Here is a 57,671-nt window from a genome sequence, read left to right as displayed (position 1 = left end):
CCCGCTTCAATTATGCCGACAGCCAGAGCCACGCCTTCAGGTTGCGCCTCGACTTGCCGCCGCAAACCGCCGGGGTATTGCCCGGCATGTGGCTCAAGGTGCAGCTCAAGCAGGGTGAGCGTCAGGTGTTGCAGGTGCCGGATCGCGCCCTGCTGCGGCAAGGGGAGTTCAACGGCGTCTATCTGCAGCAACCCGCTGGCTGGACCCTGACGCCGGTGCGGGTCGGCCATTGCGTAGAGGGGCAGTGCGAGATCCTGGCCGGTCTGCAAGCCGGTGACAAGCTGGCCCCCGATGCCTGGGCGCAGCAGCAGGAGGTGGCCCATGAGTAGCGAGCTGAACGGCAACAAGGAGAGGCTGGGGCCTGCCGGTCGGCTGGCTGCGCTGTTTCAGGGCTCGGCCATCACCCCGCTGCTGGCGCTGGTAGGGCTGTTGCTCGGCCTGTTTGCAGTGCTGGTGACTCCCAAGGAGGAGGAGCCGCAGATCGATGTCACCTTCGCCGATGTCTACATTCCCTTCCCGGGAGCCACTCCGGCTGAAGTGGCCTCTCTCGTTACCACCCCTGCCGAGCAGGTGGTCTCCCAGATAAAGGGGATCGATACTCTCTACTCTTTTTCCCAACCCGATGGCGCCCTGCTGGTGGTGGTGTTCAAGGTGGGGGTAAGCCGCGAGCAGGCCATCGTCGATCTCAACAACCAGCTCGACTCCAACCGCGACTGGTTGCCACAGGGGATCGGGGTCGGTCAGCCGCTGGTAAAACCCCGGGGGATCGATGATGTCCCTATCGTCAGTTTGACCTTATGGAGCAAAGAGGGGAGCAAGCAACTGGGGGCTCCCGAGTTGACCCGGGTCGCCCATGAGCTGGAGACCGAACTCAAGCGCATTCCCGGTACCCGCGATATTTACACGCTGGGCAGCCAGAGCGCCGTGTTGCGGGTGATGCCGGATCCGGCGGCCCTCAGCGCCCACGGCATCAGCTGGGGCGAGCTGAGTCAGCGCCTTGCGGCCGCCAATCAGGTGGGCACCACACAGGCCATCGAGCAAGATAACCGGGAGATCAAGGTGCAGGTCGGGCTGTTCCTGCAAAACGAGCAGGAGGCTAGAGAGCTGGTGGTGGGGCTGCACGACGGCAAGCCGGTCTATCTGGGGGAGGTGGCCAGGGTCTCTCTGGGTCAGGAGACCCCGACCAAACGCAGCTGGATGGGGCAAGGGCAGGCCAGTTATCCGGCGGTGACCCTGGCCATCGGCAAGCAGTCAGGCCAGAACGCGGTCGAGGTGGCCAAGCGGGTGGAGGCGCGGGTCGAGAGTCTCAAAAATCGGCTTATCCCTGCCGGCGTCGAGGTAACGGTGACCCGGGACTACGGCGTCACCGCCGAGACCAAATCCAACACCCTGATCGGCAAGCTCATTTTTGCCACCACGGCGGTGGTGCTGCTGGTGCTGGTGAGCATGGGCTGGCGTGAGGCGCTGGTGGTGGGCGTTGCCATCGTCATCACCCTGGCGCTGACCCTGTTTGCCAGCTGGGCGTGGGGCTTTACCCTCAACCGGGTGTCGCTGTTTGCGCTGATCTTCTCCATCGGCATTCTGGTGGATGATGCCATAGTCGTGGTGGAGAACATCCACCGTCATCGCGGTTTGGGCAAGGGGGCGCTCAAGGATCTGATACCGGGGGCGGTGGACGAGGTGGGGGGGCCGACCATACTGGCGACCCTGACCGTCATCGCGGCCCTGCTGCCGATGGCCTTTGTCAGCGGGCTGATGGGCCCTTACATGAGCCCCATTCCCATCAATGCCAGCATGGGGATGCTTATCTCCCTGCTGGTGGCCTTTATCTTCTCCCCCTGGCTGGCGAGCCATTTGCTCAAGGATTCGGTGCACGGTGCCCACGGCGAGGCCAAGGCGGGTCTTTTTCACCGGCTGATGACCCCTTTCCTGATTGGTGATGGCGCCAAGCGTGCCAGACGCAAACTCTGGCTGGTGGTGTTGCTGCTGGTCGGGGCGGCTACCGCCATGCCGGTGGTGCAGTGGGTGGTGCTCAAGATGCTCCCCTTTGACAACAAGTCGGAATTTCAGCTGGTGCTCGATATGCCGGAGGGGGCAACCCTGGAGCAGACCGAACGTACCCTGCTGGCGGTCGGGCGGGAGCTTGCCAAGGTGGAGGAGGTGAAGGATTACCAGATCTACGCCGGCACCGCCGCCCCCATCAATTTCAACGGGCTGGTGCGCCACTACTTTATCCGCAGCGGCGCCAACGTGGGGGATATTCAGGTCAATCTGGTGGACAAGCATGAACGGGATCGCAGCAGTCACCAGATTGCCCAGTCGGTTCGGGAGCCGCTGCAGGCCATCGCCAGTGCGGCAGGGGGCAACCTGAAAGTCGTTGAGGTGCCGCCCGGCCCGCCGGTCTGGTCCCCCATCGTTGCCGAGATCTATGGCCCGACTCAGGCCGCCCGCGAAGCGGCGGCTCGCGCCGTACAGGCCCGCTTTGTAGCCACGGCGGATCTGGTGGATGTGGATATCTATCTGACCGACCCGCAGCCCAAGTGGCGGCTGGTGGTGGATCGCAGCAAGGCGGCCCTGCTCGGGGTCGATCTCGGGGATCTGGTGAACACCCTCAATGGCGGGGTGGGTTATCAGGATGCCAGCTGGCTGCAGGGTCACGGCGCCAAGTATCCGGTGCCGATCCGTATCGAATTGGCTCCCGGTGACAAACGGGAGCTGGCGGGTGTGCTGGCCCTCAAGGTGCGCAGCCAGAGCGGTCAGCTGGTGCGGGTCTCCGAGCTGGTGAGTCGCCGTGATGAGCTGGCCCCCAGCTATATCATGCACAAGAACATGCAGCCCATGGTGATGGTGGTGGCCGACATGGGTGGACATACCGACAGCCCGCTCTACGGCATGTTTGCCGCCGGTGCCGACATCGACCTGCCCCAATATTACGTGCAGCAGCCCGATAAACTGGGAGAGGTGGCGCTGTTGTGGGACGGGGAGTGGAAGATCACCTACGAGACCTTCCGCGACATGGGGCTAGCCTACGCCGTGGGGATGCTCCTCATCTACCTGCTGGTGGTGGCCCAGTTCCGCTCCTATCTGGTGCCGCTCATCATCATGGCCCCCATTCCGCTCACCATCATAGGGGTGATGCCGGGCCACGCCCTGTTGGGGGCCCAGTTTACCGCCACCTCGATGATCGGGATGATCGCCCTGGCCGGGATCATCGTACGCAACAGCATCCTGCTGGTGGACTTTATCGAGCAGCAACGCAGCGCCGGGGTGGCGTTCGAGCAGGCGGTGATCGAAGCGGCGCAGGTGCGGGCAAAACCCATCATGCTGACGGCGCTGGCGGCGATGATCGGGGCCCTGTTTATCCTCGATGATCCCATCTTCAACGGACTGGCCATCAGCCTGATTTTCGGGATCCTGGTCTCCACTTTGCTCACCCTGGTGGTGATACCCTTGCTCTATTATGCCCTGCTCTCCCGACGCACATGACGGGAGTCACTAGCGAAAGGATGCGCGATGAAGAGAGGTTGGTTGTGGTGGGGAAGTGGCGCTGTGGTAGCGGTGGCTGCTGTGGCATGGTGGTGGCGACCGCAGCCGACGCCGATCAGGCTGGCTGAGGTCGGGCGGGGGGATGTGCTGGTCACCGTGGTCAACACCCGGGCCGGCACCATCAAGTCGTGTCAGCGGGCCGGGCTCAGTCTGCCCGGTGGCGGCGTGGTGGAGCAGATCGCCGTCAAGGCCGGAGACAGGGTAGCCCGAGGGGATCTGCTGCTGACCCTCTGGAGTGATGATATCCGCGCCGATCTCGCCCGTGCCCGTGCCCAGCAGGCCCTTGGCAAGACCCAGCGGGAGGAGCGCTGCAGCGAGGCGGCCTACTACGAGCGGGAGGCCAGTCGGCTGGCCACCTTGCTGGCCAAAAACCTCACCTCCCGCACCCTCGCCGAGCAGGCCCAGAATCTGGCCGATACCCGCCGCTATGTCTGTCAGGCATCCCGTCAGCAGGAGCGGGTTGACGAGGCGCAGGTCGCCCAGGTGGAGGCCCGCTTGAGCGAGCGTCGCCTGCTGGCGCCGTTTGCCGGGGTGGTGGCGGAGGTCAACAGCAAGCTGGGCGAATACATGACCCCCTCACCACCCGGAGTGGCCATGCCTCCGGTGATCGATCTTATCGACGATCGCTGTCTCTATGTCTCTGCCCCCATCGATGAGGTGGATGCCGCCCGCCTCAAGGTGGGCCAGTCTGCCCGGGTACTGCTCGATGCCATGCCCGGGCGCGATTTTGCCGCCACCGTCACCCGTATCGCCCCCTATGTGAAGGAGCTGGAGAAGCAGGCCCGCACCGTCGAGGTGGAGGCAGCGCTCACTGCCCTGCCCACCGATGTGCCCCTGCTTATTGGCTACAGTGCCGACCTTGAGGTCGAGGTGACCCGCGCCACCGATGTGCTGCGGGTCGCGGCCAGCAGCCGGGCCGACGATGGCAGTGTGCTGCGGCTGGAAGGGGATAAGCTGGTGCGGGTGGTGCCCCGCTGGGGCGTGGAGAACTGGAACTGGATTGAGGTGGCCGAGGGGCTCGCTGCCGGTGATCGGCTGGCTGCCCAGCCCGGACAGATTGTCGGGGAGGGCCCTTTCAGCACCGCCACGGAGCAGACGGATGAGTGATCTCATTCGCCTTGATGCAGTCAGCCGTCGTTTCACTCTGGGGGGGAGCGAAGTGGCTGCCCTCGACCGCGTTTCCCTGCGGGTTGCCGAGGGGGAGTATCTGGCGGTGATGGGCCCCTCGGGCTCCGGCAAATCGACCCTGCTCAATGTGCTGGGGCTGCTGGATCGGCCCGATGAGGGGCGTTACTGGCTGGGAGGGGAGGATACCGCCACTCTGTCAGAGCCGGCGCTGGCCCAGCTGCGCGGCCATCGCATCGGTTTTGTGTTCCAGTCGTTTCACCTCATCTCCCGCCTCACCGCCCGTGAAAACGTCGAGCTGCCGCTGATGCTGTGCGGGATCGCCCCCGCCGAGCGCCATCGCCGCAGCCAGCAGTTGCTGGGGGAGCTGGGGCTGGATAATCGTGCCGGACACCGCCCTGCCGAACTATCCGGCGGTCAGCGTCAGCGGGTAGCCATCGCCCGGGCCATGGCAATGGCGCCGCGGCTGATCCTGGCCGACGAGCCTACCGGCAATCTCGACTCCCGCTCAGGGGAGGAGGTGATTACCCTGCTGGAGGGGCTCAACCGGGAGCAGGGGATCACGCTGGTGGTGGTGACCCACGATCCGCGCCTCGGTGAGCGGGCAGGCAGGCGGATCCTGATGAACGATGGCCGCATCAACATTGATAGCGGCGGTGGCTGAATGCTGCGCCCCGATGTGATCCGCTTTGCCGCCGTGGCGTTATTGCGTCAGCGTTCACGGGCGCTGGTCTTGATCCTGGCGGTGAGTCTGAGCGTCACCTCGGTGCTGCTGCTCACCGCGCTGGGGGAGGGGGCGAGGCGCTATGTGGCGGACCAGTTCAGCTCCCTTGGCAAGGATCTGCTGGTGATGTTCCCGGGCCGCAAGGAGACCACCGGCGGGCTGCCGCCGGTCACCGGAAACAGTCTGCGGCAGATCACTCTCGATGATATGCACTACCTTGGCCAGCATCAGCCAAACGTGCGGCTGGTGCCGCTGGTGATGGGCTTTGCCGAGGCCAAACAGGGGGCGCGGCTGCGCCAGACCATGCTGCTTGGCAGCAGCAACGGGCTGCGCGATACCCACGGGCTGGAGCTACTCTCCGGCCGCTGGCTGCCGGGGGATCCCGCAGAGGACAGGCCGACCGTCCTGCTCGGGGCCAAGGTGGCCCGTGAGCTGTTCGGTCAGGTCGATCCGGTCGGACAGTGGCTGCGTTTTGACAATCGCCGCTTTCGGGTGGTGGGGGTCTTCACCAGCCAGAGCAGCAATCTGGGGATGGATATGGCCGAGGCGGCGCTGATCCAGGTCGGTAGCGCCATGCGGCTGTTCAACACCGAGGGGCTGTTTCGGCTGCTGATCCAGCCGCTGGCGGGGCAATCCGTGCCCCCCCTGGTCAAGCGACTGGAGCAGCTGATGCAGGCGCGCCACGGGGTGCTCGATGTGACCGTGGTGCGCCGCGACGCCATGCTGGCCACCTTCTCCACCATTCTCTCGACCCTCACCCTGGCGGTTGCCGGCATCGGCGCCATCAGCCTGCTGGTCTCCGGCATCATGATGATGAATCTGGCGCTGATCAGCACCCGCCAGCGCACTGGCGAGATCGGCCTGCTCAAGGCGCTGGGGGCCGACAGCCGCCAGATCCGCCAGCTGTTTTTGTGGGAGGCGCTGCTGCTGAGCGGCAGTGGCGCGCTGTTTGGCACGGTCTTGGGCTATGCCCTGGTTGCCCTCGCCGGAGTGATTTGGCCCGGATTTCCGGCGGCGGTCCCTCTGCTCGCTACTTTCTGCACCATACCGGCGGCCCTGCTGACCGGGCTGTTTTTTAGCTGGCTGCCCGCCTCCCGGGCGGCACGGCAAGATCCGGTCAGCAGCCTGCGCAGCGGGCAATGGAGCGGTGGCTGATGCGCGCCGCCGATCTGCTGTTCTGGCTCTGGCGCGCCTTGCTGGCGGGGCGCAGTCGCAGCCTGCTGTCGGCGCTCGGCATTGCCATCGGGATCGCCTCGGTGACCCTGCTCACCGGCATCGGCGAGGGTCTCAGGCTCTATCTGCTCGACAGCTTCTCCCAATTTGGCACCCGGTTGATCGCCGTGACCCCGGGCAAGACCGAAACCGCAGGCGGCCCGCCCGGCATCCTCTCCAGCAGCCGTCCCCTGCTGCTGGAGGACGCCGATGCCCTCGCCAAATTGCCGGGTATCGATGCGGCGCTCCCTGTAGTGCAGGGGCAGGGGGAGGTGCGCAGCCGCGGGCTGACCCGCAGCACCGCCATTCTGGGCACCGGCCCGGCGGCGCTCTCCGGCTGGCGACTCACCCTGGTGCAGGGGCGTTTTCTGCCCGCGGACGACAGTGCCATGCCCCGCGCCTATGCGGTGCTGGGTGCCAAGGTGGCGGCTGAGCTGTTTCCCGGTGGCGATGCGCCGGGCAGTTTGCTGCGGGCCGGTGATCGCCGTTTTCGAGTGGCCGGGGTGCTGGCTCCCAAAGGGCAATTTCTCGGCTTTGATCTGGACGACATGATCTATCTGCCCGCTGCTCACGCTCAGGCGCTGTTCAACAAGGAGGGGCTGCAGGAGATCGACGTCATCTATCGCGCCGGGCAGACGGAGGCCGAGATCACCGCCCAGATCAGGCGGCTGCTGATCGCCCGCCACGGCGCCGAGGATTTCACCCTCACCTCCCAGCAGGACATGCTGACCAGCCTCGACAAGATACTCTCCATCATCAAGCTGGCGGTTGGCGGGCTCGGCATTATCTCGCTGCTGATCGGGGCGGTCGGCATCTTCAGTATCATGAGCATCGCCCAGCAGGAGCGGATCCCTGAAGTGGGCTTGCTGATGGCGCTGGGCTGTCCGCGGCGGCGTATTTTATTGCTGTTCCTGCTCGAAGCCGTGGTGCTGGCGCTGCTGGGCGGAGCCATGGGGCTGGCCCTGCTCGGGGGGCTCAAGCTGCTGCTCACCCTGCTGGCGGCCGGCTTGCCGCTCACCCTCCATCCTCTCTATCTGCTGCTGGCGCTCGGTTGCAGCGCCCTGGTTGGCCTATTGGCCGGGGTCGCTCCTGCGCTGCGGGCTGTGCGTCTCGACCCCGTGGTTGCCCTGCGCGGTGACTAGGTCGCTCCTTTCGCAAGAGGCGCGTTACGCTCGGGTCTGAACAGGGGGGAACTAGGCGACCACCTCCGCAACCGACAGGCTGCGCTCAGATCTGAACAGAGGGAAGTAGCGGCGATCCGCCTGACTCATGTGGCCGACCACCAGCTCCTGAATGATGAAGTTGAGCAACTCGTCGTTGCCCAGCGTCCCCGCTTTGGCGGCGTGCAGTAGCTGACCTGCCTTGTTGAGCAGGCGCTGGTGATCCTGACGGTGGCTGACGAGCTCCCGATAGTCGATCTCCGCCAACATCTGCTCTTCAAAGGCGAAGTGATGGCGGGCCATGTCGAACAGGCTCTCCAGACTTTCCAGAAACGGGGCCGGATCCTCGTGCTGATCTTTCATCCGCTCCAGCAGCCGGTTGGTCAATACGAAGAGCTGGCGATGCTCGGCATCGATGCGCGGGTGACCGCACTCGTGGCCGGGTTGCCACAGCAGGGCGCCCTGCTCGGGATCAAGGCCCTCGGTAAAGAGGCAGACCCGGCCGCGGCCGCGATTCTTCGCCTGATACATGGCCTGATCGGCGTGGTGCATCAGCGTCTTGGCATCCTCCCCGTGCTCGGGATAGAGCGCCAGCCCGATACTGCTGGAGATGAGCAGCTCCTGCCCCTCCAGCTGGAACGGATGGCGCAGCTGCTGGTGCAGCTTGTCGGCCACCGCCAGCACTTCGTCGCCACTCTCCGGCAGCAAGATAACGAACTCGTCGCCCCCCAGCCGTGCCACCAGATCCTGTTTGCGCACGCAGTGGCTCATCCGCTCGGCCACCATATTGAGCAGAATATCCCCGGTCTCATGGCCGAAGGTGTCGTTGATCGGCTTGAAGTGATCGAGATCGATAAACATCAATGCCAGCGGACGGGGCGTCTCCTGCTCCATCAGCTCCTTGAGCCGTTGCTGCAGCAAGCGGCGATTGGGCAGCCCGGTGAGGGGATCGTAGAAGGCGAGGCGGCGCATCATCTCCTCCCGCGCTGCCCGCTCGGTGATATCCCGGGTGACCCCGAGGATCGCCTCCGGCTGGGCATTGTGGTTGCCATGGAGGGTGGTGATGGTCTCGGTCGCCACCAGATGGCCATCCTTGTGGCGCAACTGGGTGCGAATGACCCGGCGAGTCTGGTCATGTTCCCCCCGCTGCCAGGCCTCCAGGGTGGCGGAGATCTCCTCGCGCAGCAGCTGCCTTGAGGCATCCGGCAGCAGCTGTTTGAGGGGCAGGGCAAACAGCTCGGGGGCCTCGTAGCCGCTCAGAGGAGTGATGGCCGGGCTGACGTAGCGAAAGCGCAAGCTGGCGGCATCCATGGTCCAGATTACATCGGCGCTGTTCTCCGCCACGAAGCGGTAGTGTTGCTCGCTCTGGGCCAGTTCACGGGTCAGCCGCTGGCGATCCCGCGCCTCCTGGCGCAGGCGCAGATAGAGGTGCAAGAAGATGCCGAGCAGGGTCATCAGGGTAAAGGTGATGAGCATGGCCACCGCCACGCTCTTGTCGAGCAGCTGCCGTTGCTGGCGCAGCCGCTCCTGCGCCGGGTCGTAGATAAAGCGGTCGAGGTTGGGCAATACCGTGAGCATGCCCGCCTCCAGATAGGTTTTGGCGATCTGCAGCCAGCGCTCCTGCTGCATGTAGCCAGGTTCGATCAGATCCGGCTGCATCAGCTCTCTGGTTTCACGAGCCTCGAACTCCAGCTGTTCACGGCCAGCCCCGGTCGGGTACTGCTCCATGATCAGGTTGATCATCTCTTCGGGGTGGTCCATCGCATAGCGCCACCCCTTGAGGCTGGCCTGCTGGAAGGCGTAGACCCGATCCTGTCGGGTGATCAGCTCCCGCTCGGAGGTAAACAGGTTGTCGCCGTAGAAGTCGAAGTCGATGGTGCGCGGACTGAAGACCCGATAGGGGATCCCTTTATTTGTTGCAGATAGAAGGGCTCGGTAGTGCTGTAGGCGCTGATGGCATCCACCTTGCCCGCCAGCAGTGCCTGAATCCCCTGTTTGTAGGGAAGGGTGACCCAGTCGCGGCTGCGGGTCTGGTGGGAAAGGTAGGTCAGCAGCTCGTTGGAGCCAGGCTCCAGCATCAGTCGCTTGTTGGCCAGATCGGCCGGATTGCGAATATCTGGCCTATCCAGGGTGAGCAGAACCAGCGGCGAGTGCTGCAGCAGGGCGGCGAGTACCACCACCGGACGACCGGCAGCCCGATCCAGCAGCAGATCACTGCCGCTGATGCCAAACTGGGCCTTTCCCGAGATCACCTCGCTGACCACATCGGTGCGGGAGTCCGCTTCGCGCAGGGTGACATGCAGACCGGCCTCCCGATAAAACCCTTTGGCGATGGCCGCGTAGTAACCGGCAAACTGGAACTGGTGTTGCCACGGCAACTGGACGATGACCTGCTCGCTGGCTCGCACGGGGGAAGAGGTCAGGGTCGCGATGACCATACCGACCAGCATTGGCATAAACCAGCTGAGGGGCTGGCGGGGGGCTGCGTTCTCCGTCATACAACGTTTCTCTCGGGAGCGGTGTCTAGGCTAGATTCAAGCAATTTTGTGTCACCTGCAAGGGGAGAAAAGGCGTTTGCAATGGGGTATAGGGGGGTTGGAAAGTCATTTTTGTGTCGTTCATCACACGGGATGGATACATGCCGCTTTTTTGCAAGTTATGTGACCAACAAGAGAGTCATATGGCCTATCGAAGTGGTCGCATTCTAGCCACTTTTTCCCGTCTTTATCGTTATCATTGTGGCTAAACTGCATTTTTTCCGTGGTTGCACGTCAAGCTGTGTCGTTATATCAATAGATACTTTTATAGGGCAGTCAGGTGTGACGCAAATGTATCGCGGCTGCTGCGCACCGGTTAATGTGCGACAGCTCAGTGACGGTACCCCGTCAGTGTTATCATGTTGCCCCCAGTTCCGGATAAGGTCTTTTTATGTCCCGCTTGCGTCTGCTTCTCTCCGACTCTCACGATCCCCTGTTCAATCTGGCCGTTGAGGAGTGCATCTTCCGCCAGATGGACCCCGGTCAGCGGGTGCTGTTCCTCTGGCGCAATGCCAATACCGTGGTGATTGGCCGTGCCCAGAACCCGTGGAAGGAGTGCAATACCCGCCGCATGGAAGAGGACGGGGTGACCCTGGCGCGTCGCAGCAGCGGTGGCGGCGCCGTGTTCCACGACCTTGGCAACAGCTGCTTCACCTTCATGGCGGGCAAGCCGGAGTATGACAAGAGCGTCTCCACCGCCATCGTGCTGGACGGGCTCAAGCGATTGGGGATCGAGGCGTTTGCCTCTGGTCGCAACGATCTGCTGGTGGCCACCCCGGACGGGGAGCGCAAGGTATCGGGGTCGGCCTATCGGGAGACTCTGGATCGCGGTTTTCACCACGGCACCCTGCTGCTGGATGCCGATCTCGGCCGCCTTGCCAACTATCTCAACCCCGACCCCAAGAAGCTGGCGGCCAAGGGGATCACCTCGGTGCGCAGCCGGGTGGCCAATCTGTGCGAACTGCTGCCGGGGATCGACCATCAACAGGTGAGCGAGGCGCTGCAGGAGGCCTTCTTCCACCATTACGGCGCGCGAGTTGAGCCCGAGCATATCTCCCCCGAGCAGATGCCGGATCTGCCGGGCTTTGCCGAGACCTTCGCCTGCCAGCGCAGTTGGGAGTGGAACTATGGCCACGCGCCCGCCTTCACCCATCTGCTGGAGGAGCGGTTCAGCTGGGGCGGGGTGGAGCTGCACTTTGATGTGGAGAAAGGGGTCATCACCCGAGCGCAGCTCTTTAGCGATACTCTGGAGCCGGCCCCGTTTGATCGGCTGGCGGCCGAACTGGCGGGTTGCGGCTATCGACCGGACGCTGTTGCCGCGCGTCTGCAGCCCTGGTTGGCGGCCTTCCCGCAGCAGCAGAGCGAGCTGGCGGAGTTTGCCCGGTGGCTGTTGGCCTCCCTGCGTTGAGGGGGCGCTGTGCTGATGGCGGTCCGTTAGTGAGGGCGCTGTCAGCCAGGATGGGAGCAAGATCACGAAATATAAAGAGGCGCCTCAAAGGCGCCTTTTTGCCAGCCCTTGTGATGACTGATACATGACAAAAAGTAGGGTAGGCCATTAGATATTGTCACTGTCGGCCCCGCTGGCTCAGGGGTATAACGGCCGCACATTTGCTGTACTAATGGTATAAAAATGAGTGACTTAGTTTATCTGCAAGACGAAAGTGTCAATGCCGTCCACCCCGATTTCTCCGCCCGTTTCGCCACCGTCAAAGCCAACTTTTTCTCGCGCAATCCCGATCTCTGGCCGGTTTTTCGCGAACCCGGATTTGCCACCCTCAACGAATTTCGGGCCCGTGGCCTGGCGCCGGATGCCCGCCTGAACGCCTGGCCTGATGGCCGTGCCCGCCTGGCCGATCTCTGCGAGACCATGCCGGTGCCCGCCACCATGCGCACCCCGGGCGAGCCCATGGCCGAGCTGTTGTTTGCCGCCGCGCTGACGAAGGATTGGGAGAACCCCTCCAGTGTCGAGAACGTCATCACCATGTCGGCGGATCCCGCCATCTACGGTGCCCAGCTGGGCATTCTGGCCAACCCCAATCTGGTCTACTCCGAATACGCCGGGGTGGCCGAGGAGCTGGAGAAGAAGGTGGTGCGCCAGATTGCGCTGCTGGCGGGCTACGACCCGGCTCGCGCCACCGGCATCTTCACCCAGGGGGGGACCTTCTGTAACCTCTATGGCTACCTGCTCGGCATTCGCAAAAGCCTGCCCGAGGCCAAGCACAAGGGGCTCGGCCACTATCAGGATTACCGCATCATCAACTCCCAGGGCGGTCACTACTCCAACATCACCAACCTCTCCCTGCTCGGGGTCGACATCGAGAACAAGACTATCCGCATTCAGGTCGGCGAGAACAATGACATCGATCTCGACCATCTCGAGCGCACCCTGACCGCCTGTTTTGCCCTGAAACACGTGGTGCCCACCATCATGCTCACCATGGGCACCACCGATACCTTCGGGGTCGATCAGGTGAAACCCGTGTTCGAGCTGCGCAATCGCCTCTGCGAGCAGTTCGAGGTGGCGGTCAAACCTCACATCCACGTCGATGCCGCCATCGGCTGGTCGATGATCTTCTTCCTGGGTTACGACTTTGCCGCCAACCCGCTCGCCATCAACAGCGCCACCCTGGCGGGGATCGAGCGCAACGTGGCACGCTTTGCCGAGCTGAAATATGCCGACTCCTTCACCGTCGACTTCCAGAAGTGGGGCTATGTGCCCTACACCTCCAGTCTGGTGATGATTAAAGAGCAGGATGACCTCAAGGCGATGGAGAATGACCCGGAGAACTTCTCCTACTTCGAGCGGGACATTCAGGGCCAGACCCACCTGCAATCCACCATCGAGTGCTCCCGCGGCGCGAGTGGCCTGTTCGGTGCCTATGCGGCGCTCAACTATATGGGGGTGGAGGGGTATCGCACCGTGCTGGCCCACTGCCTGCAAAATGCCAACTACTTCCGCTATCGCCTGAGTCAGCTTGGCAACGTCAAGCTGGTGGCGCAGGAGAATCAGGGGCCGAGCGTCGGCTTCAAGATCTACAACCCCGAGTGGGTGAGCAATCCTGAAGCCGAATTCGCCTTCGAGCTGGCCCGCTCAAGCGATCCCGCCTACAAGACGCGGTTGCAGCGCAACACTGACTATCACCGCAGCCTGTTCAAGGGGCGCGGCAAGGTGGGGCTCTACACCAACTGGGTGGAGGCGGTGGCCCACTCCGACTATGACGCCCGCGGCAAGTACTCCTACATCGCAGGGGAGAAGGCCGTCTTTATGAACCCCGCCTGCACCCGCGAGCAGATCGACGCCTTTATCGACCATATTCGCGGTTGATGGCGGTTGCCCTGACTGCCGAGCGCGGTCAATGGTGGCAAGAGATGGTTGGGGTGTATCACGCCAACAGATAGACAAAGGGCAAGCCAATTGGTTTGCCCTGCTGTTTTTACGGCATAGAGCTTAAGTAGTGGGGAAGGTCGGGTTCAGAGAGCCAGCAGTTGCTCGTTTTCGACAATCTCGCACCCGGCGGGCAGTTTCGAGAGGGCGATCATGGCGCGGGCCACCTGACGGGCCTCGATGGCGCGCCAGCGGGCGAGCTTGCCCACCAGCAGCGGCCGAAACAGCGGGTAGATGGTCTGAAAGATCTGCTCGGAGCGGCGCTGTGGCTGGCGATCTCCGAGCAGCATGGCGGGCCGCACGATGGCGAGCCGTGGCCAGGATTGGGCCAGCAGGGCCTGCTCCATCTCTCCCTTGGTACGCGGATAGAGAGCCGGGGACGATGCGCTGGCTCCCATGCTCGAGACCACGATCAGCCGTTGACAACCGTGGCGGCGGGCCAGTTCGGCAAAGGCGACCACATAGTCGAGATCGACCCGGCGAAACGCCTCGGCAGAGCCCGCTTCCTTGCGGGTGGTACCGAGGGCACAGAAGGCGATATCCACCGGGCGGGAGAGGGTGACGCTGGCCAGATCATCAAAATTGACCGGCAGCCAGTGGTGCGCCTCCTTGCCCGGCTTGCGACAGAGCAGGGTCAGTTCATGTTCGGCAGGCAGTTGCTGCACCAGTTCGCGACCGATCAGGCCGCTGGCTCCGGCAATCAGGATCCGGCTCATGGGGATTCTCCCTGTGTCATTCGATGGTGTTGATGCCATGGTGGCTGCTCATCAGCATCAGGCAATTTGCGGGTAGCTGCAATGGGGAGAAATGACTCAGTGTTGTCGGGCAGGATGAATTACGCGGGGCTTGATAAAACAAAACCGGCGCGAGGCCGGTTTTGCGGGATATCAGAGCGGGGTATTGAAGGCTGCTGGCAGCGGGAAGTCACCCGTCACTGTGGTCAGCCTGTCGTTGGCGAAGGTGACGGTGAGCTCTTTGCGCTCCTTGTCGCCGTGGCCCGGCTGGAATTCATAGAGGTAGTACCAGGTGTTGGGGTCAAAGCCGTCACGCAGCATGGGGGTTCCCAGTACATAGCTGACCTGCTCGCGGGTCATCCCCTGGCGCAGTTTGTCGACCTGTTTTTGTTCCACATAGTTGCCCTGGGGAATATCGATACGATAGACCAGGCTGCAACCGGAGAGGGTGAGGGCGGTCAAAGCCGCGGCAATCAGGTGTTTCATCCGCATATCGAGTTCAGATCATCCATACAGTCTTTTTGGCTCGGCAAATCATACCGACTCCCTCCACGGAAGTAAAAAGCCATTGATCCATCAGCCAATAAAAAGGGCCGCACTGCGACCCTTTCTGGCAATCCGGCAGCCGTTACATGGCGGCGCGGAAGATGGCGACGATCTCTTCGTGGCTCGCCTGTTTCGGGTTGGTGAAGCCGCAGGCATCTTTCAGGGCGTTGCTGGCCAGGGTATCGAAGTCATCGGCCTTGACGCCGAGCTGCTCCAGACCGGCCGGGATCTTCACATCCAGCGCCAGCTGCTTGATGGCGGCAATGGCCGCGGCGGCGCCCTGCTCGTCATTCATGGCGCTCACATCCACCCCCATGTAGCGGGCGACATCCTTCAGACGAGCCGCGCTCACCTGGGCGTTGAACGCCTGAACGTGGGGCAGCAGCACGGCGTTACAGACACCGTGGGGCAGGTCATAGAAACCGCCCAGCTGGTGGGCCATGGCGTGCACATAGCCCAGGCTTGCGTTGTTGAAGGCCATGCCGGCCAGGAACTGGGCATAGGCCATCTGCTCGCGGGCATGCAGGTCATCGCCATGGTGAACGGCGGTGCGCAGGTGCTTGGCAATCAGCGCGATGGCCATCACGGCGCTGGCATCGGTCACCGGGGTGGCGATGGTGGAGACATAGGCTTCGATGGCGTGGGTCAGGGCATCCATGCCGGTGGCGGCGGTGAGACCCGCTGGCTTGGCCAGCATCAGCTCGGGATCGTTGACCGACATCAGCGGGGTAACGTACTTGTCGATGATGGCCATTTTCACGTGGCGCGCTTCGTCGGTGATGATGCAGAAGCGGGTCATCTCGGAGGCGGTACCGGCGGTGGTGTTGATGGCGATAAGCGGCAACTGCGGCTTGGCGGATCGATCCACCCCTTCGTAATCCTTGATGCTGCCACCGTTGGCGGCGACCAGCGCAATGCCTTTGGCGCAGTCGTGAGGCGAGCCGCCACCCAGCGAGATGACACAATCGCAGCCGTTGGCCTTGATCATCGCCAGACCCGCTTCGACGTTGCTGGTAGTGGGGTTGGGTTTGGTCTCATCGAAAACAGCGCTTTCAATACCATGTTCAGCCAGCAGGGTGGTGAGCTTGGCGACCACGCCGATCTGGTTGAGAATTTTGTCGGTGACGATCAACGCCTTGCGATAGCCGTAACCCTTGATATCGGCGGCTGCCTCTTGCAGACAGCCGGCACCCATCAGGTTGATTGCGGGAATATAGAATTTGAATGTAGCCATGATGGACTTCCTATAGTTAGCCATTAAGTGGTAGTTGAGAGTTAGGCTACCATCTAGAAAGGGATACAAAAGCATCTTGTTTACAACTTTACGGGGTCGATCACGAGTCGTTAATTAAGCGCTGAACCAGGCTTGACTTTCCCGCATCTGACTCGATTAGCAGAAAAACGTTTGTCAATTATTTCATTGAGTTAGCAAACGTTTTGCGCAATGTTTGTCACTGTCAATGCGTGGAAGTGTGAGGCGCTTCAAGGAATTGGAAAGCGCTTTCGACCATAGTTGGCGCCTCCCCGAAGAGAGGGGTAAAGGCTTGAAAGTATCATAAAGAATCATCTTAACTTGTGCCCTGACCATGCTGGCAGGGGGCAACCAGGAGTCCAATATGTCTGATGTATTTCACTTGGGTTTGAAGAAAGCGGATCTGCAAGGCGCCACCCTGGCGATCGTCCCCGGTGACCCCGAGCGCGTGAAGCGTATCGCAGAGCTGTTGGATAACCCGGTGCACCTGGCCAGCCATCGTGAATTCACTACCTGGCGCGGCGAGATGGACGGCAAGGCCGTGATCATCTGCTCTACCGGTATCGGTGGCCCGTCCACCTCCATCGCGGTAGAAGAGCTGGCCCAGCTGGGTATTCGCACCTTCCTGCGTATCGGTACCACTGGCGCCATCCAGCCGCACCTGAACGTGGGTGACGTGATCGTGACCACCGGTTCCGTGCGCCTCGACGGTGCCAGCCTGCACTTTGCTCCGATGGAGTTCCCGGCTGTTGCCGACTTCGACTGCACCACTGCGCTGGTGAACACCGCCAAAGAGATGGGCTCCAAGCTGCACATCGGTGTGACTGCCTCCTCTGACACCTTCTACCCGGGTCAGGAGCGTTACGACACCGTATCCGGCCGCGTAGTGAGCCGTTTCCAGGGTTCCATGAAAGAGTGGCAAGCCATGGGCGTGCTGAACTATGAGATGGAGTCCGCAACCCTGCTGACCATGTGCTCCAGCCAGGGCCTGCGTGCCGGTATGGTGGCTGGCGTTATCGTCAACCGTACCCAGCAAGAGATCCCGAACGCCGAGACCATGGCGAAGACCGAATCTGATGCCATCAAGATCGTATTGGGCGCTGCCCGCAAGCTGATCTGATAGCACCACAAAGAGTGGGGGGTGGGGGCCGTTGCGAAAGCGCGGCCCCTATCTTTATCCGCCGTTTACCGCCTTTCCTCTCCCGTCACGCCTTTCACTGATCCCGCTGCACTTGCGCTGGTTGTCTCTCCCTATTGGCTCTAAAACGGCGCTGGACAGCGTACTTGCATCGGCTCGCCGCTCACCGGATGAGCAAAATCCAGCTCGCTGGCATGCAGCATCAGCCGCGGTGCCTGTTCGCAGCTGGCTGGCAGCAGGCCACCATAGAGATCGCAACCGAGAATGGGATGACCCAGCAGCTGACTGTGGATGCGCAGCTGATGGGTGCGGCCGGTCTGTGGCACCAGTCGTACCCGGGTCAGTGGCACGGTCTGCCCCTGTATCTGCTGCGCCAGCCGCTCAATCACCCGATAGCGGGAGCGGGCGGGTTTGCCGCTGGCGGCGCAGATCTTCATCAGCGGGAAAATCGACGGATCCTTGGCGATGGGAGCGTCGATAACCCCTTCGTCGTCAATCAAATGACCGCGCAGCAGGGCGCTGTAGGCTTTGCTCACCGCCCGCTGACTGAACTGCTGGCAGAGCAGGGCATTGATGGCCTTGTTTCTGGCGACCACCATGATGCCTGAGGTGCCAAAATCTAGGCGATGCACCAAAGTGCAGCCGGGGAAATCCTGCACCAAGCGATAGTGAACCGAGTCGAGGTTCTGCGGGTTCTTGCCCGACAGACTCAGCAGGCCGCTCGGCTTGTTGATGAGCAGCAGGTGCTCATCTTCGAACAGGATCTCGATGGCGGCACTGCAAGGCGGGGCGATAAAGGTGTCGACGATAACGGACATAGGGGGCACGGGCAGAAAACGGGGGTCGATCATACCCGAACCGGCGCGGCCGGGCGAATGGGCGGTGCGCAGCCTCGGAAAATGAACGGCATGACGCCATGCAACCTCTTGATAATGAGCCGCTTTGAGCGATGCGGCGTGCCGTGCAAACCGCCTGGGTCACCAACAAGGCCCCGTTTTGTGACCCCTTCCCGAGTTCATCCGAAGCTTGCTTGTTAAGGTATGGCTCCCTGTTATGTTGTAAGGACTCATCCCATGGCACTGCCCGTTATTCTCGATTGTGATCCCGGCCACGACGACGCCATCGCCCTCATTCTGGCGCTGGCTAGCCCTGAACTGAAGGTGCTGGCGGTTACCACCAGCGCGGGCAACCAGACGCCGGACAAGACCCTCAACAATGCCCTGCGCATCCTCACCCTGCTGGGACGTGACGATATTCCGGTGGCGGCCGGGGCACCGAAACCGCTGGCCCGCGAGCTTATCATCGCCGACAACGTTCACGGCGAGTCGGGCCTCGATGGCCCCAAGTTGCCGGATCCCGCCTTTGCGCCGCTGGGGATGACGGGGATCGAGCTAATGGCCAGATGTCTGCGCGAGAGCCCGGAGCCCGTGACTTTGGTGCCGACCGGCCCGCTCACCAATATCGCCCTGCTGCTGGCGGCTCATCCCGAGCTCAAACCCAGGATCGCTCGCATCGTGCTGATGGGGGGCGCCGCAGGGGCGGGCAACTGGACGCCTGCGGCGGAATTCAATATTTATGTGGACCCGGAAGCGGCCGATATGGTCTTCAAGTCGGGTATCCCCATCACCATGTGCGGCCTCGATGTGACCCACGAGGCGCAGGTGATGGACGAGGATATCGAACTGGTACGCACCATCACCAATCCGGTGGCCCAGTGTGTGGCCGGGCTGCTCGACTTTTTCATGATCTACCATCGGGATCCCAAGTGGGGATTTGCTGGTGCACCGCTCCACGACCCCTGTACCATTGCTTGGTTGCTGGCTCCCGAGCTGTTCCACGGAGTCGAGTGCCGGGTCGATATCGAGACCAGCGGGAAGCATACATTGGGGATGACGGTGGTGGATCGTTATGGTCTGACCGGCAAGCCAGCCAATGCGCTGGTATTGTTGGGGCTGGATCGTCCGGGCTTTATCGATCTGCTGGTGACGCGGCTGCGGGCGTTTGACTGAGCGCCGGTTCATTTTTGCAAGAAGGGGCGGGGAATGTGGAAGAGAGGCTTGGTGCTGCTGGCCGGGTTGCAACTGACAGGCTGTGCGACGCCATTCGAGCGGATGTGGCAGGGGCTGGCGACCTGTGAATTTACCGATCTCTATGTGGATGAGACGGGCAGGCCCGCCAATCTACAACTGGCCAACTACACCCCCTACAAGGTGAGCGACGGCTTTGCCTGGTACAAGGTGCACGAGGAGCTGCACGGCTTGCCGGTGGTCGGCTTTATCGTGCCCGCTTCCAGCTTCGAAGTGCATGCTCTCTTTGTCGATACTCCCATCGCCAATGCCCGCCGGTTGACCCACAACGCCTACGGCAGCGAGTTTGGTGACGAGCAGAAGCATGACGAGGGGTTGGCGCCTCTGCTGCTGCGCGACCCCAACAACCCCAAGCGCTCCATCATCGACTGCACCCGCGGCGAGTCTGACGGGGAGCTTGAGGATTCGGCCATGCCCGAGTAGGGCGACCTGTCACGACATCGGCCTGAAAAAAGAGGGGCCAGCCTTGCCGGCTGGCCCCTCTTTAATTTAAAGCAGAGTGTGATTGCAGAGCGGTTCCCGGATCAGGGATAGCTCAACGTCTCTTTGATAAGCGGCAGTTGAGCCTTGATCCACGCCGGATTGATGGGCCCCCAGTCGCTGATGCGGTAGTGCCCCTGTAGGTGGCGAGCCCCTTCGGTCTGCTCGAAGGCGCAGCTGATATCGAGTTCGGCCAGCGCCGTCAGGGTATCCTGCGCGGTGCGGCGCGGCATGCCGGTCGCCTCCATGATGGCGGGCACCGTATCCGTGCCCTGGCTGATCAGCCAGGCCACGTAGAGGCGGCGGTAGAAGCTGGTGCGGGTCTTGCTCGGCTCGCTCATAGCTCGTCCTCGAGACGATCGAAGTAGCGCCAGGTTGCGATGGCGGCTTTGCCCATCACCAGTGCCCAGAGGCCGAACCAGAACCAGCGGAAGAAGCTCCAGGTGGAGGCGTCAGGCTCGGTGCTCTCAATCTTGGTGACGTTGGGGAACATGGAGAACATGTTGATGCGCCAGCCGTAGGAGGTAATGATGGCCAGGCGTTTCTCGAACTCCATCGACTTGGCCTTGGCCTGGACGTCGGCGGCGTTGAACTTGAAGTAGAAGGGCCAGCCCCACTCGGTATCTTCATTGCGAAACACCCGGATCTTCTCGCCGGGGCGCTCGGTGTAGATGTAGTAGACATCGGTGGTGGGGCCGTCAGCCGGGTTCTTCTGGCTGATGGGGCCATCCTTGTCGGTGCGCTTCACCTCGACCCCGGTGATGGTGGCGATGGTGTGCTCCGGCAGGTAGTAGTCGAGCCAGGCGGCGGAAATGAGGGCGATGAGCCCCAGGGCGATAAAAGCGGGTTTCTTGAATCTCAGGCTCATGGTGTGCTCACGTGAGGGGGAGTAACGTGCCTCTACCATACCGATATTTGACAGGGCAGCCCAGCCCCTTATGGCACCAACGGCCAAAAAATGGCGTTTAAAACAGAGACAAAGCCATTGCTCCATCAACAAGAAAGGCCCTTGCGGGCCTTTTTGTCTGGTTCACTTTGTGCGCTTACAGCTGGAATTGGGCCAGCTGCTTGCGTTGCTGCTCGGCGAGCTGGGAGAGTTCGTTGCTGGCACTGGCGCTCTGGCTGATACCAGCGGAGCTCTGGCTCACGATCTCGTGAATATTGGTGATATTGCGGTTGATGTCGGCAGTGACGCAGGACTGCTCCTCGGCGGCGGTAGCGACCTGGGCGTTGGCGTCGTTGATCTGGCGCACGGCACCGGTAATGCCGCTTAGCAGATCCTGCACCTGAGCGGACAAGCGCTGGTTATGGCTGAGGATCTCCAGAGTCTCCTGCACGCCGTTGTTGGCGGATTGGGACTGGCTCTGCAGCCGCTCGATGATGGCCTGGATCTCCTTGGTGGAGTCCTGGGTACGGGCCGCCAGCATTCTCACCTCGTCGGCCACCACCGCAAAACCACGACCCGTTTCACCGGCACGGGCCGCTTCGATGGCGGCATTGAGTGCCAGCAGGTTGGTCTGCTCGGAGATCCCCTGAATCACTTCAATTACCTTGCCGATCTGCTCGGACTGGGATTTGAGCTGGGCCACGATGGCGGCGGCATCTTCCAGACTGCCTGCCATCCGGCTGTTGGCGGCGATGCTTTCGGTAAAGAGGGCGAGCCCCTGTTCGACCCGGCCATTGGCATCCCGCGCCAGCTCATCGGCGATGGCGGCATTGTGGTTGACATTGTCAGCGGTGCTGGAGAGTTCGGTCACGGCGGAGGCGACCTGTTCGATCTCGCTGTGCTGCTGCTTTGCATTGGCCTCGGACTGGGTCATCACGGCGGCCAGCTCGGTGGCGGCGGAGGCGACGCTGTTGCTGATCCCGGTCAGGTTCTCGATGGTGCTGCCAAGTTGCCCCAGAGTGAGGTTGATATCTTTGGCCAGACGGGTCAGTTCGTTGTTGCCTTCCGCTTTGGCGCGCACGTTGAAGCGCCCTTGCGCCACGGCGTGCATCACCTCTTGCAGCTGACTGATGGGGCTGACGATGCGCCCGGAGAGGACCCAGCCACAGATCAGCGCCGCCAGCAGGGTACCTGCGGTGAGCAGCAGGGTACGCAGCAGGGTGGCGTCGTAGTGGGCCTGCTCTTCGGCCAGCTCTTGCTGGATCAGCTGGTTGATGTGGGCGGACATGCTATCGATCTGCTTGATCAGCTGTTCACCCAGCTCGCGGAAATGGAGGCGAGCCGCCTCGTAGGCGACCGGATCGCCGCCACCCTGATGTTTTTGCGCCAGCAGCGGCAGCATGTTGCTGCGGGTATGGCTGAGGTAGGCCTGCAGGGCGGCAGCGACCTGACGGTTATCCTGCTCGGCACCGGGGAGCACCAGACGGCCGAGGATGGCGTTGATCTCCTGCTCGGCGCTGTTGAGGTTTGCGGGTAGTGCGGCAAACAGCTTGGCATCGTAGAGGCCATAGATGGCGCTGGTGCGCAACCGGTAGGTGGCGTGGATCAGTTTGGCAATATCGTCCTTGTGCTGAACCACGGTCTGGGTCGTCTCATCTATGTCATTGATGGCTTCATCCAGACCCTGTTTACTGATGGCGATCATCACCATCATCAGCAGGCTGGCCAGCAGCAAAGGTATCAAGACCTGGACACGTATTGATAGATTATTCAATGACATAAATGGCTCTAATCCGGAATTGGAGGAGCAGACATCTTACACATGCACGTCAGGAGCTGTCACAGGCTTTTATTGCTGAAATGTGCTGAAGAAAAGGTTTTTTCTTGTGAGAAAGGAGCCGTTTAGGCATGATTGAGCGCTTTATCCCCTGAATATGTGGTACAACTTGCTGGGTTGTGTCAATCCTGTCCCGTTTTCGTGATTTCCCGCTCTCGTCATATGGAGGTGTGTTGTGTCCAGCTGGATCGATCCGGCCATTCTGGCTCTGTTTATCCCGACCTTTTTCTTTGTCTCGGTGACCCCGGGCATGTGCATGACCCTGTCGATGACTCTGGGGATGAGCTTGGGGGTGCGCCGCACCCTGCACATGATGTGGGGGGAGCTGATCGGGGTCGGGCTGGTCTCGGTGTTGTCGGTGATCGGGGTGGCAGCCATCATGCTCAACTATCCGGGGATCTTCGCCGCCTTCAAATATGTGGGGGGCGCCTATCTGGTGTGGCTCGGCATCCAGATGTGGCAGGCCAAGGGGAAGATGGCCATTCCGGCGGATCTCTCGGCCGGTCAACAGACCAGCGCCATGGGGCTGGCGCTGCAGGGTTTCGTCACCGCCATCGCCAACCCCAAAGGGTGGGCCTTCATGATCTCCCTGCTGCCCCCCTTTATCTCTGCCGACAAGCCGATGGTGCCGCAGATCAGCGCGCTGGTGGCGCTGATCCTGGTCATCGAGTTCTCCTGCCTGCTGCTCTACGCCAGCGGTGGCCGCACCCTGCGCCACTTCCTCGCCAAGAGCGGCAACGTCACCCTGATGAACCGCATCGCCGGTACTCTGATGCTGGGGGTGGGAGTCTGGTTGGCGCTTGGTTGAGCGCTGTCAGTGACCCGCACCAGACAAGAAAAATGCCACCGGTCGGTGGCATTTTTTATGGGCGCAGGGTGGCTCAGCGAGGCTTGAAACGCTCGACCCAGGGGTTGGCGGTGAGGCCGTGCAGGATGACGCTCAATATGATGGTGCAGAGCACGGTGGCGATGATGGGACGCTGGCCAATCAGGGCAGGCTCGTTTTGCAGCACCATCACCGCAAAGACGATACTGGCAAGGCCCCGCGGGCCGAACCAGCCGATAAAGAGCTTGAGCTCCGGCTTGAGGTCGGTGCCGATGAGGCTCAGCCAGACCGGTAGCATCCGTAGCAGGGTGAGGCTGGCAATGGCATAGATCCAGTATTGCCAGTGCAGCAGCTCGGGCAGGATGGGCATCAGGGTTGCGCCAAACACCATCCAGATCACCACGGAGAGCAGGTCGCCGTAACCTTCGCAGCTGTCCATATAGGCGTGCTTGTGCTCGCCGAGCCGGTGGCCGATAAAGAGGCCGCCGACAAAGGCGGCGATAAAGCCGCTGCCACCGAGAGTCTGGGCCAGTGCAAAGCAGAGCAGGGCCAGCCCCGGCATGGTGAGCTGGCGCCAGAGCGGCAGTTGCCAGCCGTTGAGATAGGAGATTTTCAGTAGCCGAATGGTGAAGCTGGTCAACACAAAAGCGACCAGCAGGCCAATGCCGATCTCCTCCAGCATCAGGGTGATGGCCAGCGTTGCTGTGCCTGCATGCTGCTCGGTGGGGGCGATAAGGGCCAGCAGCAGAAGCAGCACCGGTACGCAGATGCCGTCGTTGAGGCCGCTCTCCTGATTGAGCCCTTCACGCACCGGTGCCGGCACCGCGGGGTTGCTTACCACCGCCTTGCCGAGCGCCGCATCGGTGGGCGCAAGAATGGTGGAGAGGATAGCCATCTCCAGCAGTGGCAGGTCGGGGAAGATCCAGTGGCCAAACAGGGCACCACAGAGCAGGGTGAGGGGCAGGCCAATCAGCAGCAGCCGGATGGGGAGCTGGCGGTTGGCCAGCAATACATGCCAGTTGGTGTTGGCGGCATCGTTGAACAGCACGATGACTAGCGTCAGCTCGGCCAGCAGCTTGATGCCGGCGCTGTCGATAGAGAGGGAGAGCAGCTCAAGCCCGCCCGGCCCCAGCAACCAGCCGGTCAGCAGAAAGAGCAGGGGGCCGTTGACCAGTTTTGACTCGAAGCGCCCCGCAATCAGGCTGTAGATCAGCAAGAAGGCGGCGATCACCGCCAGATTCTGGTAAAGCAGGTGTGCATCCATACAACCTCCTTTCTGCCCCCCGCAGGGGGCGGTTTAGTCGGTCAGGCAGTCGGGGTCGAACACATACTCCCCGTCCAGCCAGCGCACGATTTCGTCTACGCAGGATTGGTCACGAAACGGCAGATAGCGCGCCTTGAGGGCGGCAATCTGCTCGGGGGTGAGCTGTGCCAGCCCCAGATCCTGAAACAGCGGCAGGTCGGCCTCGATCATCGCCGAGATCTGCGGGCCGCAGGTGGCGTTGAGGGCGGCATGCAGCGCCTTGTCGGGGTCGTACTGCTTGCCGAGTCGGTAGCTCATCGGCAGGGTGGCGAGGGGCAGGGCGGAGAGCGCTGCCTGCTTCATCGGGTTGACCGCGTGGCCAGAGATCAGCTCCGCCAGCTCGGCAGGGCGATTCTCGAAGGCGCGCAGGTGTAGGTAGCTGCTCGCCTTGCTGCCATCGTTGACCGGGTAGTTGTCCCACAGGAACGGCTTGCGGCCGAGCAGTTCGGCCACCTGCTTGAGGTGGCTCGCCGGATATTCGCTGGAGCAGACCTTGGGGCCGGTCCAGAAAATCTCGAAACGGCGGTCGAGCTGCTCGCCAAGCTCCTCCAGATAGCGGAGAGGCATGGCGCCAAACACCTTCTCCAGTACCGGATCGGTCGAGTAGTAGCTGGGGCAGAAGATGAGGCGGGTCGCCTTGCTGTGGGCCGCGATATCGTGGGCGATGGTGAGCTGGTGACGGGCCAGGTCCGGGGTATCCCCCTTCATATCGTCAAACAGCACCGCCAGAATATCGGGCTGGAGCATCTCGTCGATGAGGCGCACTTTCTCGAGCAGTGCCGGGCGCTGCCGCTCATAGTCGTGATGCGCCCCCATGGGGCTCAAGCCCACCCCGAAGGCGAGCCCGTTGGCGCGGCACTGGCGCGCCAGTTCGGCGAGATCCGCCAACTGCTGTTCGGGCCAGGGGAGGGCCCAATGCTTGCGCAGATAGCCATCCTCTTTCGGGGCGTAGATATAGAAGCCGTAACCGTGGCGCGGCAGCCACTGGGCATAACGGGCGCGGGCCTGCCAGCTCCATCCCTTGCCAAAAAAGCCTTCAATCACCCCCAGATTGGCAGCGGGGGGCAGGGGGCCGGATAGCAAACTTTGATATGGCATAACTCTCTCCCTTCTTGCTGGGGACTTGATACGGGACGGTCGGTCAGACCGGGTCCTCTTCCTGAAAGCGCACCCCGATCTTGCTCGGCACGCTCTCGTCCATTTCGGCCACGGTCCAGATCAGGCCCTGCCATTCGATGTTGTCACCGACCACCAGATTATCGCCCAACTGGCTGGCAATAAAATCGCCCAGTGTCTGATCCGCCACCTCGCTCACATCCAGCCCGTAGAGAGGGGCGAGATCCACCAGCCGCGCGGCTGCTTCCAGCAGGAAGTCACCGAAGAAGCGGGGGCCGAGATCCTGCTCCGGCGCCTGGCTAAAGAGCTGGCCGAGGGCAGGGAGGTCACGTTCGTGACCGATCACGCAGAGGATGTCATCGGCCTGCAGACAGGTACTGCCTGAGGGGTGGAGCAGCTCGCGGCCACGAAACAGGGCGCAGATCCGGGTGCCGGTGGGCATCTGCAGATCCCGCAGTGGCGAGCCGATGCACCACTTCTCCTCCCCCAGTTGGTAGACGAAGGTCTCCCACTGGCTGTCGAGATCGATCTCGAGTCCGGAGCGGTTGATGGGGGACGGTGGTGCAGGTACTTCCACCCGCGCCAGTTTTGATGCCAGCGGTAGCGAGCTGCCCTGCAAAATCAGCGAGACCAGCACCACGAAGAAGGCGACGTTGAAGTAGAGCTGGGCGTTGGGCAGCCCCGCCATCATGGGGAACACCGCCAGAATGATGGGCACGGCGCCGCGCAAGCCGACCCAGGAGATAAACCAGCGCTCGCGGGGGGCGAAGTTCTTGAACGGCAGCAGCCCGATCCAGACCGACACCGGGCGGGCAAACAGGATCATCCACATCGCCAGCGCCAGCGCGGGCAGGGCGATGGGCAGCAGCTTGTGGGGGGAGGCGAGCAGCCCCAGCACCAGAAACATGCCGATTTGGCTGAGCCAGGTCAGACCGTCCAGCACCGACAATGTGGTGCTGCGGCTGCGCAGGGCGAGGTTGCCGAGCAACAGACCGGTGAGATAGATGGCGAGAATACCGCTGCCACCGACCGCCGTGGTGAGGGCGAAGATCAGCAGGCCGCCGCTGACGGTGAGCAGCGGATAGAGTCCCGGCGCCAGACGGGCGGTGTTGATGAGGCGCCACAGCAGCCAGCCGCCGCCAAGGCCAATCCCGGCGCCAAGACCAAACTGCTTGACCAGTTGCAGCAGCAGGAAGCCCCCATCCAGCCCTTGCTGGGCGGTGGCGAGCACCTCGATCAGGGTGACGGTGAGAAACACCGCCATGGGGTCGTTGCTGCCTGACTCTATCTCCAGGGTGGCGCTCACCCGCTCGTTCAGACTGCGTCCGCCGAGCAGGGAGAAGACTGCCGCCGCATCTGTGGAGCCGACGATGGCGCCGATCAGCATCCCCTGCATCAGGTTGAGGTCAAACAGCCAGGCGGCGGCGAGACCCGTCAGGCCGGTGGTGATAGCCACCCCGACTGTAGCGAGCGACAAGGCAGGCCAGAGCGCCACCCGGAACGAGGAGACCCGGGTGCGCATGCCGCCGTCGAGCAGGATGATGGCAAGCGCCAGGTTGCCCACCAGATAGGCGATGGAGTAGTCAGCGAAGTGGATACCACCTGGGCCATCCTCACCGGCCAGCATGCCGACGGCGAGGAAGATAACCAGAATGGGAATACCGAGGCGGGAAGAGAGGGCGCTCAACAGTACGCTGGCTCCCACCAACAGGGCAGCGACAAAAAAGAAACTGTTGATGGTAGCGGCATCCAAGGGCGAACTCCTTCCTGGTAATGTGCAAAGTAGGCACATTATATGCAGTTAGGCCCCCCTTGTGTGGCTTATTTGTGCATCAATTTGCACTTTCTTACATTTTTCATCCCTTTTTTCAGCATGGCCGCGCCATATTCTGACAGTGACGGGGTTAACGAAAGCGGAGTCAAAGGAGCGTCGATTTCAGGATGCGCAGGGAGGAGATGGCGGGGAAGTGCGAAACGGCACAGCAGAGGGAGAGGGGAGCACAAGGGCGCTCCCCACGGGATGGGGCAGGATTCAGTCGTCCTCGTCATCCTTCACTTCGCGGATCTTGTCCTTGTAGTTGGGCAACTGCTTCTCCAGCCGTTTCATGTCTTTGATGGCATTGAGAAACAGCCCGAGCAGAAACAGCAGCGGCAACCCTATCCACAGCCAGAGATTCATGGGATTTTCCTTTCGTCAGGACAGGTGGTGACATAACGGGCCAAAATTTCATCAAGATTGGCCAATATGGTTGACTTGCCTTCAATATCCGCCTGTTGCAGGCAAAGCGCCAGTGCTGCGGGATCGAGCCGCTGCTCATCGGACTCCAGCGAGAAGCTGATATGCCAGGGCTCGTAGGCGACCCCGCTCTCTGCCCCGACCGGCTTGGCATAAGGGAGGAAGAAGCCGAAGTCGCTCATATGGTCGCTGAGCCACTCGCTGAGATCTGCAAACCAACCCCCGGCTTCATACTCCCAGGGCTCCAGTGCCAGTTTGGTATCGGCAGGCAAACAGTCCGGGTCGTAGATATCGAGGTCGGTCCCCCAGTGGTGACGACTGGTGCCGGGCAGGGCACTCCAGCGCAGGATGGCGTGCAGCCGCTCCACCTCGCTTAGTTGCAGGGCATCGATGGGTTGGCTGTTGGCATCGAGCAGTGGCCGTTCGCCGCGCCACTTGCCATTCCAGATGGCGAGCTGGCGCTCGAAGCTGCGCCAGCTGGAGGCAGCCTGCAGGTTGAATCCCTCATAGGCGGCGGCTACCTGCATGTCGTTGAAGGCCGCCGCGGTGGCAGCGGTCAGACGATGGGGGCCGCGCCCCACCAGAATAAGGTGGCTCTCGTCGAGCCCCAGCAGTTGTTCCTGCGTCATGCCAGCAATCTCTCGAGCACCCCTTGGTACATGTCCGCCAGCAGGTCCAGATCGTCCGCCTTCACGCACTCGTTCACCTTGTGAATGGTGGTGTTGACGGGGCCAAGCTCAATCACTTCGGCGCCGGTGGGGGCGATAAAGCGCCCGTCGGAGGTGCCGCCGGTGGTGAGCAGGGCCGGTCGCTGACCGTTCACCGCCTCGATGGCCGCCACAGCCGCATCAAGCAGCGCGCCGGTGTCGGTGAGAAACGGCTGGCCGGAGAGGGTCCAGCTCAGCTGATAATCGAGGCCATGTTTATCCAGCAGCGCTTCGACCCGCTCACGGATATCCATGTCGGTCAGTTCGGTACTGAAGCGGAAGTTGAACTGCACCTGCAGCTCGCCCGGAATGACGTTGGAGGCGCCGGTGCCGGCCGAGATATTGGCGATCTGGAAGCTGGTGGGGGGGAAGTAGGCGTTGCCCTCATCCCACACGGTAGCGGCGAGTTCCGCCAGCGCTGGCGCGGCTTTATGAATGGGGTTGTCAGCCAGATGGGGATAGGCGACATGGCCCTGCACCCCGCGTACCAGCAGATCGCCGGTGATGGAGCCGCGGCGGCCGTTCTTCACCACATCCCCGACCACGGCGGTGGAGGAGGGCTCGCCGACGATGCACCAGCGGATCTTCTCGTTGCGGGCCTCCAGGGTGTCGATCACCCGGGTGGTGCCATTGATAAAGGGCCCCTCCTCATCGGAGGTGATGAGAAAAGCGATGGACCCGGTGTGATCCGGATGCTCGGCCACAAAGCGCTCGACCGCCACCACCATGGAAGCCAGCGAGCCCTTCATGTCGGCGGCGCCGCGCCCGTAGAGCACACCATCCTTGATGGTCGGCTCGAACGGCGGGGTGTGCCATTTGTCCAGCGGCCCGGCGGGCACCACGTCGGTGTGGCCGGCGAAGCAGAACAGCGGCCCCTCGCTGCCGCGGCGGGCCCAGAGATTGGTGGTGTCCTCAAACACCATGGGCTCGATAACGAACCCGATCCTGGCGAGGCGCTCCGCCATCAGGGTCTGGCACCCTTCATCGAGGGGGGTAACGGAGGGGCGGCGGATCAGATCCTTGGCCAGTGCGATGACATCCGACATCAGTTGTCCTTAACGGGAGAAGAGGGATTGGTAGTGATCAGCCTTGAAACCCAGAGTCAGTTCGCCGTCACGGTCGAGCAGCGGGCGCTTGATCATGGCCGGATGTTCCAGCAGCAGGGCGCGCGCCTTGGCGGTGTCGAGCCCCTGTTTGGCCTCATCCGGCAGGGCGCGGAAGGTGGTGCCGCGACTATTGAGCAGGGCTTCCCAGCCGAGTTTTGCCAGCCAGCTGTCCAGATCGTCCGGATTCAGGCCGTCGGCGCGGTGGTCGTGAAAGCGGTAGTCGATACCGGCCTCATCCAGCCACTTGCGGGCTTTCTTGATGGTGTCGCAGTTCTTGATGCCATAGAGGGTGATGGCCATGGGGAGTCCTTCTCTTGTGGGCGCTGGCCGTGGCCGCGCTCGAAAATCCGAATCAACGCAGTGCAAGGGCCCGATTCTGGCATTGTGGCAATCCCATGGCAACGCCGATGGTCTGGCTCGCGGGTTTTACCGGAACTGGTCACACCTGAGCGGCGCTTTTGAGATCAAGATCAGAAGCGGTGCGGCGGGTATGCCCGATGGGGTTGGGTATTGCGGGAGAAGAGCCGCTATTGCAGGAGAAAAAGAGAAGGGGGCAAACACCAGATAGCCAAAACGCGCCAGCGGGCGCGTTTTGGTTGGCATTATCAAGCACCTCAATCAGTGCAGGGTGGTCCATTCATGGTCAAAGACCCGGGCCCGTTCCCAGGGTGCATCAGGCAGGCTGGAAGAGAGGCCAGTGTATTTGCCCACGTCGTCCACCACGATGGCGGAGAGGATCGGCAGGTTGTTTTCGGTGCAGTACATGCGGATGCGTTGCAGCAGGGTGCGCAGTTCATCCTGGCACTGCTCCAGCCCGGCCTGCTTGGCCAGTTTGGAGTAACGAATGGTAGTGCGTTCCTTTGCAGACTCGACGAGGATGTCCCACAGCTTGTAGTCGCAGGTCGAAGCACCTGCGGTGGCTTGGCTTGTCATAACTCTCTCCGGCGCGAAATGGTCGCTATATGTCGAAGCGCATCTTCGCCAGTTCGGCGCCGTCATATGTTGATCCAACGCAAAAAAGAGGGGAGTCGCGTCACACAATTCCCGGATATGGGGTGATAAAGGTTTTCCGGTAGTTGAAATAACGAAAAATTGTTACATGGCCGACATATTATGCTAATGAATCACGGTGACGGCACCTTTATTGATAGGGATCAAAGGCAAACAGTGGTCAGATCACTAGATTTCGCTCTTCGATAAATTTATCAGGAGTGAATATTGGAACTTTTATTCGTCTTGCTCGTTCTGGTCGCCGTGGTCTACGGCATTATCAAGGATTACAACCCGCAGGCGGTGCTGGCATTGGCCGGTATGGCCATTTTCACCCTGGCCTACTGGCTGGGATTGCACCCCATTCTGCCCGCTGACAAGAGCACCGGTTTCGCCCTGTTCGATCTGTTCGAAGTGTTCAAGGGGATCTTCTCCTACCGCGCGGCGGGCCTCGGCCTCACCATCATGGCGGTGGCCGGTTTTGCCACCTACATGTCCCATATCGGGGCCTCCCAGGCGCTGGTGCGGGTGGCGGTCAAACCGGTGGCAGGCATCCAGTCCAGCTACCTGATGCTCTCCATCTGCTATCTGGTGGCGGTATTCGTCTCCCTGTTCGTCACCTCCGCTACCGGCCTTGGCCTGCTGTTGATGGTCACCATGTATCCGGTGATGCGCAACCTCGGCATCAGCCCGGCCTCCGCCTGTGGCGTCATCGCCACTTCCCAGGCGTTCGAGATTGGCCCGACCCAGACCAACGCCATCTTCTCCGCCGGTCAATCCGGCATGGATCCGACCAGCTATTTCGTTGACTACCAGATCTGGCTGGTGGCCCCCATGCTGCTGGTGACCATGGTGCTGCACTTCTTCTGGCAGCGTCACTGCGATCGCAAGGATGGCTGGGATCCTGCGCTCCATCGCGGCGATCACGCCGAGCTGGACGAGCAGGGCACCGAGAGCGTGCAGGCGCCCACCTGGTATGCCTTGCTGCCGATCATCCCCTTCGTGCTGATGATGACCTTCTCCAAGCTGCTGGTGAGCGACATCAAGATGAGCGTGGAGGTGGCCATGCTGCTGTCGGTCTTTATCGGCATGCTGTGCGAGCTGCTACGTAGCCGCTCGGTGCGTACCGCTTTTGCCGGGCTCTCCAGCTTCCTCGATGGCATGGGCAAGGTGTTTGGCCCCGTGGTGGCGCTAATCGTCTGTGCCGAGCTGTTTGCCGAATCTCTCAAGGCCATCGGCGCCATCGACACCCTGCTGCACTCTGCCAGCAATGCCGGTATCGGCAGCGGTCTGATGACCCTGGTGATGGTGGCGCTGATCATGGTGGCGGCGGTCATCATGGGCTCCGGCAACGCGGCGTTCCTCAGCTTCTCGACCCTGGCACCGGCGGTGGCGGCCAAGTTTGGCGTACCTGCGGTGACCATGCTGCTGCCGATGCAGCTCGCTTCCAGTATCGGCCGCACCGTCTCCCCCATCGCAGCGGTACTGATCGCCTGTGCGGGGATTGCCAAGGTATCGCCCTTTACCGTGGTCAAGCGCACCAGCGTGCCGATGGCGGGTGCGCTGGTGACGGCGTTGACCCTCAACTATCTGCTGTTTATGTAGTGATGTGGGTTATGTAGTGGTGTTTGGAATTTACCGGTCGGGCGGGTGGCATGGCTGCCCGCCTTTTTCTCACTGTGTCGCATTGTTGCAATAGACGATCGGCCATCAACGCTGATTGTTGCATGGAGAAGATAATGACAGTTGTAAAGAGCCCGTTTTCCCTCGATAGCTATCTGGCCGATCTGGCCCCGCTCATCAACCTCGATTGCGGTACTCGCACCCCGGCCGGGGTGGCGAAGGTGGCCGACATCATGACCGAGAAATATGAGGCCATCGGCTGGCAGGTGACTCGCCACCAGTTTGCTGCCGAGTGCGGCCCCTGCCTCGAGATCACCAATGCGCCGGGTGCCGATCACTACGACGTGATGCTGTGCGGCCACATGGATACCGTCTTCCCCGAGGGGACGGCGGCCAAACGCCCGCTGAACATCGAAGGCAATCAAGCCTTTGGCCCCGGCGTCTCGGACATGAAGAGCGGCTTGCTCTCTATCTGGTATGCCCTCAAAGAGATGGATCCGGTATTGCTTGCCAAGCTCAAGGTGCTGGTCTGCTGCAACTGCGACGAAGAGATTGGCTCCCCCTGGTCGAAAGATTGGCTGGTGGAGAAGGCCAAACAGAGCGGCTGCGTGCTGGTGGCTGAAGCTGCTCGCCCGAGCGGAGATCTTATCAGCGCCCGCAAGGGCAATGCCAAGTACCGCATCACCTTCCACGGCAAGGCGTCCCACGCCGGTTCGGCCCTGACCGAAGGGATCTCTGCAATCACCGAGCTGGCGCACTGGGTGCTGGCCATCAACGAGCAGGTCAACATGACCACGGGCACCACCATGAACGTCGGCGTGGTACAGGGCGGCACCGGCGTCAACGTGGTGCCGGACTTTGCCGAGGCGATCGTCGATCTGCGCTTCTGGAGCAACGAAGAGGCCGCTGCGGTACACGATCGGCTCACCTTTATGGCCAACAACCCCTTCCTCGCGGGCTGTCGGGTCGAGGTGGATCGCCAGACCTTCAAGCCGGCGATGCGACCGAGCGGTGACACCGAGGCGCTGATGGCGCTGGTGGAGGCGGCAGCCAAGGAGGAGGGGATCCCCTTCAACTGGCTGGAAGCCGGTGGCGGCTCGGATGCCAACTTCACCGCCGCCGCGGGGGTGCCGTCGCTGGATGGTTTCGGCCCCATGGGCGGCGGTTTCCACTCGGAGGCGGAATTCCTGCTGCTGGAGAGCATCGAGCCGCGCATCCGCCTGCTGCAGCGGGTGCTGGGCAAGCTGGCGAAATAAGCCGGTTTATCCCTTGTTCGGGTCGTCATGGCCCGCTCAAAACTGGTCCGCTCAAATCCAAACGGGAGGCTGTTGCCCCCCGTTTTTTTATCTCGATTTTTCGCGCTAGCTGAGTGAGTTGGCCAGATGGCTTGCGGCCGTTACCCCTGCGGTTCGGCCAGATAGGCCAGGTGATCCTGCCGCGCCACCTGCCAGCCATCGAGGCGCAGCGGGGTGGCAAAGCCCGGGCCGTCGGTCACCATGGTGTGGTACTCCCCTTGCTCGCCGCAGGCATCGAAGCCCTCGTGCTCGGCCCGTTGCTGCAACTCGGTCAGGGTGGCCGCATCCAGCATTCGCCCGGCCCATTCCGGCGCCAGCACCCGGGTATCGATGCAGGAGAGGTGGGCGACGATGCCGCGGGCCAGCATATCCGCCAGCAAGGCTTGGCGAGATTGCTGCCAGAGCGGGGTATGGACGGTGAGACCAAGCGGGCGGCAGCGCTCGCGGATCCAGTTAGGCGCACCGCCCACGCTGTCGATATCGCCGGTGACTACCCCATCGAGTTGCCACTCCTCCTTGAGCCGTGCCAGTGCCCACTCATAACCGAGATCGAACGGCGCTTCTATGGTGACCAGCAGATGGGGCAGCCCGAGGGCTTCCGCCTGACGGCGCACCAGCGGCAAGGGGTGAGCGAGAAATCGGGGCTCTGGCGGCGCAAAGGTGGCCAGTGCCACCACCTGATGGCCCGCTTGACGGGCATGACAGAGGGCCAGCATGGCATCTTTGCCACCGCTCCAGAGCAGGATGACGCGAGACATGGATGAGATTCCAATGGTGAACGAGGGGGCATGCTACCCAGCGGCGTGGGCAGAGGTAAAGGTATTGTGTCCGGAAATGGCGGCGGGGAAGTGGTTGAGGTAACTGAGCGGGGAAAAAAGCAGGCCCCCGAAGCGGGGGCCTGTATTGCAATAGCGTGGTAAACGCCGCTGCGATTAGAGCAGGATGCTGGTCAGGATAAAGCCCAGCGAGCAGGAGGTCACCACCCCGATCAGCCCCGGAATGATGAAGCTGTGGTTGATGATGAACTTGCCGATGCGGGTGGTGCCGGAGCGGTCGAAACCGATACAGGCCAGATCGCTCGGGTAGGTCGGCAGCACGAAGTAGCCGTAGCTCGCCGGCAGGAAGGCGATCAGCAGCTTCGGCTCCACACCCAGTGCCAGACCCATGGGGGCGATGGCGGTGAGGGCGGCGGCTTGGCTGTTTACCAGCTTGGAGATGAGGAACAGCACCAGGGCGTAGGTCCAGGGCTGGGCCTGTACCACATGGGCCAGGGTCTCTTTGAGCAGCGGCATGTGGGCCTGGAAGAAGGTCTCACTCATCCATGCCACCCCGAATACGGAGAAGATGGCGACCATGCCTGCCTTGAAGACTGCACCGTTGGCGATCTCGCCCGGCTTGACCTTGCAGCGCATCAGGATGATGGCACCGGCGATCAGCATCATCATCTGGATCACCAGGTTCATGGAGAGCGGGCCAGTTTTGTCCTTGATGGTGAACACCGGACGCAGACCTTCGTTGGCTCCGAGCAATACCACGGCAGCGATGGCGGCGAAGAAGATCCAGGTAGACCAGTAGGCCTCTTTCGGGAACTTGGTGTTGAGCAGGGTTTCACCACCGCCGTAGATGAAGGCACGCTGCTCCGGGTCTTTGATCTTGGCCTGGAACTCTTCGTCCTTGTCCAGATCCTTGCCGCGACGCAGGCTCCACAGGGCCGCCACGATGACACCGGTCAGGGAGGAGGGGATGGCGATCATCAGGATGTCGAGCAGGCCGTAAGCCTGACCGATACCGTGACCGGCCGCCAGAATGGAGACCATGGAGACCACGGCAACGGAGACCGGGGAGGCGCAGATGGCCATCTGGGAGGCAACGGAGGCGACAGCCATCGGGCGCTCGGGGCGGATGTTCTTCTGCAGCGCGATGTCAGCGATGATGGGGAACATGGTGTAGACCACGTGGCCGGTACCGCACAGGAAGGTGAGGGTCCAGGTGGTGAGCGGCGCCAGGATAGTGATGTATTGCGGGTGACGGCGCAGCAGACGCTCGGCCACTTGCATCATCAGGTTGAGGCCACCGGCAGTCTGCAGGGTAGCGGCACAGCCGATCACCGCCAGAATGGTCAGCATTACCTGAACAGGCGGTTCGCCCGGCACCAGGCCGAAGACGAAGGTCAGCAGGAAGAGACCGATACCACTGATGAGACCAAGTCCCATGCCCCCAAAGCGGGTACCCAGCAGCAAGCAGCCGAGTACCACTAAAAATTCCATCAAGATCATTCCGTTACCTCGTGTGATTCAACCCATATTGCCGCGGGTAGCCTGAACCATGAATTGTCATTGTCTGTTTTATTTAGCCCAAAAGGGTTAGTTGCTATTCTGCTCCCCTGAAAAAGTGAAAAAATTGAGTTACTTCAATAACTCGATGAATTTTTGATTAAACCACTTAAAAACCACGTACTAATAAACACATCATTTTTGTCACCAAGTGGTATCACTCGGGGCCAAGCCAGCGGGAGGTCATGGTGGCAGCACAGTGCGGCAACAGGGCTGCAGGGGAGGGGCATAAAAAGGGCTCGATTGCGGCAGAAGAGGGGGAAAAAGCCAGCGCTCAGGCTATTTTTGCCAGCAAGGGCTGACTTCGGTGGGTTGGCTCACTTGGCCGCAGGTGCTTGCTGCAGATAGCGGCGCTGATAATCCTCGCTCAGCTTGGCAATATCCAATCTGGCAATGGCCTGTGCCACCCGTTGCTGCAACGCCTGCTGATCGGGGCGAAACATGATGTGCAGGCTCTTGTGTTCGAGGATCTTCGGGTGAAATTGCAATCCGGCGCTGCTCAGCTTGCGATCATGGTTGATGAGCCAGTGAAAGACATCCCGGTCGATCACCGCCAGATCGAGCCGGTCGCGCTGTAATTTGCGCAGGTTGAGCAGGTCTGCATCGACGGCGGCAGTGTTGAGGCGCTTGCTAGCCATCAGGGCATCGAATTCACGGGTGTTGACGTATCCCTCCACTACGCCGATCCGGTAGGGGGCGAGATCCGTGAGCTGCTGCCAGGGGATGGGGGGGCCTGAGCGCTGCGCCATGCCCAGCACACTGTCGCCTACGCTGGCGGAGCTGCGCCACAGGGTGGGCAGGGTGTCGGAGAGGTACTCGGGAAAATAGCCGCTATAAGGCTGGGTCGGGTCGGCCGCCAGCCGCACTGCCCGTTGCCAGGGGTAGAAGTCGAATGTCACCTCCAGTCCCGCTTCGGCAAAGGCGCGCTTGACGATATGACCGGTAAGGCCGCCATCGGGCAGGCTCTGGCTGGTGTAGGGGGGCCACTCCAGGGTGGTCAGACGAACGGGCTCGGCCCACAGTTGAACAGGCATGCAGGACAGCAGTAGCGAGAGCAGCAGGCGATATCCCATAGGCGACGAGTTCCTTGTGCCGGTTGATCCTGAGTATCACCCATAACGGTGACAATAAAAAAGCCGACCCGCAGGTCGGCTTTTGCAATGCAGTGGCAAGATGCCGCTGATCAGAACTCGGCGGTACGTGGAGTACGCGGGAACGGGATCACGTCGCGGACGTTGCCCATGCCGGTCACGTAGACCACCAGACGCTCGAAGCCCAGACCGAAGCCGGAGTGCGGCACGGTACCGAAGCGACGCAGGTCGCGATACCACCAGTAATCTTCCTTGTTCAGGCCCATCTCGGCCAGACGGGCATCCAGCACGTCCAGACGCTCTTCACGCTGGGAACCACCGATGATCTCGCCGATTCCCGGTGCCAGTACGTCCATCGCGGCAACGGTCTTGCCGTCGTCGTTGAGGCGCATGTAGAAGGCCTTGATATCTTTCGGGTAGTTCTTCACCACCACCGGAGACTTGAAGTGCTCCTCGGCCAGATAGCGCTCGTGCTCGGAGGAGAGATCGATACCCCAGGAGACCGGGAACTCGAACTTCTTGCCGCAGTTTTTCAGCACTTCGATGGCGTCGGTGTAGTCGATCTGGGCGAAGTCGGAGGAGACGAAGCGCTCCAGACGGCCGATGGCATCCTTGTCCACGTGCTGGGCAAAGAACTCCAGATCGTCGCGACGCTCGGTCAGTACGGCGTTGAAGACATACTTCAGCATGGCTTCGGCCAGTGCGGCGTTATCTTCCAGATCGTTGAAGGCCACTTCCGGCTCAACCATCCAGAACTCGGCCAGGTGGCGGCTGGTGTTGGAGTTTTCAGCGCGGAAGGTCGGGCCGAAGGTGTAGACCTTGGAGAGTGCGCAGGCATAGGTTTCGGCGTTCAGCTGGCCGGATACGGTCAGGAAAGCCTCTTTGCCGAAGAAATCTTCGTTGTAGTCCACCTTGCCGGCGTCGGTGCGCGGCAGGTTTTCCATGTCCAGAGTGGAGACGCGGAACATCTCGCCGGCACCTTCGGTGTCAGAGGCGGTGATGAGCGGGGTCGCAACCCAGAGGAAACCCTCTTCGTGGAAGAAGCGGTGGATGGCTTGCGCCAGGCAGTGACGAACGCGGGTCACGGCGCCAACGATGTTGGTACGCGGGCGCAGGTGAGCCTGTTCACGCAGGTATTCGATGCTGTGGCGCTTGGCGGCCATCGGGTAGGTGTCCGGATCTTCGACCCAGCCGACTACCTTCACCTCGGTCGCCTGCAGTTCGAAAGCCTGGCCGCTGCCCTGAGAGGCGGCAACCACGCCGGTCACTTCCACGGAGCAGGCAGTGGTCAGACGCAGCACTTCATTCTCGTAATTGGCCAGGGTATTGGGGACAACTGCCTGTACCGGATGGAAACAGGAGCCATCGGAAATGGCCAAAAATGAGATCCCCGCCTTGGAATCACGGCGAGTCCGGATCCACCCTTTGACAGTTTGGGTGGTGCCGACCGGATACTTACCGGCCAGCACATCTACTACGGATGCGTGCGTCATCGAAATATTGTCTCCAGCTTGTTCTTGCAGCGCTATTTGCAACACTAGGGAGTCTGGCCCGGGCACAGATGGCCCACCATGGCAGACTAAGCCGTCAATCTTACCCGCGCGGGTTTGATAAACAAGCAAAAATGTCGGACTCTGGTGGGGTTTTCGGCATGGTTCACTCAACAAGAGTGTCACGGGCGCAGGAGAGGTGGGTGAAAGATCGGCGGCATGGGCCAGATTGGCTGACACGGGTGTTGCAGGGGCTGGTGATGCTCTGCTGGGGCGGCTTTATCGTGCTGCTCTCCCTTTACCACTATGCCCGTCCCGAAATTGCCTACGGTTTTCTAGTCTATGGCGGGATCGAGGTGCGCGATTATTGGGACCCGGCCCTTACCCCCTGGCTGGTCTACGGGCTCTGGAGCTGTTGCGCCCTGACGCTGGCGGTGTTGCTGCTGGAGCGCAAGCGCAGCCGCCGTCAGGATGACTCCCGGCATGTCAATCTGGCCATCCTGCTATTGGTGCTGATCGCCAGCTTGCTCTTCTACTACGTCGGTTAAGCGCCCGCCTCAGCGGGGCTGATCCGGCTCCTGCCTGCTGGCCTTGGTGCGCTTGCCGAGCTGGCGCTCCACGCTGTCGAGCATCTGGTTGTAGGCCACCGCCACCCGGCCAATCTCGTCACCGTCATCCCCCTCCAGCCGGTGTCCGAAGTCGTGCAAGTCAGTCGCCTCTTCCATGGAGCGGGTCAACTGGTTGAGAGGGCGCACGATCCAGGTGCGGATGACCCAGAGGGTCAGCAGCAGTCCCATCCCGAAGATGCCGGTGAGGATCAGCGCCGAGGTGAGAATATTCTGCTCGACCCGGGTAAACAGCGAATCGAGGGAGTAGTCAAAGCGCACCGCACCAAGCACGGTATTTTCCGGCACCAGATGACAGCTGGTGCAGTCGGTGCCGCGAAAATCCTTCTTGGCCAGCAGCGGTCGGGTCACCACCAGACGGCTGTGCATGCCGTTGTGCACCACCTCTAGGCTCCCTTTGCCCGCCAGTGCCAGCTCATCAAACTCATCCTTTACCTGTTCGGTCTCCCGGCCCGGCCCGAACTGTTTGCTCACCGCGTCGCCACGAACGATGCGGGCATCCTCCACATGGGCATGGTCGAGAAATTTGCCGCGCAGGGTATCGCGGGCATCCATCTTGCCGGTCAGCATCAGCATGTTGAGGCCGTCGAAATAGGCTTCGGTCTGCTCGCGGCTTTGCTCCTTGATGAGGGTCAGGATGAGATCGCGCTCGCGCACCGCCTGATAGGCTGCGGAGAAGACCAGTACCATGGAGAAGATGAAGAGCAGGAAAAAGTTGATTTTGGCAGCAATGGAGAGGCGCATGAGCAGTCTTTCTTGATGGTAAAACCGCAGCAGTTTACCCCTCTTGGGGCCTCAGGTCTGGTGTTTTGCTCACATTACGGCAAGTGAAAGCGCACTGAAGTGGATAAAGTTGCCCTCTTTATATATCAAATGCCGGTAGTCAAACGGGCGGCAGCGATGGCCGCCCGCTGCATGCATTAAAACTCGCCTTCGGCGATGGCCTGACGGATGGCGCCGGTCAATACCCGTAGCTCTTCAGGGGTGATGACGAAGGGGGGCATCAGGTAGACCAGCTTGCCAAAGGGGCGGATCCAGGCGCCCAGTTCGACAAACTTGCGCTGGATGCGCGCTACATCCACCCGCTCTTTCATCTCCACCACCCCGATGGCGCCGAGCACCCGGACATCCGCGACCGCCGGGTGCAGGGTCAGCTCTACCAGTTCGGTTCGCAGCTGATGCTCGATGGTGCGCACCCGCTCCTGCCACGGTGAGGCCAGCAGCAGATCGATGGAAGCGTTGGCCACCGCGCAGGCGAGCGGGTTGCCCATAAAAGTGGGGCCGTGCATAAAGACGCCGGCTTTGCCGTCACAGATGGTGCGGGCGACATGCTCGGTGGTCAGGGTCGCCGAGAGGGTGAGGTAGCCGCCGGTAAGCGCCTTGCCCAGACACATGATGTCGGGGCTGATCCCCGCCCAGTCGCAGGCAAACAGCTGACCGGTACGGCCAAAGCCGGTGGCGATCTCGTCGGCAATCAGCAGCACACCGAACTCGTCGCACAGGGCGCGCACCCACTGCAGGTAGCGGGGGTGATAGAAGCGCATGCCGCCAGCCCCTTGCACTATGGGCTCAAGTACGATGGCGGCGATCTCTTCGTGATGATCCGCCATGAGTGTCGCCAGCTCCACCACGCACTGTTCATCCCACTCGGCGTGGAAGCGGCAGCTGGGTGCTTCGACAAAATAGTGCTCCGGCAGGAATCCCTTGTAGAGCTCATGCATGCCGCCGTCCGGATCGCAGACGCTCATGGCGCCAAAGGTGTCGCCGTGATAGCCGCTGCGCAGGGCGACAAATTTGGCTCTGGGCGTTCCCTTGGCGTGCCAGTACTGCTGGGCCATCTTGAGCGCCACTTCCACTGCCACCGAGCCGGAATCGGCCAGAAAGACCCGATCAAGCCCCTTTGGAGTGATCTCCACCAGCTTGCGGCAGAGCTCGACCGCCGGGGCGTGGGTGAGGCCGCCAAACATCACGTGGGACATCTTGCCGAGCTGGGAGGTGGCGGCAGCATCCAGCTCCGGCACCTGATACCCGTGCACGCAAGCCCACCAGGAGCTCATGCCATCCACCAGTTTGCGGCCATCGCTGAGGGTGAGGGTCACCCCTTTGGCGCTGGCCACTTCATAGCAGGGCAGGGGGTGAGTGAGTGAGGTATAGGGGTGCCAGATGTGGTGCAGGTCGAATTCTTGATTGGTCATTTGTTGTTCTTTTGTCAATTAGTTTGATCTGGTCGGTGTTGACAGTCTACGCGTGCTCTCTACACTAGCCAACAATTTCAGCCACTTGGCACTGCGCATCACCCTGAGCGCGCAGGCCCGGCGGCGGGTTTTGTGGCCGTCCATCCCAAGATGGCGGGCGCAGGATCCCACTAATAACAACCGGAAGCCATGTATGAATGCTCTCACCGCGGGCGGTCACGCCCTTCGTCATGACTGGACCCTCGCCGAGGTTCAGGCCCTGTTTGCCCTGCCGTTCAACGATCTGCTGTTCCAGGCCCAGACCGTCCACCGCGCCCACTTTGACCCGAATGAAGTGCAGGTGAGCACTTTGCTCTCAATCAAGACCGGCGCCTGCCCGGAAGATTGCAAATACTGCCCCCAGAGCGCCCGTTACCACACCGGGCTTGAGGCCGAGCGGCTGATGGAGGTGGAAAAGGTGCTGGAGCGGGCCCGCGAAGCCAAGGCCAACGGCTCGTCACGCTTTTGCATGGGGGCTGCCTGGCGCAATCCCAAAGAAAAAGACATGCCCTACATCATCCGGATGATTGAGGAGGTGCGCGGGCTCGGTATGGAGACCTGCATGACGCTGGGGATGCTCACCGCCGATCAGGCGGCCCGTCTTGGCGCCGCGGGGCTCGATTACTACAACCACAACCTCGACACCTCGCCGGAGTTCTACGGCGAGATCATCTCCACCCGCACCTATCAGGACCGGCTCGATACCTTGGAGCATGTGCGCGGCGCGGGCATGAAGGTCTGCTCCGGCGGCATCGTCGGCATGGGCGAGCAGGCGAAAGATCGGGCGGGCCTCTTGATGGCGCTCGCCAACCTGCCCCGTCACCCCGAAAGTGTGCCCATCAACATGCTGGTTAAGGTGAAGGGAACGCCGCTGGAGAACGAGGAGAACCTCGATCCGTTCGAATTTATCCGCACCATCGCCGTGGCACGGATCATGATGCCCGCCTCCCATGTGCGCCTCTCCGCCGGGCGGGAAAAGATGAACGAGCAGATGCAGGCGATGTGCTTTATGGCCGGGGCCAACTCCATCTTCTACGGCTGCAAACTGCTGACCACGCCAAACCCGGACGAAAACAGCGATATGCAGCTGTTCAAGCGGCTCGGTATTCGTCCCGCCCAGCGGGCCCAGAAGCCGGATCAGGTTCAAGAAGAGGAGCTGCTGGCCGAGGTGAGCCGCCAGAGCGAACCTGCCGAAATGTTTTATGACGCCACCCGCCCCCGTGAAGGGGCTGCGCGGTCATGACAGGCCCAGCAGTAACAGGCCCCTTTGCATTGGGCGCGGCGCTGGCCGAGCGCGAGCAGGCCAATCTGCTGCGTCGCCGCATCGCGACCGACGGGGCGAGTGGCGGGCGGCTCAGGGTTGCAGGGCGCGACTACCTCAACTTTTCCGCCAACGACTATCTGGGACTGGCAGAACACGGCGCCATCAAGACCGCCTTCAACGCGGGGATTGAGCGCTATGGTGCGGGCTCTGGCGCCTCGCCGCTGGTGACCGGGTACAGCCGTGCCCACCAACAGCTCGAGGAAACTCTGGCCGAGTGGCTCGGGGTGGAGGCGGTGCTGCTGTTCAATTGCGGTTTTTCCGCCAATCAGGCGGTGCTTAAAGCGTTGCTTGGCAAGGAACACCTGCTGTGGCAGGACAAACTCAACCACGCCTCTTTGCAGGAGATGGGTAGCCAGCTCCCTTGCAAGATGAAGCGTTTTGCCCACAACGATATGGCGGCCCTTGAACGGCAGCTTGAGCCAAATCGCGGGCTCATCGTCTCGGAGGGGGTGTTCAGCATGGACGGGGATCAGGCCCCCTGGGGTGAGCTCGCAATCCTCGCCGCCCGGAGCGGCAACTGGCTGATGATCGACGATGCCCACGGCCTCGGTGTGCTGGGGCCTGAGGGGCGCGGCACCCTGGCGGCGCAGGGGGTTCCTCCTGCCAGCGTACACATCCAGATGGGCACTTTTGGCAAGGCGCTCGGGGTTGCCGGTGCCTTTGTCGGCGGCAGTCGCGAACTGGTGGAGTATCTGGTCAACTTCGCCCGCCACTATGTCTACAGCACCCATATGCCCGCCGCGCAGGCCTGCGCGGTCAGCAAGAGCGTCGAACTGGTGCGCGCGGCTGATGAGTCCCGCGCCCATCTTGGCCAGCTGATCGCTCGCTTCCGGCAAGGGGCAAAGGATCAGGGTTGGCAGCTTGGCGCGAGCGACACCCCGATCCAGCCGCTGCTGGTGGGGGAGAGCTTTGCTGCTTTGCAACTGGCCGAGCGGCTGCGGGAGCGCTGCGTCTGGGTGAGCGCCATCCGCCCGCCCACTGTGCCAGTCGGTACGGCCCGGCTGCGCATCACCCTGAGTGCGGCTCACCGCGAGCAGGATCTGGATCGCCTGCTCGATGCCTTGGGGGTCTGCCCTGCAGTTACAACGGTTGGGGAGGCTCACTATGGCTGAGCGTTTTCAAACGGTGGACAAGGCGCAGCTTGCTCGCCGTTTCGGCGCCGCCGCTCGTCATTACGATGCCCACGCCCGCTTTCAGCAGGAGGTGGGTCAGGCGCTGTTGGAATGGATGCCAGACAGGCTGGTTGGCACTGATCTGACGGTGAGCGGGCTGGATCTGGGCTGCGGCACCGGCTTTTTCTTGCCCCAACTGGCGAACCGTTGTCACCAGCTGGTGGGGCTGGATCTCGCCCCCGGCATGCTGGCGCAGGCCGCCTTGCGTGGCAGCGGTGCTCGCCTGCTCTGCGGCGATGCGGAGCAGCTTCCTTTCGCCGATAACGCGTTCGACTGGATTTTCTCCAGTCTGGCGCTGCAGTGGTGCGAGCGTCCGGCCCAGGCTTTCGGCGAGCTGCTGCGGGTGGTCAAACCGGGCGGCCAGATCTTTTTCTCGACCCTGCTCGATGAGTCGCTCTGGCAGTTGCGAGCCGCCTGGCAGCAGCTTGATGGTCGCGCCCATGTCAATCGCTTCCTCAGCCTGCCACAATTGGAGCAGGCGCTGGCGAGCGCCGGGGTATCTGCTCCCGAGCTGCGTTGTATCACCTGGGATCTCGCCTATCTTGAATTGCCGCAGCTGTTGCGCGATCTCAAGGGGATTGGGGCCAATCAGGTCAATGACAATCAGGGGAGTGCCGCCCCGGCCGGTCTGAGCGGGCGCGCCAGATTGCAGCAGCTGACTCAGGCGTATGAGGCGTTTCGCCAGCCCGATGGCAGGCTGGTCGCCAGTTATCGGGTGTGCCTCGGCCGCCTCAGCAAGCCTCGCTGAGCGCCGGGAATCGCATTGTGTGCAGGGTAGTCAACGGGCCCTGCCAAGGAGAGAACCGTATGAAATCATTCTTTATCACCGGCACCGATACCGATGTGGGCAAGACGCTGGTGGCGCGCACCCTGCTGCGCGAATTCAGCGCACAGGGAATCAAGTGCGCGGGTTACAAGCCGGTCTCGGCCGGATGTGCTCGCACTCCGGACGGGCTGCGCAACCTGGATGCCGTTCTGTTGCAGGAGGCGGCGAGCCTGCCGCTGCCCTATGAGGTGGTCAATCCGTTCGCCTATGAGCCGCCGATTGCGCCCCACATTGCCGCCAGCGAGGCGCGCCAGCCCATCACCATGCAGGGGTTGAGCGAGGGGCTACGCAAGATTGAACAGGCCGGGGCCGAACTGGCGGTAGTGGAAGGGGCGGGGGGCTGGTATCTGCCGCTCGATCGCAAGCATCTGCTGTCGGACTGGGTCAAGCAGGAGAACATGGCGGTGATCATGGTAGTGGGGGCCAAGCTGGGTTGCCTCAACCATGCGCTGCTCACCTTTGCCGCTATTCGCAATGATCAGCTGCCGGTGGCGGGGTGGGTAATTAATCGGCTCCATGGTTCCATGAGCCATTATCAGGAAAATCTGGACACCCTGAGGGGCTTGCTGCCGGCACCCTTCCTCGGCGAAATTCCGTTTATAAACAATCCGCTTGAAGCCGATTTGCAGGGGCGTCTCGATATCTCGCCGCTACTTTGACGGCATATTCAGCGAACATTCATCGAATCTCCCTAGAATGTCGACATTAACATGATCAGGTGGGGATCCCGAGTGATCCCCGGTCATGTCCCTTATCTTCACAAGGAGTCTATATGAAGCGAATTATGCTATTCCTGGTGACCAACCTGGCCGTCATGCTGGTGCTGGGGGTGGTACTCAATATCCTGTTCTCGGTTCTGGGGATCAACAAGTCCAGCATTTCCGGGCTGTTGGTGTTCTGTGCCGTGTTCGGTTTTGGGGGTTCCTTTATCTCCTTGCTGATGTCCAAGTGGATGGCCAAGCGCAGCTATGGCGTCCAGGTCATCGAGCAACCCCGTAACGAGACCGAGCACTGGCTGGTGAGCACTGTGGCCCGTCAGGCCCGCGAAGCGGGTATCAAGATGCCGGAAGTGGGGATCTACGACTCTCCCGAGATGAACGCCTTTGCAACCGGCGCCCGCCGCGATGATTCGCTGGTGGCGGTCTCCTCTGGCCTGCTCTACAGCATGAGCCGTGACGAGGCGGAAGCGGTACTGGCCCACGAGGTTAGCCACGTGGCCAATGGCGACATGGTGACCCTGACCCTGATCCAGGGTGTAGTGAACACCTTCGTGATGTTCTTCGCCCGGATCGTGGCTGGCGTGATCAGCAACTTCTTCAGCTCCAACAACGAGGAAGAGAGCAGCAGTACCGGCGGTTTTGCCTACATGATCACCGTGTTCGTGCTGGAGATGCTGTTCGGCATTCTGGCCTCCATCATCGTCATGTGGTTCAGCCGTCAGCGTGAGTTCCGTGCCGATGCCGGTGCCGCCAAGCTGGCTGGTCGCGACAAGATGATTGCCGCCCTTGAGCGCCTCTCCCGTGGTGCCGAGCCTCAGCTGGAAGGCTCTATGATGGCCTTTGGCATCAACGGCAAGCGCTCCATGAGCGAACTGTTCATGAGTCACCCGCCCATCGAACAGCGTATCGCCGCCCTGCGTGGTTGATAGATACTGAATGACGGGGATACCCCGAATAAAAAACGGCTGCCTTCGAGCAGCCGTTTTGCTTTTCAGCGTTCTTTAAAGCTTGAAGTGCCCCATCTCCTGGCGCAGTACCCGTGACAGCTGCTTGAGCTTGGCCGCCTCTTGCGACACATGGCGGGCGGCATCCCCCGATTGTTCCGAGAGAGAGGTGATGTTGCCGACGGTAGAGACCACCTCGTTGGCTGCGGTGGACTGCTCGCGCAGGGTGTGGCTGATCTCTCCCATCAAGCCGGTGAGGTTGGAGGCGTGGCTCTGGATGCTGGCGATCGCCTCGCCGGTCTGGTTGGCCAGCGTGACACCGCGAGAGACGTTGTTGACCGTGTTCTCCATGCTGCGGATGGAGGCATCCGCCCCGCTCTGGATTTTGCTAATCATCCCGGTGATCTGCTGGGTTGAGGCCGCCGAGCGACTGGCCAGATTGCGCACCTCGTCGGCCACCACCGCAAAGCCGCGACCCTGTTCACCGGCCCGCGCCGCCTCGATGGCCGCGTTGAGAGCCAGCAGGTTGGTCTGATCGGCGATACCGCGGATCACCCCGATGATCTCCGAAATCTGCTGGGTATGGCCGTTGAGCTCGGAGATGGTGCTGGCCGCATCCCCCACCGTGGTGGAGATATTCTCGATGCTGCCGAGCGTCTCTTTAATGACCCCCGAACCCTCCTCCAGGGTATTGGCTGAGACCTTGCTCAGCTCGTCGGCATGGGTGGCATTGTCGGAGAGGTGACTGATGCTCACCACCAGCTCCTCGATGGCGGCGGCCATGGTCTGGGTGCTGGTTTGCTGATCGGTGGCAAACTGGGCGGTCTGCTCGGCGATCTGGGCGATGCTGTCAGCAGAGTGGGACAGCTCCTCGGTGGAGTGGGAGACCTTGGCGATGATCCCCTTGAGTGTGGTCTGCATACCGCCGAGCAGGCCGATCAGGCTCTCTTTCGATCCTGGCGGCACCTTGATGGGGCGCGAGAAGTCCCCTTCTGCCATCATATGGAGATCGGTCTTGAGCTGTTCGACCGAGGTGCCCACCAGATCGAGCAGGGAGCGATAGGTGCGCCAGAGGAAGAACATCAACACCAGACCGAGGGCGATAAAGAGATAGCGCAGCATGTCGGTATTGGCGATGGCGCTCTCGACTGCCTCATGGTTGCGCTGCTCCATCATCACGTAGAAGTCATCGATGGGGGACATGATGCGCCCCTTGTTCTGGTGATAGGCCTTGTCATGCATCATGGCGATGGCTTTTTGCTGGTTGGCAACCAGGTCGCCATCGCTCTGCTGTACCAGCTTGAAGGCGGCGACCTCGGTGTTGACCAGCGCATCCGAGTTGTTTTTGGCCTCGTTCAGTTTGGCGAGCTCACCGTCGGTGAAACCGGCATCCTTCATCAGGTCGATCAGGCCACGGCGAACATTGCTGTCGGGGCGGGGATTCTGGCCGTTGGCGGCGACAAAGTCCCAGTAGATACGATTGTAGCCATCCGGTCTCGTCTGTTCGCCGTTGCGAATGGCCAGGATCCGCATGTACTGCTGCTCGTAGGCTGGATCCTTGGTGATGACATAGGTGCGCCCGAGTCGGGTCAGATCATCGGAGGATTGGCGCAGTTCGTCGGCCAGCAGGTAGGAGACATATTGTTGTCGATAACTCTCTTCCAGTTGTTTACCCGCCCAGCTGTAGGCGAAAAACACCAGTGACAGCAGGATCAGGGTGATGACGGATAGCAGCAGGTTGAGCTGAAAGGCGGGCTTGTTCTGTTCCATGGTATGGGCGTCCTTTCCCTATGGCTGAGTGTCGTATGGAGCATCGCCAAGTCAATGGCTGGCAAGGCTTTTTGCTCTGAGAGTATAGGAAGGGAAACTCACTGATGAAGGCGGTGGGGACAAATTAAGGGCGGATCAGGTGAACAAGTGTGGATAAAGATGACCGGGGTCAATTCCCCGGTCATCTGGGGGGCGTGAGTTAATGCGGCCCGATCACCCGATCATAGGATTTCAAGGTCGGAGAGCGGCACGGCGCAGCAGGCAAGGATCTTGCCCTCTGCCCGCTCGGCGGCGGTGATGGCGGGGGCGTCGGGGTGATCCACCTCGCCCGAGAGCAGCGTCTGTTTGCAACTGCCGCAGATGCCGGCGCGGCAGCTCCACGGCAGCTCTACACCTTGCTTGTTGGCCTGATCCAGCACAGTGCCCTGATTGTTGCCGGTAAAGGCTTGGGCGCCGATACGCAGTTGTACCGCCTGATGGGGGCGGGCCACCGAGAGAATGGCGCTGCCAAAACTCTCCTGTTTGATCCGCGCGGCCGGAACGCGGAGGGCCGCAACTTTGGCGGCAGCATCGGCCATAAAGCCGTGGGGGCCACAGATAAAGACCTCTTTTTCGGCCAGCCCTTTGACCAGTTGCAGATGCTCATCATTGAGTCGCCCTTGCAGCCCCTGCCAGTGATTGTCCGGCTGGCTCAGGATAATGGTGAGGGTCATCCCCTGCTGCGCCATGGCGTGCAGTTCGCTGGCGGCGGGAATGTCCGCTTCGCTGCGGCACAGGTGCATAAAGTGAACCTCTTCCAGCTCCCCGCGTAGCGCCAGGGTGCGGGCTATCGCCAGCATGGGGGTGACGCCGGAGCCTGCGGAGAGCAACAGGAGGTTGCGCTCGCGGCCTAGGTGAAACTCGCCTGCGGGGTTGGCGGCCAGCAGCCGGTCGCCCACCTGCAACTGCTGGTGCAGCCAGTGGGAGATGCGGCCACCCTCCACCTTTTTGACGCTGATGCCGTAACGCTCCGGGTGATCCGGCGTGGAGCTCAGGGTATAGCGCCGCAGGATCCGTTCGTTTTTGATATCGAGACTGATGGGCAGATGCTGGCCGGGCAGGTAGTCGGGCAAGGGCTCGCCATCGGTCGCCTCGAACCAGAAGGTCTCCAGATCCCGCGCCAGCGGTTCGCGGGCCACGCAGATCAGCTCCCGCTTCTTCGGTGCGGCGGCGGGATAGACCAACGGTCTTGTGCGTTCCAGCACCTCGATCTCGCTGCCTGTCTCAATCCATCCCTCGTTCAGCGCCACCAGATTCTGGCCGAAGTAGACCTCGCCATCCTCGCCACGGCGGTAGCGGGTGAGGGTGGCCAGCGGCTCTTTCAGGGCGTTGAAGCGATCGGTGCCTGCTTCCACCGTGGTCATGATGCAGCGGCTGCAGGGCTTGACCACCTTGAATTCCACTTCGCCGATGCGGATGCGCATCCAGCTGTCCTCCTCGAAGGGCTGGGTGTTGCTTGCCACCAGATTGGTGCGGAACTGGCTCATCTGGTGCAGGGCATCGGAGCGCAGATTGAGATCCTCAAGGGAAGCCTGGCTTATCAGCAGCAGCGGATAACCGTCGGCAAAGCTGACCCGGGTGCCGGTCTTTTCACGAAAGCGATCCGAGGTTTCACCCAGCCAGAGCAGTTGCACTGGTTCCCCTGCCACCCGGCTTAGCCAGCCATCGGCTTTGGGGTCGGTGTGCAGGGCGGTGAAACGGTCGCTCCAGACTCCGGTAGCTTGCGGGGTGCGGCTGAAGTCGGTCTCTTGCAGGATGAGCGGTTCAAAGCCCGGATAGCGCAGTTGCAAGCCCCCTTCGATGGGGGTGGCCACGACCTGTTGCAGTTGGGGATGGGTTCGGGCGGTGATAAAGGTGCCGTCCGGTTTGACCACCATGTAGCGGCGATCCCCTGCCAGTCCCTCTTCGGTCACCCGGGCGCGAGCCAGCGGCATACCTGCAGTCGATTTGATGGGGTAGAGGTGAATGCTGTCTAGCCTGGGCATCTTCATATCCTTGTGACGCGGCGCGATCGCCTAGAAAAAGGGGAACATAACGGTTCCCCGACGATCCGGCAATCCTTTCAAGGGGGCGGTCTATAGTTGGGAAAACAGAACAAGAGGGCATCGGGATGAAAATAAGCTGGTTGCTGGCGGGGAGCCTTTTTTGCCACGGGCTCTGGGCGCAGGAGCTGACCCTGACCACGGGAGAGTATCCCCCTTACTGCTCCGAGACGCTGAAATATCAGGGGCTGATCCCCCATGTAGTGAGCGAGGCATTCAAGAGTGAAGGGGTGAGCGTCAAGTTCCAGTTTCTTCCCTGGAAGCGGGCCTTTCGCTTGTCGGAGGAGGGCTTGGTGGATGGCACTGTCCACTGGTATGAGTCGAGCGAGCGGCGCAAAACCCATCTCTACAGCGATCCCATCCTGAGCGAAACCTACGTCTGGTTCTATCTCAAGTCCGATCCGCTGGAATGGCGTGGCTATCAGGATCTGGCGGATCGCAAGCTGGCTGCGGTCAGTGGCTATACCTACAATGCAGATTTTTTTGCAGCTATCGCGCAGGTGCCGCTGCAGGTGCAGTTCGTCACCCGGCTGCGCCAGAGCTTCGATCTGCTGCTCTCCGGCCGCGCCGACCTGACCCTGGAGAACATAGATGTCGGCTACTACTCCCTGCGTCAGTTCTACCCGGCCAGCACGGTCGATCTCTTTGCAACCCATTCAAAACCCGTGATGAAAGTTGAAGGTCACCTGCTGATCAGTCGCAAGCGCGCCAACGCTGACGAACTGATCAAAACCTTCAATCGGGGGCTCGCCAAACTGAAAGCCAGCGGTCAGCTGGAGAAGATGTTACTTGAGTCACGTTCTGGTCTCTATGAACCATAAAGTGCAACATTTTTTGATCCTGATTCGCTAATCAGTACAAAAAAGCGGCCATTATCGACTCAGTTCCCAGTTTCTAACGCTTTCGCTTCTTCCCCATCCGGCCACCGTCAGCTTCGGCTACACGGTATCAAGCGCCATCGGGTGGGGCCTGTCACACAAAAAGAAGAAAGCAATGTATGAGCAAACAACTGGACATGACCCCATTGCCGGATCTCTCCCTGAAAACGGGAACAGGCCCGGTGCGTACCCGGCTACCCGTCTGGCGGCCGGCCCTGCCACCCTGCAATCATGCCTGCCCGGCCGGAGAAAATATCCAGGCCTGGCTCTCTTTGGCGCAGGCCGGCCGTTTTGAGGCGGCCTGGCAGACCCTGATCGAAGAGAACCCCTTGCCCGCCATTCATGGCCGGGTCTGCTACCACCCCTGCGAGAGCGCCTGCAACCGCGGTCAGGTGGATGAATCCGTCTCCATCCACGCCATCGAGCGTTTCCTCGGCGACGAAGCGCTGGCCCGTGGTTGGCAGCCTGCGCCACCTGCCCCTGCCAGCGGCAAGAAGGTGCTGGTGATCGGCGCCGGCCCCTCCGGTCTCTCCTGCGCCTGGCACCTCAACCGGTTCGGTCATCAGGTGGAGATCCGCGAAGCCGGGCCGCTTGCTGGCGGCATGCTGCGTTTTGGCATTCCCGCCTACCGTCTGCCCCGCGACGTGCTGGATCGGGAGGTAGCCCGCATCGTGGCGGCCGGGGTGACCCTGACCCTCAACCACAAGGTGGAGGATGTGCTGCGCGAGCGCGACGAGGGGGGCTTTGATGCCGTCTTTATGGCCATCGGCGCCCATCTGGCCAAGCGGGTCGATATTCCGGCCCGGGAAGCGGGCAAGATCCTCGATGCGGTGAGCTTCCTCGAACAGGCCAGTCTGGCCGAAGAGCAGGGCTTGCCGCCACCCAAACTGGGACGGCGGGTAGCGATTTATGGGGGTGGCAACACCGCCATGGACGCAGCCCGCACTGCTCGTCGCCTTGGGGTGGAAGAGGCAATGATTATCTACCGCCGCGACCGGGATCATATGCCTGCCCACGCCTTTGAAGCCGACGAGGCCGAGGAGGAGGGGATCAAGATCAACTGGCTGCGCAGCATCCGCCAGCTCGATAGCACCAATATCGAAGTGGAGGTGATGGCGCTGGATGCCGAGGGCAAGCCGGTGCCCACCGGCAAGTTTGAAACCCTCGAAGCGGACTCCCTTATTCTGGCGCTGGGCCAAGAGGTGGACTTGAGCGTGCTGGAGAGTATTCCCGGCGTGCGGGTCAACAAGGAGGGAGTGGTGCAGGTGGCGGGCAACCTGATGACGGATGTGCCGGGTCTGTTTGCGGGCGGCGACATGGTGCCCTCCGAGCGCACCGTCACCATCGCCACCGGCCATGGCAAGAAGGCGGCGCGCCATATGGATGCCTGGCTGCGCGGTCGTCACTACCAGAAGATGCTCTCCTACCCGCTGGTAGGGCCGGAGCAGTTGCAGCTCTGGTTCCAGACCCACGCGCCCGCCAGCAGTCAGCCGGTCAAACCGGCGTGGGCGCGGGATGATTTTGGCGAGATCATCGGCGGGCTGGATGAGGTGGCCGCCCGTTACGAGGCGGCGCGTTGCTACTCCTGCGGCAACTGCTTCGAGTGCGACGGCTGCTATGGCAGCTGCCCCGAACAGGCCATCGCCAAGTTGGGGCCGGGCAAAGGCTATCAGGTGGATGCCGAGCGCTGCACCGGCTGCGGTGCCTGTCACGACCAGTGCCCTTGTCACGCCATCGAGCTGCGCCAACCGGAGGAGTCCCAATGAAACATGAACTGATCATGGTCGATGGCAACGAAGCCGCGGCCCGGGTGGCCTACCAGCTGAGCGAAGTGTGTGCCATCTACCCCATTACTCCGAGCTCGACCATGGCCGAACTGGCCGATGCCTGGGCGGCGGAGGGGCAAACCAACCTGTGGGGCAACATCCCCACCGTAGTGGAGATGCAGAGTGAGGGGGGGGCTGCCGGTACGGTACACGGCGCCCTGCAGGCGGGGGCGCTCGCCACCACCTTCACCGCCAGTCAGGGGCTGATGCTGATGCTGCCCAACATGTACAAGATCGCCGGTGAATTGACCTCGGCGGTGTTCCATGTGGCGGCCCGCTCCTTGGCGGCGCAGGGGCTGTCGATTTTTGGCGACCATCAGGATGTGATGGCGGCGCGCAGCACCGGTTTTGCCATGCTTGCCTCCGGTTCGGTGCAGGAGGCGCAGGACCTGGCCTTGGTTGCCCATAGCGTCACCCTGCAGTGCCGGGTGCCCTTTATCCACTTCTTCGACGGCTTTCGCACCTCCCACGAGGTGAACAAGATCACCGCCCTGCATCGGGATGAGATTCGCGCCCTTATCGACAACGACTGGGTGCGCGCCCACCGCGCGCGGGCCCTCAACCCGGATCATCCGGTGATGCGTGGCACCGCCCAGAATCCGGATACCTATTTCCAGTCCCGCGAGAGCGTCAACCCCTTCTACGAGGCGGTACCAGCGCGGGTGCAGCAGTGCATGGACAACCTCGGCGAGCTGACCGGTCGTCACTACCGGTTGGTGGAGTACCACGGTGCGCCCGATGCCACCGACGTCATCGTGCTGATGGGCTCGGGGGCGGCCACCGCCCGCACTACAGTGGATTGGCTCAACCGGCAGGATCGCAAGACCGGGGTCTTGGTTGTGCGCCTCTATCGCCCCTTCCCGGTACAGGCGCTGCTCGATGCGCTACCGCAGAGCGTGCGGCGCATGGCGGTGCTGGATCGCACCAAGGAGCCGGGGGCGGGCGGCGAGCCGCTGCTGCTGGATGTGCAGAGCGCGCTAATTGATGGCTTGCAGCGCGGCCTGATCAAGCGGCTGCCGTGGCTCAGTGGCGGCCGTTACGGCCTCTCTTCCAAAGAGTTCACCCCCGCCATGTGCGCGGCGGTGTTCGAGGAGCTGGCCTGTGATGCGCCGCGCCCGCGCTTTACCGTAGGGATCGTCGATGACGTGTCGGGCCTCAGTCTGGCCTGGCACCCTATCGGCGATCTGGAGCCCGCCAGTCGGGTACGGGCGCTCTTCTTCGGCCTCGGTGCCGACGGCACGGTGGGCGCCAACAAGAACAGCATCAAGATCATCGGCGAGCTGGAGGGGTTCCACGCTCAGGGCTACTTCGTCTACGACTCCAAGAAGTCGGGCTCGCGCACCGTCTCCCACCTGCGCTTTGGCCCCGAGCCCATCGATGCCCCCTGGCTTATCGAGCAGGCGAGCTTTATCGGCTGCCACCAGTGGGGCTTTGTCGAGTCGGTGGATCTGCTGGAACACGCCGCCGAAGGGGCGACCCTGCTGCTCAATGCCCCCTATGAGGCGGACAAGGTGTGGGGTCAGCTGCCCGAGCGGCTGCGCGCCCGTATTCGCGCCCTCAATATCCAGCTCTACTGCATCGATGGGGATCGGGTGGCCGAGCAAAACGGCATGGGCAATCGCATCAACACCATTATGCAGACCTGCTTCTTCGCGCTGGCAGGGGTGTTGCCACGGGACGAGGCTATTGCGCTGATCAAGGAGAGCATCGAGAAGAGTTATGCCCGCAAGGGGCCCGAGGTGGTGGCGCGCAACTTCGCGGCGGTGGACGATACCCTGGCTCACTTGAGCAAGGTGGCGATCCCGGCCGGTGACGAGCAGATCAGCGACTATCCGCTGCCACTGGCACCGGGTGGCAGCGAGTTTGTCCAACGGGTCACAGGCGAGATGTTGGCGGGGCGTGGTGATTTGATCCCTGTCTCCATGCTGCCGGTGGATGGTACTTATCCCACCGCCACCAGCCGCTTCGAGAAGCGGGATATCGCCCGCGAGATCCCGATCTGGCACTCCGATATCTGCATCCAGTGCGGCAACTGCGTCTTTGTCTGCCCCCACGCGGCGCTGCGGGCCAAGTTCTACCATCAGGACTGGCTGGCGACCGCCCCCGAGGCCGCTCAGTCGGTGCCCGTCACCGCCAAGGGCTTCCCCGATAGCCGCTACACATTGCAGCTCTATCCGGAAGATTGCACCGGTTGTGGCCAGTGCGTGCAGGCCTGTCCGGTACGGGCTGGAGCGGATGAAAGCCATGAAGGCGAGCGCGCCATCGCCATGATGGACAAGGCGCCCCATCTGGCAGGCCAGAAACAGGCGCTGCGCTGGTTCGAGAGCCTGCCGTGGCCTGCCCGCGAGCGGGTGGATTTCTCCACCGTGCGCGGTGCCCAGTTCCTCGAACCCCTGTTCGAGTTCTCCGGCGCCTGCGCCGGTTGTGGCGAGACTCCGTATCTCAAGCTGCTGACCCAGCTGTTTGGCGATCGCATGCTGGTGGCCAACGCCACCGGTTGCTCCTCCATCTACGGCGGCAACCTGCCGACTACCCCGTGGGCCAAGAACGGCGAAGGGAAGGGGCCGGCCTGGTCGAACTCCCTGTTCGAGGACAACGCCGAGTTTGGCTTTGGTTTTCGTCTCACCGCCGATCAGCATCACGGGCAGGCGGTGGCGGCCCTTGAAGCGATGAAGGGGGAGCTGGGGGAGGCATTGGTCGAGTCGCTTATCAACGCCCCGCAACGGCTGGAGTCGGAGATCCGCGCCCAGCGCACCCGGGTCGCGCAAGTGCGCGAGCGGCTGGAAGAGGTGAAGTCCGGCAAGGCCCGTGAGCTGCTATCGCTTATCGATCAACTGGTGCGCCGCTCGGTCTGGATCATCGGCGGCGATGGCTGGGCCTATGATATCGGCTCGGCGGGGCTCGATCATGTGCTCGCCTCCGGCCGCGATGTGAACGTGCTGGTGATGGATACCGAGGTCTACTCCAACACCGGCGGCCAGATGTCGAAATCGACCCCGCTCGGCGCCGTCGCCAAGTTCGCGGCGGGAGGCAAGACGCTGGCCAAGAAGGATGTGGCGTTGCAAGCCATCTCCTACGGCAACGTCTATGTTGCCCGCATCGCCTTTGGTGCCAACCCGCAGCAGGCGCTGCAGGCCTTGCGTGAGGCGGAGGCCTATCCGGGGCCGTCGCTTATCATCGCCTACAGCCACTGCATCGCTCATGGCATCGATATGGAGTTTGGTTTGACCCAGCAAAAACGGGCCGTGGCCTCTGGTCACTGGCCGCTGATGCGCTACAACCCGGTATTGCGCAGTGCGGGGCAGAACCCCTTCAGCCTCGACAGCCTGCGCCCCTCCATTCCCCTCGCTGAATATCGGCAGGAGGAGACCCGTTATCGGGTGCTGGCCCAGAGCCATCCGGAGGAGGCCGAACGGCTGATGCAGGTGGCGCAAAAAGTGGCGTGGCAGAAGTGGGCCACCTACGAGGAGATGGCTACCCGCGAGGCCAGCCATTTCCATCCGCCGGTGTGAGGATAGGGTGAGTGAAATATAAACAAGCGGGCCATTGGCCCGCTTTTTAGGCTGAGAGACCCTAATTTGCTCATAGAGAAAAGTATTCATCTATCTAATCGAGGATTCGTATGATGTGTTTTTAATGTAAATATGTAAGCGATAGATTTTTTGATATGCTGGCTGAAAATCGATAGGATTTATGGCGTAACAGTATGTTGAAGTTTACTGCAATGTTTTATTGTCATTAGCTCTGGAGGGTTTGTGGATATTACAGCGATAACAAGTGCCTACACCGCAATTAAAAGTATAAAAGATATTGGTAAATTGGTTTTAGATGCCAAAGTTGATTCTGAGGTGTCGGAGAAAATCCAAGCATCAATCGAAAAGTTGGGTGATGTTCAGGATACACTGTTTTATATTCGTGAGGAGTTACTTAGTCAGCAAGAAGAAAAAGAACGGCTTAAAAAAGAGCTTGCAGCTGCATTAGCTGAATTAGAAATGGTAAAATCTGTCATATACCGTGCGCCTTCTTACTGGATAGTAAAACGCGAATTCAACTTCGAAGTGCGACACTCGCCTATGCCGCCTGACGGTACTCTTCGAATACCTTGACAGGCTGCCTGAATCCGAGACATTTCCGAGGTCGTAGGTTGAGCCACTGCTCCGCTCTCCTGACATCCTCGTCCGTGACCTCTCTCAGGTCTGTTCCCTTTGGGATAAACTGCCTCAACAGCCCATTGCTGTTCTCGTTCAGACCGCGCTCCCACGAAGAGTAAGGGTGCGCAAAGTAAGTCTCGGCACCCAGCGCTTCCTCTATCGCCTTGTGTTCGGCAAACTCGCCGCCGTTGTCAAAGGTGATGGTATGCACCTGCTCGATGTAGGGCGTTAACATCTCGATTATCGCATCCCGCACCACCCCAGCCTGTTTGCTCGCGACCCGCTTGACCAGATAGAGCCGGCTCTTGCGCTCCACCAGGGTGACCAGTGCACCTGTGCCTTGCTTGCCCAGCAC

At 61.6% G+C, this 57,671-nt stretch carries 47 protein-coding genes and 2 pseudogenes (1 of these 49 running past the window's edge); 24 read left to right on the top strand and 25 right to left on the bottom strand.

All coding sequences use genetic code 11. The annotated features are described in order from the left end of the window. The 6 genes in view from AB5Y97_RS12190 to AB5Y97_RS12165 are tightly spaced (at most 27 nt apart) and all read left to right on the top strand, a layout consistent with a single transcriptional unit that may run on beyond the window. Nucleotides 1-329 carry the final stretch of an efflux RND transporter periplasmic adaptor subunit gene (locus tag AB5Y97_RS12190; RefSeq protein ID WP_368158074.1) on the top strand. Its footprint begins 727 nt before the window's first position, so only the last 329 of its 1,056 coding nucleotides appear in the window; its start codon lies off the left edge, out of view; it ends in the stop codon at nt 327-329. After that, entirely contained in the window at nt 322-3,486 is a 3,165-nt protein-coding gene (locus tag AB5Y97_RS12185; RefSeq protein ID WP_368158041.1) for an efflux RND transporter permease subunit, read from the top strand. Before AB5Y97_RS12190 ends, AB5Y97_RS12185 begins: the two co-directional genes overlap by 8 nt. A 27-nt stretch (nt 3,487-3,513) precedes the next feature. Then, on the top strand, nt 3,514-4,653 hold the full coding sequence (locus tag AB5Y97_RS12180) for an efflux RND transporter periplasmic adaptor subunit (RefSeq protein ID WP_236357608.1): 1,140 nt from the start codon (nt 3,514-3,516) through the stop codon (nt 4,651-4,653). Continuing rightward, nucleotides 4,646-5,335 (top strand): ABC transporter ATP-binding protein, encoded by a 690-nt coding sequence (locus tag AB5Y97_RS12175; RefSeq protein ID WP_139432586.1) that lies wholly within the window; start codon nt 4,646-4,648, stop codon nt 5,333-5,335. Before AB5Y97_RS12180 ends, AB5Y97_RS12175 begins: the two co-directional genes overlap by 8 nt. After that, nucleotides 5,336-6,550: an ABC transporter permease gene (locus AB5Y97_RS12170; RefSeq protein WP_368158038.1), complete on the top strand. Its 1,215-nt coding sequence runs from the start codon at nt 5,336-5,338 to the stop codon at nt 6,548-6,550. After that, nucleotides 6,550-7,749, top strand: coding sequence for an ABC transporter permease (locus AB5Y97_RS12165; RefSeq protein WP_201991625.1), 1,200 nt, complete (start codon nt 6,550-6,552; stop codon nt 7,747-7,749). The genes AB5Y97_RS12170 and AB5Y97_RS12165 overlap by 1 nt, the downstream gene beginning before the upstream one ends. A gap of 51 nt (nt 7,750-7,800) precedes the next feature. Here the strand turns inward: AB5Y97_RS12165 and AB5Y97_RS12160 are convergent. Continuing rightward, nucleotides 7,801-10,217 (bottom strand): annotated as a pseudogene (locus AB5Y97_RS12160) (diguanylate cyclase). Between the two features lie 478 nt (nt 10,218-10,695). On the opposite strand from AB5Y97_RS12160, the gene AB5Y97_RS12155 reads away from it, so the two are divergent. Together AB5Y97_RS12155 and AB5Y97_RS12150 are read left to right on the top strand one after the other, a co-directional pair. After that, nucleotides 10,696-11,712: a lipoate--protein ligase A gene (locus tag AB5Y97_RS12155; RefSeq protein ID WP_368158036.1), complete on the top strand. Its 1,017-nt coding sequence runs from the start codon at nt 10,696-10,698 to the stop codon at nt 11,710-11,712. A 222-nt stretch (nt 11,713-11,934) separates the two neighbouring features. Beyond that, entirely contained in the window at nt 11,935-13,629 is a 1,695-nt protein-coding gene (locus AB5Y97_RS12150) for an aspartate aminotransferase family protein (RefSeq protein ID WP_368158033.1), read from the top strand. Between the two features lie 146 nt (nt 13,630-13,775). Here AB5Y97_RS12150 and AB5Y97_RS12145 read toward each other — a convergent pair whose 3' ends face one another. From AB5Y97_RS12145 to yiaY, 3 genes are all read right to left on the bottom strand, one after another. Continuing rightward, nucleotides 13,776-14,405, bottom strand: coding sequence for an NAD(P)H-binding protein (locus AB5Y97_RS12145; RefSeq protein ID WP_368158031.1), 630 nt, complete (start codon nt 14,403-14,405; stop codon nt 13,776-13,778). Nucleotides 14,406-14,576: 171 nt separating this feature from the next. After that, nucleotides 14,577-14,915 carry an outer membrane protein assembly factor BamE gene (gene bamE, locus AB5Y97_RS12140; RefSeq protein ID WP_005337980.1) on the bottom strand — a complete coding sequence of 113 codons (339 nt, stop codon included), beginning with the start codon at nt 14,913-14,915 and terminating at the stop codon, nt 14,577-14,579. 136 nt (nt 14,916-15,051) lie between these two features. After that, nucleotides 15,052-16,203: an L-threonine dehydrogenase gene (yiaY, locus tag AB5Y97_RS12135; RefSeq protein ID WP_368158029.1), complete on the bottom strand. Its 1,152-nt coding sequence runs from the start codon at nt 16,201-16,203 to the stop codon at nt 15,052-15,054. Nucleotides 16,204-16,585: 382 nt separating this feature from the next. On the opposite strand from yiaY, the gene udp reads away from it, so the two are divergent. Further along, entirely contained in the window at nt 16,586-17,341 is a 756-nt protein-coding gene (gene udp, locus AB5Y97_RS12130) for a uridine phosphorylase (RefSeq protein ID WP_005337975.1), read from the top strand. A gap of 140 nt (nt 17,342-17,481) precedes the next feature. Here the strand turns inward: udp and AB5Y97_RS12125 are convergent, their stop codons facing one another. After that, on the bottom strand, nt 17,482-18,177 hold the full coding sequence (locus AB5Y97_RS12125) for an RluA family pseudouridine synthase (protein WP_368158073.1): 696 nt from the start codon (nt 18,175-18,177) through the stop codon (nt 17,482-17,484). 255 nt (nt 18,178-18,432) lie between these two features. On the opposite strand from AB5Y97_RS12125, the gene rihA reads away from it, so the two are divergent. Together rihA and AB5Y97_RS12115 are read left to right on the top strand one after the other, a co-directional pair. After that, nucleotides 18,433-19,368: a pyrimidine-specific ribonucleoside hydrolase RihA gene (gene rihA, locus AB5Y97_RS12120; RefSeq protein WP_368158027.1), complete on the top strand. Its 936-nt coding sequence runs from the start codon at nt 18,433-18,435 to the stop codon at nt 19,366-19,368. 33 nt (nt 19,369-19,401) lie between these two features. Then, on the top strand, nt 19,402-19,869 hold the full coding sequence (locus tag AB5Y97_RS12115) for a hypothetical protein (RefSeq protein WP_005337958.1): 468 nt from the start codon (nt 19,402-19,404) through the stop codon (nt 19,867-19,869). 101 nt (nt 19,870-19,970) lie between these two features. On the opposite strand, the gene AB5Y97_RS12110 is transcribed toward AB5Y97_RS12115, so the two are convergent. The 3 genes from AB5Y97_RS12110 to AB5Y97_RS12100 all read right to left on the bottom strand — a co-directional run bounded on the left by AB5Y97_RS12110 (nt 19,971) and on the right by AB5Y97_RS12100 (nt 22,592). Then, nucleotides 19,971-20,267 (bottom strand): helix-turn-helix domain-containing protein, encoded by a 297-nt coding sequence (locus AB5Y97_RS12110; RefSeq protein ID WP_005337957.1) that lies wholly within the window; start codon nt 20,265-20,267, stop codon nt 19,971-19,973. Beyond that, the gene (locus AB5Y97_RS12105) at nt 20,264-20,794 is read right to left on the bottom strand and encodes a DUF1523 family protein (RefSeq protein ID WP_042053974.1); all 531 of its coding nucleotides are present in this window, start codon (nt 20,792-20,794) and stop codon (nt 20,264-20,266) included. Before AB5Y97_RS12105 ends, AB5Y97_RS12110 begins: the two co-directional genes overlap by 4 nt. Before the next feature lie 175 nt (nt 20,795-20,969). Next, on the bottom strand, nt 20,970-22,592 hold the full coding sequence (locus AB5Y97_RS12100; RefSeq protein WP_064341495.1) for a methyl-accepting chemotaxis protein: 1,623 nt from the start codon (nt 22,590-22,592) through the stop codon (nt 20,970-20,972). Nucleotides 22,593-22,824: 232 nt separating this feature from the next. Between AB5Y97_RS12100 and AB5Y97_RS12095 the strand changes: the two genes are divergently transcribed. Next, a complete protein-coding gene (locus AB5Y97_RS12095; protein ID WP_043818574.1) occupies nt 22,825-23,457 on the top strand; it encodes a LysE family translocator in 633 nt (210 codons plus the stop codon). Between the two features lie 73 nt (nt 23,458-23,530). On the opposite strand, the gene AB5Y97_RS12090 is transcribed toward AB5Y97_RS12095, so the two are convergent. The 8 genes from AB5Y97_RS12090 to AB5Y97_RS12055 all read right to left on the bottom strand — a co-directional run bounded on the left by AB5Y97_RS12090 (nt 23,531) and on the right by AB5Y97_RS12055 (nt 30,876). Further along, entirely contained in the window at nt 23,531-24,739 is a 1,209-nt protein-coding gene (locus AB5Y97_RS12090; protein ID WP_201945579.1) for a sodium:proton antiporter, read from the bottom strand. Nucleotides 24,740-24,772: 33 nt separating this feature from the next. Next, nucleotides 24,773-25,876: a beta-N-acetylglucosaminidase domain-containing protein gene (locus AB5Y97_RS12085; protein WP_201945578.1), complete on the bottom strand. Its 1,104-nt coding sequence runs from the start codon at nt 25,874-25,876 to the stop codon at nt 24,773-24,775. A gap of 43 nt (nt 25,877-25,919) precedes the next feature. After that, entirely contained in the window at nt 25,920-27,647 is a 1,728-nt protein-coding gene (locus tag AB5Y97_RS12080; RefSeq protein ID WP_005359340.1) for a potassium/proton antiporter, read from the bottom strand. Nucleotides 27,648-27,926: 279 nt separating this feature from the next. Then, entirely contained in the window at nt 27,927-28,073 is a 147-nt protein-coding gene (locus AB5Y97_RS12075) for a hypothetical protein (protein WP_005337933.1), read from the bottom strand. After that, nucleotides 28,070-28,759, bottom strand: coding sequence for a M15 family metallopeptidase (locus tag AB5Y97_RS12070; RefSeq protein WP_058058024.1), 690 nt, complete (start codon nt 28,757-28,759; stop codon nt 28,070-28,072). The genes AB5Y97_RS12075 and AB5Y97_RS12070 overlap by 4 nt, the downstream gene beginning before the upstream one ends. Next, nucleotides 28,756-29,883: a succinyl-diaminopimelate desuccinylase gene (gene dapE / locus AB5Y97_RS12065; RefSeq protein WP_103250481.1), complete on the bottom strand. Its 1,128-nt coding sequence runs from the start codon at nt 29,881-29,883 to the stop codon at nt 28,756-28,758. The genes AB5Y97_RS12070 and dapE overlap by 4 nt, the downstream gene beginning before the upstream one ends. Before the next feature lie 9 nt (nt 29,884-29,892). Next, nucleotides 29,893-30,243: an ArsC family reductase gene (locus AB5Y97_RS12060; protein ID WP_005337930.1), complete on the bottom strand. Its 351-nt coding sequence runs from the start codon at nt 30,241-30,243 to the stop codon at nt 29,893-29,895. A gap of 318 nt (nt 30,244-30,561) precedes the next feature. Beyond that, nucleotides 30,562-30,876, bottom strand: a complete 315-nt coding sequence (locus AB5Y97_RS12055; RefSeq protein WP_005337929.1) for a hypothetical protein — start codon at nt 30,874-30,876, stop codon at nt 30,562-30,564. 285 nt (nt 30,877-31,161) lie between these two features. Between AB5Y97_RS12055 and dcuC the strand changes: the two genes are divergently transcribed. Further along, nucleotides 31,162-32,538 carry a C4-dicarboxylate transporter DcuC gene (dcuC, locus tag AB5Y97_RS12050; RefSeq protein WP_103250482.1) on the top strand — a complete coding sequence of 459 codons (1,377 nt, stop codon included), beginning with the start codon at nt 31,162-31,164 and terminating at the stop codon, nt 32,536-32,538. Nucleotides 32,539-32,672: 134 nt separating this feature from the next. Beyond that, the gene (locus AB5Y97_RS12045) at nt 32,673-33,812 is read left to right on the top strand and encodes a M20 family metallopeptidase (RefSeq protein ID WP_058058027.1); all 1,140 of its coding nucleotides are present in this window, start codon (nt 32,673-32,675) and stop codon (nt 33,810-33,812) included. Between the two features lie 140 nt (nt 33,813-33,952). On the opposite strand, the gene AB5Y97_RS12040 is transcribed toward AB5Y97_RS12045, so the two are convergent. From AB5Y97_RS12040 to asnS, 4 genes are all read right to left on the bottom strand, one after another. Beyond that, entirely contained in the window at nt 33,953-34,609 is a 657-nt protein-coding gene (locus AB5Y97_RS12040) for a hypothetical protein (RefSeq protein ID WP_113738784.1), read from the bottom strand. A gap of 174 nt (nt 34,610-34,783) precedes the next feature. After that, nucleotides 34,784-36,127, bottom strand: coding sequence for an anaerobic C4-dicarboxylate transporter (locus tag AB5Y97_RS12035; protein ID WP_005337916.1), 1,344 nt, complete (start codon nt 36,125-36,127; stop codon nt 34,784-34,786). 374 nt (nt 36,128-36,501) lie between these two features. After that, nucleotides 36,502-37,257: an ABC transporter substrate-binding protein gene (locus AB5Y97_RS12030; protein WP_075115474.1), complete on the bottom strand. Its 756-nt coding sequence runs from the start codon at nt 37,255-37,257 to the stop codon at nt 36,502-36,504. A 110-nt stretch (nt 37,258-37,367) separates the two neighbouring features. Next, nucleotides 37,368-38,768: an asparagine--tRNA ligase gene (asnS, locus tag AB5Y97_RS12025; RefSeq protein WP_043818544.1), complete on the bottom strand. Its 1,401-nt coding sequence runs from the start codon at nt 38,766-38,768 to the stop codon at nt 37,368-37,370. Nucleotides 38,769-38,968: 200 nt separating this feature from the next. On the opposite strand from asnS, the gene AB5Y97_RS12020 reads away from it, so the two are divergent. After that, the gene (locus tag AB5Y97_RS12020) at nt 38,969-39,313 is read left to right on the top strand and encodes a hypothetical protein (protein WP_005359354.1); all 345 of its coding nucleotides are present in this window, start codon (nt 38,969-38,971) and stop codon (nt 39,311-39,313) included. A 9-nt stretch (nt 39,314-39,322) separates the two neighbouring features. On the opposite strand, the gene AB5Y97_RS12015 is transcribed toward AB5Y97_RS12020, so the two are convergent. After that, the gene (locus AB5Y97_RS12015; RefSeq protein ID WP_005350472.1) at nt 39,323-40,135 is read right to left on the bottom strand and encodes a HAMP domain-containing protein; all 813 of its coding nucleotides are present in this window, start codon (nt 40,133-40,135) and stop codon (nt 39,323-39,325) included. Between the two features lie 176 nt (nt 40,136-40,311). Next, a complete protein-coding gene (gene bioA, locus AB5Y97_RS12010; protein WP_201945564.1) occupies nt 40,312-41,586 on the bottom strand; it encodes an adenosylmethionine--8-amino-7-oxononanoate transaminase in 1,275 nt (424 codons plus the stop codon). Between the two features lie 193 nt (nt 41,587-41,779). On the opposite strand from bioA, the gene bioB reads away from it, so the two are divergent. The 5 genes from bioB (at nt 41,780) to htpX (ending at nt 46,592) form a co-directional block, all read left to right on the top strand. Further along, a complete protein-coding gene (gene bioB, locus AB5Y97_RS12005; RefSeq protein WP_201945562.1) occupies nt 41,780-42,868 on the top strand; it encodes a biotin synthase BioB in 1,089 nt (362 codons plus the stop codon). Continuing rightward, on the top strand, nt 42,865-44,061 hold the full coding sequence (gene bioF / locus AB5Y97_RS12000; protein WP_201945559.1) for an 8-amino-7-oxononanoate synthase: 1,197 nt from the start codon (nt 42,865-42,867) through the stop codon (nt 44,059-44,061). Before bioB ends, bioF begins: the two co-directional genes overlap by 4 nt. Beyond that, nucleotides 44,054-44,869: a malonyl-ACP O-methyltransferase BioC gene (gene bioC / locus AB5Y97_RS11995; RefSeq protein ID WP_201945557.1), complete on the top strand. Its 816-nt coding sequence runs from the start codon at nt 44,054-44,056 to the stop codon at nt 44,867-44,869. The genes bioF and bioC overlap by 8 nt, the downstream gene beginning before the upstream one ends. Nucleotides 44,870-44,928: 59 nt before the next feature. Next, a complete protein-coding gene (bioD, locus tag AB5Y97_RS11990) occupies nt 44,929-45,606 on the top strand; it encodes a dethiobiotin synthase (RefSeq protein ID WP_005337893.1) in 678 nt (225 codons plus the stop codon). 113 nt (nt 45,607-45,719) lie between these two features. Next, complete coding sequence (htpX, locus tag AB5Y97_RS11985) at nt 45,720-46,592, top strand: protease HtpX (protein WP_005337890.1); 873 nt, start codon at nt 45,720-45,722, stop codon at nt 46,590-46,592. Between the two features lie 75 nt (nt 46,593-46,667). On the opposite strand, the gene AB5Y97_RS11980 is transcribed toward htpX, so the two are convergent. After that, a complete protein-coding gene (locus tag AB5Y97_RS11980) occupies nt 46,668-48,380 on the bottom strand; it encodes a methyl-accepting chemotaxis protein (RefSeq protein WP_201945554.1) in 1,713 nt (570 codons plus the stop codon). A 221-nt stretch (nt 48,381-48,601) separates the two neighbouring features. Further along, nucleotides 48,602-50,404, bottom strand: coding sequence for an MOSC N-terminal beta barrel domain-containing protein (locus tag AB5Y97_RS11975; protein ID WP_201945553.1), 1,803 nt, complete (start codon nt 50,402-50,404; stop codon nt 48,602-48,604). Between the two features lie 125 nt (nt 50,405-50,529). Here AB5Y97_RS11975 and AB5Y97_RS11970 point away from each other — a divergent pair, with 125 nt between their 5' ends. The 4 genes from AB5Y97_RS11970 (at nt 50,530) to AB5Y97_RS11955 (ending at nt 57,271) form a co-directional block, all read left to right on the top strand. Beyond that, nucleotides 50,530-51,282 carry an ABC transporter substrate-binding protein gene (locus AB5Y97_RS11970; RefSeq protein WP_201945543.1) on the top strand — a complete coding sequence of 251 codons (753 nt, stop codon included), beginning with the start codon at nt 50,530-50,532 and terminating at the stop codon, nt 51,280-51,282. Nucleotides 51,283-51,458: 176 nt separating this feature from the next. After that, nucleotides 51,459-53,105 carry an NAD(P)-binding protein gene (locus tag AB5Y97_RS11965; protein WP_368158021.1) on the top strand — a complete coding sequence of 549 codons (1,647 nt, stop codon included), beginning with the start codon at nt 51,459-51,461 and terminating at the stop codon, nt 53,103-53,105. Then, on the top strand, nt 53,102-56,677 hold the full coding sequence (gene nifJ / locus AB5Y97_RS11960; protein WP_368158019.1) for a pyruvate:ferredoxin (flavodoxin) oxidoreductase: 3,576 nt from the start codon (nt 53,102-53,104) through the stop codon (nt 56,675-56,677). The genes AB5Y97_RS11965 and nifJ overlap by 4 nt, the downstream gene beginning before the upstream one ends. A gap of 243 nt (nt 56,678-56,920) precedes the next feature. Beyond that, on the top strand, nt 56,921-57,271 hold the full coding sequence (locus AB5Y97_RS11955) for a hypothetical protein (RefSeq protein ID WP_368158017.1): 351 nt from the start codon (nt 56,921-56,923) through the stop codon (nt 57,269-57,271). Here AB5Y97_RS11955 and AB5Y97_RS11950 read toward each other — a convergent pair. Continuing rightward, nucleotides 57,237-57,671, bottom strand: a pseudogene (locus AB5Y97_RS11950) (IS30-like element ISAs2 family transposase); the annotation flags it as partial. The gene AB5Y97_RS11955 and the pseudogene AB5Y97_RS11950 sit on opposite strands and share 35 nt — an antisense overlap.

The sequence above is a fragment of the Aeromonas sp. R10-2 genome (assembly GCF_040908445.1).
Classification (GTDB): Bacteria; Pseudomonadota; Gammaproteobacteria; order Enterobacterales; family Aeromonadaceae; genus Aeromonas; species Aeromonas veronii.
Note: the sequence above shows the minus strand (reverse complement) of the source record. Positions and strands in the feature narration are given on the sequence as shown.

Coding starts and splice junctions, on each gene's coding strand:
- AB5Y97_RS12185 (WP_368158041.1), top strand. CDS start 322: ATGAGTAGCGAGCTGAACGGCAACAAGGAGAGGCTGGGGCCTGCCGGT.
- AB5Y97_RS12180 (WP_236357608.1), top strand. CDS start 3,514: ATGAAGAGAGGTTGGTTGTGGTGGGGAAGTGGCGCTGTGGTAGCGGTG.
- AB5Y97_RS12175 (WP_139432586.1), top strand. CDS start 4,646: ATGAGTGATCTCATTCGCCTTGATGCAGTCAGCCGTCGTTTCACTCTG.
- AB5Y97_RS12170 (WP_368158038.1), top strand. CDS start 5,336: ATGCTGCGCCCCGATGTGATCCGCTTTGCCGCCGTGGCGTTATTGCGT.
- AB5Y97_RS12165 (WP_201991625.1), top strand. CDS start 6,550: ATGCGCGCCGCCGATCTGCTGTTCTGGCTCTGGCGCGCCTTGCTGGCG.
- AB5Y97_RS12155 (WP_368158036.1), top strand. CDS start 10,696: ATGTCCCGCTTGCGTCTGCTTCTCTCCGACTCTCACGATCCCCTGTTC.
- AB5Y97_RS12150 (WP_368158033.1), top strand. CDS start 11,935: ATGAGTGACTTAGTTTATCTGCAAGACGAAAGTGTCAATGCCGTCCAC.
- AB5Y97_RS12145 (WP_368158031.1), bottom strand. CDS start 14,405: ATGAGCCGGATCCTGATTGCCGGAGCCAGCGGCCTGATCGGTCGCGAA.
- bamE (WP_005337980.1), bottom strand. CDS start 14,915: ATGCGGATGAAACACCTGATTGCCGCGGCTTTGACCGCCCTCACCCTC.
- yiaY (WP_368158029.1), bottom strand. CDS start 16,203: ATGGCTACATTCAAATTCTATATTCCCGCAATCAACCTGATGGGTGCC.
- udp (WP_005337975.1), top strand. CDS start 16,586: ATGTCTGATGTATTTCACTTGGGTTTGAAGAAAGCGGATCTGCAAGGC.
- AB5Y97_RS12125 (WP_368158073.1), bottom strand. CDS start 18,177: ATGTCCGTTATCGTCGACACCTTTATCGCCCCGCCTTGCAGTGCCGCC.
- rihA (WP_368158027.1), top strand. CDS start 18,433: ATGGCACTGCCCGTTATTCTCGATTGTGATCCCGGCCACGACGACGCC.
- AB5Y97_RS12115 (WP_005337958.1), top strand. CDS start 19,402: ATGTGGAAGAGAGGCTTGGTGCTGCTGGCCGGGTTGCAACTGACAGGC.
- AB5Y97_RS12110 (WP_005337957.1), bottom strand. CDS start 20,267: ATGAGCGAGCCGAGCAAGACCCGCACCAGCTTCTACCGCCGCCTCTAC.
- AB5Y97_RS12105 (WP_042053974.1), bottom strand. CDS start 20,794: ATGAGCCTGAGATTCAAGAAACCCGCTTTTATCGCCCTGGGGCTCATC.
- AB5Y97_RS12100 (WP_064341495.1), bottom strand. CDS start 22,592: ATGTCATTGAATAATCTATCAATACGTGTCCAGGTCTTGATACCTTTG.
- AB5Y97_RS12090 (WP_201945579.1), bottom strand. CDS start 24,739: ATGGATGCACACCTGCTTTACCAGAATCTGGCGGTGATCGCCGCCTTC.
- AB5Y97_RS12085 (WP_201945578.1), bottom strand. CDS start 25,876: ATGCCATATCAAAGTTTGCTATCCGGCCCCCTGCCCCCCGCTGCCAAT.
- AB5Y97_RS12075 (WP_005337933.1), bottom strand. CDS start 28,073: ATGAATCTCTGGCTGTGGATAGGGTTGCCGCTGCTGTTTCTGCTCGGG.
- AB5Y97_RS12070 (WP_058058024.1), bottom strand. CDS start 28,759: ATGACGCAGGAACAACTGCTGGGGCTCGACGAGAGCCACCTTATTCTG.
- dapE (WP_103250481.1), bottom strand. CDS start 29,883: ATGTCGGATGTCATCGCACTGGCCAAGGATCTGATCCGCCGCCCCTCC.
- AB5Y97_RS12060 (WP_005337930.1), bottom strand. CDS start 30,243: ATGGCCATCACCCTCTATGGCATCAAGAACTGCGACACCATCAAGAAA.
- AB5Y97_RS12055 (WP_005337929.1), bottom strand. CDS start 30,876: ATGACAAGCCAAGCCACCGCAGGTGCTTCGACCTGCGACTACAAGCTG.
- AB5Y97_RS12045 (WP_058058027.1), top strand. CDS start 32,673: ATGACAGTTGTAAAGAGCCCGTTTTCCCTCGATAGCTATCTGGCCGAT.
- AB5Y97_RS12040 (WP_113738784.1), bottom strand. CDS start 34,609: ATGTCTCGCGTCATCCTGCTCTGGAGCGGTGGCAAAGATGCCATGCTG.
- AB5Y97_RS12035 (WP_005337916.1), bottom strand. CDS start 36,127: ATGATCTTGATGGAATTTTTAGTGGTACTCGGCTGCTTGCTGCTGGGT.
- AB5Y97_RS12030 (WP_075115474.1), bottom strand. CDS start 37,257: ATGGGATATCGCCTGCTGCTCTCGCTACTGCTGTCCTGCATGCCTGTT.
- asnS (WP_043818544.1), bottom strand. CDS start 38,768: ATGACGCACGCATCCGTAGTAGATGTGCTGGCCGGTAAGTATCCGGTC.
- AB5Y97_RS12015 (WP_005350472.1), bottom strand. CDS start 40,135: ATGCGCCTCTCCATTGCTGCCAAAATCAACTTTTTCCTGCTCTTCATC.
- bioA (WP_201945564.1), bottom strand. CDS start 41,586: ATGACCAATCAAGAATTCGACCTGCACCACATCTGGCACCCCTATACC.
- bioB (WP_201945562.1), top strand. CDS start 41,780: ATGAATGCTCTCACCGCGGGCGGTCACGCCCTTCGTCATGACTGGACC.
- bioF (WP_201945559.1), top strand. CDS start 42,865: ATGACAGGCCCAGCAGTAACAGGCCCCTTTGCATTGGGCGCGGCGCTG.
- bioC (WP_201945557.1), top strand. CDS start 44,054: ATGGCTGAGCGTTTTCAAACGGTGGACAAGGCGCAGCTTGCTCGCCGT.
- bioD (WP_005337893.1), top strand. CDS start 44,929: ATGAAATCATTCTTTATCACCGGCACCGATACCGATGTGGGCAAGACG.
- htpX (WP_005337890.1), top strand. CDS start 45,720: ATGAAGCGAATTATGCTATTCCTGGTGACCAACCTGGCCGTCATGCTG.
- AB5Y97_RS11980 (WP_201945554.1), bottom strand. CDS start 48,380: ATGGAACAGAACAAGCCCGCCTTTCAGCTCAACCTGCTGCTATCCGTC.
- AB5Y97_RS11975 (WP_201945553.1), bottom strand. CDS start 50,404: ATGCCCAGGCTAGACAGCATTCACCTCTACCCCATCAAATCGACTGCA.
- AB5Y97_RS11970 (WP_201945543.1), top strand. CDS start 50,530: ATGAAAATAAGCTGGTTGCTGGCGGGGAGCCTTTTTTGCCACGGGCTC.
- AB5Y97_RS11965 (WP_368158021.1), top strand. CDS start 51,459: ATGAGCAAACAACTGGACATGACCCCATTGCCGGATCTCTCCCTGAAA.
- nifJ (WP_368158019.1), top strand. CDS start 53,102: ATGAAACATGAACTGATCATGGTCGATGGCAACGAAGCCGCGGCCCGG.